Source organism: Paenibacillus phoenicis, from assembly GCF_034718895.1.
In the GTDB taxonomy this organism is placed as follows: domain Bacteria; phylum Bacillota; class Bacilli; order Paenibacillales; family Paenibacillaceae; genus Fontibacillus; species Fontibacillus phoenicis.
In genome coordinates, this window is the sequence record NZ_JAYERP010000001.1 from 3,915,001 (window position 1) to 3,972,671 (window position 57,671).

Genomic DNA, 57,671 nt, shown 5'->3' on the forward strand with positions numbered 1-57,671 from the left:
ACGGGCTGACGCCTGCCCGGTGCTGGAAGGTTAAGGGGAGCGGTTAGGGTTTAGCCCGAAGCTGTGAACCGAAGCCCCAGTAAACGGCGGCCGTAACTATAACGGTCCTAAGGTAGCGAAATTCCTTGTCAGGTAAATTCTGACCCGCACGAATGGCGTAACGACTTGGGCGCTGTCTCAACGAGAGATCCGGTGAAATTTTAATACCTGTGAAGATGCAGGTTACCCGCGACAAGACGGAAAGACCCCATGGAGCTTTACTGCAGCTTGATATTGGACTTGGATACGATTTGTACAGGATAGGTGGGAGCCTAGGAAGCCGGAGCGCCAGCTTCGGTGGAGGCGCCGTTGGGATACCACCCTGATCGTATCTAGGTTCTAACCTGGTGCCGTGATCCGGTACGGGGACAGTGTCAGGTGGGCAGTTTGACTGGGGCGGTCGCCTCCTAAAGAGTAACGGAGGCGCCCCAAGGTTCCCTCAGAATGGTTGGAAATCATTCGAAGAGTGCAAAGGCAGAAGGGAGCTTGACTGCGAGACTGACAAGTCGAGCAGGGACGAAAGTCGGGCTTAGTGATCCGGTGGTACCGCATGGAAGGGCCATCGCTCAACGGATAAAAGCTACCCTGGGGATAACAGGCTTATCTCCCCCAAGAGTCCACATCGACGGGGAGGTTTGGCACCTCGATGTCGGCTCATCGCATCCTGGGGCTGAAGTAGGTCCCAAGGGTTGGGCTGTTCGCCCATTAAAGCGGTACGCGAGCTGGGTTCAGAACGTCGTGAGACAGTTCGGTCCCTATCTGTCGTGGGCGTAGGAAATTTGAGAGGAGCTGTCCTTAGTACGAGAGGACCGGGATGGACGCACCGCTGGTGTACCAGTTGTTCCGCCAGGAGCACAGCTGGGTAGCTAAGTGCGGACGGGATAAGCGCTGAAAGCATCTAAGCGTGAAGCCCCCCTCAAGATGAGATTTCCCCGTATGTAAGACCCCTTGAAGACGACAAGGTTGATAGGCCTGAGGTGGAAGTGCCGTAAGGCATGGAGCTGACAGGTACTAATCGGTCGAGGGCTTATCCAAAATTCACCCCAAAAAGTGAAGCGGAGGCTTCGGAGAGTACACCGAGTACTTTTCGGGGACCCCGGGAACTGAATAGGGGCTAAAATGCAAATCTAGTTTCGTATCCAGTTTTCAAGGATTAAACCTTGATTTTTTATGGTTTGGAGAGATACCCAAGTGGCTATAAGGGGACCCTCTGCTAAGGGGTTAGACTGCGTAAGCGGTGCGAGGGTTCGAATCCCTCTCTCTCCGCCATTTGTACAAGCTTATCTGTGGCGGCGTAGCTCAGCTGGCTAGAGCGTACGGTTCATACCCGTGAGGTCGGGGGTTCGATCCCCTCCGCCGCTACCATAACATTTCGGAGGCTTAGCTCAGCTGGGAGAGCATCTGCCTTACAAGCAGAGGGTCGGGGGTTCGATCCCCTCAGCCTCCACCATGATCTTTACTTGAAACATCATAGTTTACACCGTGCCGGTGTAGCTCAATTGGTAGAGCAACTGACTTGTAATCAGTAGGTTGGGGGTTCAAGTCCTCTCGCCGGCACCATTTTCTTGCGGAGCCGTGGTGTAGAGGCCTAACATGCCTGCCTGTCACGCAGGAGACCGCGGGTTCGAATCCCGTCGGCTCCGCCATTTATTTGAATATTTCCACCGTAAAGTGGGAAAGTGTTCAACTTCACCGCTTTATTTTTTTGGGATTTTACCGTGTAATTTATGGCTCGGTAGCTCAGTTGGTAGAGCAGAGGACTGAAAATCCTCGTGTCGGCGGTTCGATTCCGTCCCGAGCCACTTTTATGCTTCCAGCATCATATTGGACTGAACTGGACAGCATAATTCATATGGAGGCTTAGCGAAGTGGCCAAACGCAGCAGACTGTAAATCTGTTCTCTGACGAGTTCGGTGGTTCGAATCCATCAGCCTCCACCAGTTTTTATGAGCCATTAGCTCAGTTGGTAGAGCACCTGACTTTTAATCAGGGTGTCGAAGGTTCGAGTCCTTCATGGCTCATGATCAAAGCCGTTAACCTTAGGGTTGACGGCTTTTTTGCGCTTAAGGCAGGACGAGGAGTTCGGTTTGCTTCGGCGGTTATGATAAAATGAGTCTAATGAACTCGAAAACGCATGGAAAGAAAGGCTACGCTATGGAGATCAAATTGCTAAAGCAACAAGTGGAGAGCGTCATCGGTACGTCGCTGTCGGAGAGCGTTTGGGAGGCAAAGGACTGGAACGATGTTGTTAGAGCAGCGAATTCCTCGGAGCCCGGGCCATATCGCGTGGACGAACGATGGGTATGGTTCGTGGAACATCAACAAGGAAGCGTACGCGTACTTGAATCGGAGGCTGCCACAGTAACGGAGTCTGAGGCCCGATTGATTCAAATGCTCCTGACTGCTGCCCGAGAAACGGCAACCCCCTCACCTAACTTGAAGCGGGAGGATGAGATGCGCAGCATCCAGCTGGGCGAATGGCTGGAGGAGCGTTTGGAGCAAGGGGAGCTGACCCAGCCGCTGCCTGATCACTTGACCTTGAAGGTGAAGCTCAAGGGAAGGATGTTGCCCTTTTTGCTGAATTGGGAAAGTTCGGGGCAAGGACAGGCCATTTCATTTTCGAAGCTGAACAAGCTGTTGAAGAGTTACTTCGGAGGCGAAGTGATCCTGGCTCCGCTAAAAGAAGCTTGGCTGATTCTGCTGGGCGAAGAGCTGTTTATGAGCCTGCGGGAGGAGAGCGAAGAGGCGGCGGAAACGGAACGTGACTTGATGGCAGCTTTATGCCAAGGCTTATACGAGCTTGTGACGAACGAATGGGTTGGAGGATTTCACCTTACGGTCGGAAGTGCCTTAATTGCTGAGACCGAATTGGTCTCCGCCACGTTGTTCTTGCGTCAGACGTTGGCCCTCGGCCGGATGTTTAATGTAACGGCCCCCATCCATTTTCCCTGGGAGCTGAGGCTGGAGCGGCTGGTGTACAGCATACCGGAGGAGCAACGTCGGCAATTTGCTTTGGAGCTTGGGGATCGCGCAGATTTGCTGCAGGATGAGGAGATACGGACCACGTTGGAGACGTTTTTTGCGTTGGATTGCAATGTGAGTGAAACCGCGAAACGGCTATATATTCACCGAAACACGTTATTATACCGGATAGATAAATTCAAACAGGAAACTGGGCTGGATGTAAGAACGTTTAACGACGCGGTTTTGGTCAAGTTGGAACTGCTATTGTATAAAGTGACGAAAAGGCCTTAAGATTTTTGTGCAGTTTGTGGATGGATGGGCAGCCCCCTATCGTCTAATATATAAATATAAAATGTATCCGATTTCATAAAAGTCATAGAACCAATACCCTAATACCACCAAATTTAAGTAATGGGAGGACGAAGACATGGCAGGCGTACGTTTAGAACACATTTACAAAAAATACCCGGGTGCTGCTAAAGCAACCGTAGAAGACATCAACCTCGATATCAAGGATAAGGAATTCCTCGTACTGGTAGGACCTTCCGGTTGCGGTAAATCCACAACGCTTCGGATGATCGCTGGTTTGGAGGAAATTACCGAAGGTAAATTGTACATCGGCGACCGCGTCGTAAACGACGTTGCTCCGAAAGACCGCGACATCGCGATGGTATTCCAATCCTACGCGCTGTATCCGCACATGAACGTATATCAAAACATGGCGTTCGGTTTGAAACTTCGTAAAGTGAAGAAAGACGAAATCGACCGTCGCGTTCGCGAAGCGGCAAAAATCCTCGACATCGAGCATTTGCTGGATCGCAAACCGAAAGCTCTTTCCGGTGGTCAACGTCAACGGGTTGCCTTGGGCCGCGCCATTGTCCGCGATCCTCAAGTGTTCCTGATGGACGAACCGCTTTCCAACTTGGATGCTAAGCTGCGCGGTCAAATGCGCGCGGAAATCACGAAACTGGTTAAACGTCTGGAAACGACTTGCATCTACGTAACACACGACCAAATCGAAGCTATGACGATGGGTGACCGGATCGTCGTTATGCATGACGGTATCATCCAACAAGCTGCTTCTCCAGAAGAGCTGTACAACCAACCAGGCAACATCTTCGTAGCTGGCTTTATCGGTTCGCCTACGATGAACTTCGTCAACGGTACTTTGGTGGAAGAAGCGGGCACCGTTCGTTTCAAAGCTACCAACATGGACGTTGTTGTGCCTCAAGGCAAAGCAACGATCCTGAGAGACAAAGGCTACATCGGCAAAGACGTTATCATGGGTATTCGTCCTGAGGACATCCATGAAGAGCCAGTGTTCCTGGAAGCTTCGCCGCAAACGACATTTACTGCTAACGTGTATCTGACGGAAAACCTGGGTCACGAAATGCAATTGTACCTGAACGGTGCAGGCAGCGACGGTTTGATCGCTCGTGTGGACGGCCGTTCCAATACACGTGAAGGCGACAACGTTAAACTGGCGATCGATATGAACAAAATTCATATCTTCGACAAAGAAACAGAACGCAACGTGTTCTTCAGCTAATCCGTTAAGCGATGAAGAAACCGCCCTTCGGGGCGGTTTTTTTTTAATCGGGAGCAAGAAGCGGCAGTTGGACGATCCCTGGGTGGCACTCGGCCCAATGATTGATTTACGTGACAATTTCCTATACGATGAATACATTAAGTGATCTCGTACAAAGATGAATAAATGCCAATAAGGCAGCTGATATCGGAGCCGGAGCCCGTTGTTGACGGGCAGCCTCATTTTGAATGCCGGCAGGGGAAAGGAAGAGCACCATGGCTAAAAAAGTGAAAGTATCCGAATTAGTGAACCAATTCGGGCTCGAGGTGGTTTCCGGAGAGCAGGGTTTAAAACGTGCGATCACGGTCGACGATTTGTATCGTCCGGGCCTGGAGATGGCCGGGTATTTTGAATACCATCCGCCGGAGCGCGTTCAGATTCTGGGGAAAACGGAGCTGGCCTTCTTCGAGATGCTTCCAGAGAAGGAACGGAAAGATCGGATGGAACGGCTATGCAGCAGCGAGGAGACGCCCTGCATCATCGTCACCCGCTCTTGGAAGGTTCCAGAGGAACTGATTGAGATCAGTTCAGAGAAGCAGATTCCGGTCCTTCGCAGCAGTATGGCGACGACGATCCTGTCGAGCCGGATCACCAGTTTCCTAGAACGGAAGCTGGCACCAACCGCAACGATTCACGGGGTCCTTGTTGACGTCTATGGCGTTGGGATGCTGATTACCGGCAGCAGCGGGATCGGGAAGAGTGAAACGGCACTTGAGCTGGTTAAGCGCGGTCACCGCCTGATTGCGGACGATGCCGTAGAAATCCGACAAACGTCGGATAACCAATTACACGGTACGGCACCTGAACTCATTCGCCACCTGCTGGAAATCCGCGGTGTGGGGATCATTAACGTCATGACGTTGTTTGGTGCCGGGGCCATCCGCAACAACAAGCGAATTTCGTTGGTCGTGAGACTGGAAGCCTGGCAACAAGAGAAGCAGTATGACCGATTAGGTCTGGATGAAGAGACAACGCGGATTATCGATACTGATGTGCCGCTGGTGACGATCCCGGTACGTCCTGGACGGAACTTGGCCGTGATTATCGAGGTAGCCGCGATGAACTTCCGTTTAAAGCGAATGGGGTATAACGCCGCGCTGCAGTTTACGACAAAACTGACCGAAACGATTTCGGAAGATATCGACGATTTGGAGTAGGAGCGTGAACGATGGGCACTTTGTTATTAGACCCGATCGCTTTTTCCATCGGGGGCTTGAAAGTACACTGGTATGGCCTAATTTTGGGCTGTGCTGCATTGGTCGGCCTTCTGTTTGCCGTATGGGAAGGGAAGCGGTTTCGCATCCCTCAGGAATTTTTTATGGACTTGCTGTTATTGGGGGTGCCGTCGGCGATTGTCGCCGCGCGGATTTATTACGTCGCGTTTATGTGGGACGATTACAAAGATAACTTCTGGGACGTATTTAAAATCTGGAACGGCGGTATCGCCATTTACGGGGCGCTGATCGGCGCGATCATCTGCGCGGTGATCTTTGTTCGGCGCCGCGGTTATAACTTCTGGCGTATCGCTGATATCTGCGCGCCTTCACTGATTGTGGGACAGATGATTGGACGCTGGGGGAACTTCGTTAACCAGGAAGCCTACGGCGGACCAACAACGGAAAGCTTCCTTCGCGACAACCTGCATTTGCCTTCGTTTATCGTTAATCAAATGAACGTGCAGGGGACATTCCATCACCCGACGTTTTTGTATGAATCGTTGTGGAACTTGGTGGGCTTGATCTTGCTGATGATTTTGCGCAGACAGAAATTTTTGCGCGCGGGGGAATTGTTCGCCTCGTATTTCATCTGGTATTCGGTCGGACGGTTCTTCATTGAAGCGTTGCGGACGGACAGCTTGGCGTTCCAGGGAGCTTCCTGGCTGGCGTCGTTCGTAAACGGATTATGGACGCCAATGACCTGGCTCGGCTTCAAACAGGGATATTTGGCGCCGTCTTACGGCAACGTCCGCATTTCCCAGCTGCTTGCCTTGGGCATTGTGATTGCGGCGATCATCTTCATTATCGTACGTCGCAGTACCGTTCGTGACCTGCCGTATTATAGTGACCCTATTACGTCTACGAAAGTCGCCGCAGCAGATGCTTTGCCGGTAACGGCCGGAGCGGCTGAATCCGAGAAGGCGGAGTTGTCTAATACGGAGGAATCGCCCTTGGAGGAGTTGGCGGAAGCGCCGGAAGACAAGAAGGAGTAACAGCCACATGATAAACACCGTGTTATTTGATCTCGATGGAACGATCATCGATACCAATGAACTGATCATTACGACCTTTCTGCATGTCATCGAAAAGCATGGCTTCAAACCGCGCACGCGGGAAGAAATCATCCCGCACATGGGATTGACGTTGGAGCGCCAGTTGCAAGTGTTCTCGGGCCGTGAGGATGTGGTGGATCTGGTGGCAGATTACCGAAAATATAATCGGGAACGCCATGATGAACTGGTCCGTGAATTTCCGCAGGTGAAAGAAGTGATCTCCGATTTGCACGAACGGGGGATCACAATGGGGATTGTCACGACGAAGATTAAGGAGACCACGATGCTCGCCTTAAACATGTTCGGGTTGAAGCCGTATATGAAATCGATCGTTACGGTGGAGGACGTGAGGCATCCCAAGCCGCATCCAGAGCCGATTCTGACGGCGTTGCAAGAGCTGGGCGCTGACCCGGCGCACACGCTGATGGTGGGCGATAGTGCAGCCGATCTGCAATGCGCGAAGGCGGCGGGTGTGCAGGCGGCCGGTGTAGCCTGGTCGTTAAAAGGCGAGGCGGTGCTGCGTCAGTATAATCCGGATTACATCCTCCAAGAGATGAAAGATCTCTATGGGATCCTAGGCTTGGAGCCGGTGAGATCGTGAGACGAGTTAAGCGTTATCCGGTTGAAGGACCCAACGCACTCTGGCAGTTGTACCGGACGGTAAGCCCGTGGAAGGGCGTCCGGAACTTTATTTTTATCCAAATCGCCCGGTATTGCCCGATATTATCGCTGAAGAATGCCATCTACCGTCGGGTTCTCGGCATGAAGGTAGGCGAGCATACCGCGTTTGGGTTGATGGTGATGGTGGATGTGTTTTTCCCGGAGCTGATTACGGTTGGACGCAATTCGGTGATCGGGTACAACACGACGATTCTCGCCCATGAGTATTTGATCAAGGAATACCGCTTGGGTGAGGTGCGGATCGGCGATGAGGTGATGATCGGTGCGAACAGCACGATCCTCCCGGGCGTGACCATCGGAGACGGGGCGGTCGTCGCCGCCGGATCGGTGGTACATAAGGACGTGGCTCCGGGCGCGTTTGTCGGCGGCAACCCGCTGCGGGTGCTGGAGCGGAAGAATCCCTAGTTGATGCAGGCATGCCTCATGTCATCAGGAGCCCGATGTGGCCCAACCCACATCTGCTGATGCGCTAACGCTGATCAGGAGCGCTATTGTGACGATTTTGGTGCGATGAAACTTCTAACGACGCTGAGCAGCGCTATTTCGAAGAAAACACTTGATTTCGGCAGCAGAATGGAACAATAAGCATGGTGGTCAGCGTTAGAATCGTAAAACGTTGATTTTGGCTGATATAAGCTTTGTGGTAAGCGTTAGATGCTAAGCTGCCGTTCCTCTGTCTGGGGCAATCGAAGTCCGAAGGCATGAGGTGCGGCGACGATGTCGCGGAGTAAATCTGAAAGTCTACGCGGCAGCTACGGACACCAGCGTAAAAAAGCGGTCCTGAGCCCGGCAATTTGCCGGATGGGACCGCTTTTGTGTGTTACTTTAGAGGGATTTTGAATTCTTGGGGTTTGTAGGAGCTGTCGAAGTCTTCCATTATGGTAATGTGCAAGGGCTGGACATAATCGCGTTTCTCTATTTTGAAGCGAATCGTTTCGTTGTCCCCATCCAGTGAATACATGGGAGAGTGCTCATCTTGAAGGATACGATAAACGGATTTGGCTTGATTGTCGTTGAAGTACTCGTCCACGGTATAAGGCTTACTTAAATGATTATCCGGAGTTGGGTTCATATGGAGAACCAATTCGATGACATTTTCGTGTTCAAGTACCTCCACTTGTTTGACGGACGGATCAGGAATGAAAAGCTGCTCCTTATCTGCATCTACCCACAGGCTAAAGGATCTCTGTTTCAAAGGATAGACGCCAAAATTATCAATTTCGAGTGTCATTTCTTTCCAATCCTTGTCATAGATACTCTCAAATTCAAGTCCGGTAAGAAACGCATCGGTAGATCCCTTCTGATAATCATAGATCAGGCTTCGTAGCGGGGCATACCGTCGGAATTCTGCTTCGCCTTCTCCACCTAAATATAGTTTGGCTTTAACAGGTTGGGACATCCATTGATTCACGCTCTTCTGAGGCTTGAACAGGATCGTCGTACTCAACGGGCGGATAACTATTTGATCAATCGTTAATGATTGGCCGTAGATAGTCGCGATTTGGTTAACTGGAACGGTCTTCTTCATTCTGGTATAAGGTCGGCTGTTCCATTCAATTGGTATTTGGCTGATAGGCTTCTCGTTGGATTCCTCCGTACCTACGGATAACACCAGACGATTCGGTGCATCGGGATCTTCGATATTTAATGTGTACTTTAAATGGGTGACAGAGCCGACGGGATACGTACCAACGGGAAGAAACACAGGTAAATGATCAAATGTATTTCCATGAGCATCTAATAGCCACAAATGAATGTCGTTATCGAGTTTTTTTCGAAGGGTATAAAACACCACGACTGTCCTTCCATCCGCCAAAACACCATCAACAGTGACCTTCGTTCCCTCCACTTCCGTTGACTTCCCGATAGGTTGGTACAATCCGTGTTCGGCGGCTCGTTCCATCTCGGAGGTCATCAAGGCATCTACATAACTTGGGATCGCATCGGTAGAACTCGCGGTAGTGGTTATTGAACCGACAAGAGGTATTCCGCCATGCCAGATGAATAACATCAGCATACAAACCGCGATCACCCCGGCAGTTCCAGAGATCCATGCCCACCCTCGGTGCACACGCCATCTGCTACGGAGGCTTCGCCCCTGTTCTAGACCACGCTGGATCGCAGCGTCCAGTTTCTCGTCTAGGATTTGCTTCTCGGCCAGACGGATCCCATCAAAATAACGGGCAAGCTGGTCTTCCTCCCGATCAACCATAATACAATTCACCTCCCACATGCATATGGCGGCGAAGCTGCTTGAGGCCCTGATGCAGCCAGGTCTTAACCGTCCCCTCCGGACAGTCCAACACCCGGGCAATCTCCGTTAAGGTCATGTCTTGATAATACTTCAAGGTGAGGACATGGCGATATTTTGGCTTAAGCTGGTCCAGCGCGGAGTCCAGATCCATTTTGAACACGCTCACCATTTCTCCGTTTGTTTGCATGCGCTCTGCCACGTACGGAAGAACCCGTTTCCGCCGTTTCAATTCGTCGATGCAGCAATGAATCAAAATTCGGATCAGCCATGGAATAAAAGCCTCAGGGTTCCTTTAAGCGCCGACATTTGATCCAGGCCTTGCACACCGTTTCCTGGATGGCCTCCAGAGCGTCCGATTCATTGCGTAAATAGCTGTAAGCAATGCCGTAGAGCTTACGCCGGTGCAGGGATATTAACTGATAAAAGGCTTGTTCGTCTCCGCTGCAGGCAGCGGCAGCCCATTCTCTCTCTTCCAATTCGGGCTCCTTCCTTCCCATGTAAAATGCAGCGAAACAGGGTTACCGGCCGGTAATTTGATTCCCTATGTAAAGACGGCCAAGAAGGCCAAACGGTTTTATGATCGTCCAACTTTTGGTATAGTGAAGAGAGTGCTAGAGAAACTTTTCTCAAGCCCAGACGTCTAGTAGTACATAAATCAGGCTTCTTCTTAATTATGAACAGGGGTTGGTTGAGTGAGCAAGGTGGTCAAGGAACGTTTGCCGCAGCTGGACATCTTTCGCGCGTTAGCGATCTTCAGCGTCATCCAGGTGCACGCTTCATCGTTCGCGGCGGCAGAACAAGCGCTGAATTCACCGGTCTACTACTTTTATAATTGGATGAACATTTTCTTTAAAATCGGCACCCCGTCGTTTATCCTTCTCAGCAGTTTCGTCCTTTTTTACAATTATTACGATCAGCCGATTAGTCGCAAGCTGGTAAGCAAATTCTACAAGAAGCGTCTGACCTATATCATCTTGCCCTATCTACTGGTCTCCTGTTGTTATTTCATGTTAATAGCTATTTACCGCAACGATTTTGTCAATAACTCCAAGATGTATGAATTGAAGTCGCTGGGGACGGCACTGCTGACCGGCACGGCCTACACCCACCTCTACTTCGTATTTATCAGCATTCAGTTCTACCTGTTGTTCCCGCTCTTCTTGTGGTTATTCCAGTCCTTCCGGAATCGCCGCTTCTTGCTTGCGCTTATTTTACCTTTTGGTCTTGCGCTGCAGTGGGGCTTCGTATTCTGGAACAAATATCAGCTGCATCTGCCGAATAAAGGGAGCTACGCACTGAGCTATATGGGGTATTACATGTTAGGTGCGGTGCTGGCGATTTTCTTCAGCAAACTTAAGGGTTGGCTGAATACGGACTGGAAGGAAATGACCAAATCCCAAAAGGGATGGACCGCCGCGTTGTGGATCGGATGGCTGGCCGTTGCCTTCGTTCATGTCCAGATCTGGTATTTATACCGCCAAGGTTATGCTTCTCCCAACACCTTATGGTTTGAATTGTTATGGAACGTTCACACGATGTTCTCGGCGTTAGTGCTGCTCAAGGCGGCATTTTACATTCAGAGAAAAGGCTCGGCCTTCTGGGTTCGGACGCTGACCCGGGTGGGTGAGCTCTCCTTCGGGATCTATTTGTTTCATCCCGTCGTGTTGTTCGCGTACCGGCTCTTCTGGAATGAACAACGGCTGCCCGGTGCTTCCTATGGCTACCTGATTTATATCATCGTCGGTTCCCTGGCAGCTCTATTTCTTTCGTGGGGGTTCGTGCAGTTGTGCTTCCGGCGGCTGCCGTTTGCCGCGTGGTTTCTGGGGAGTGTACCGGCTTCCTTACGCAAAAATAAACCGTCCGGACCGCAGGAAAGCGGACAAAGTCCATCCGTTGGCGCAAATACGTAACTTCGATCAGTTGAACCGGTCCGGGCGTACCCGGCCGGTTTTTTTGTATGGATCGAGAGATCGCAAGGGTTTTGACCCTCGCTTGGGGAATACTGTAGGGCAGGCTAAATCGAGAAGTCGACCGGGGAGAAGCAATTGACGGTCTAAAAGGAATTATGATAAAATTGGGCTACTCTTTAATTTGGTAGTATGGTAGTACTTTAATATAATAAAGAAATTTCACATAAGAGAGAAAAACGGTGAGGTGAAACAATTGTCGAAACCAAAAGGCTTTGAAAAACCGGCGGGTGTCCGCGATTATCTGCCTTTTGCCGTGGATAAGTTGCGGGCGATCGAACGGCGTGTGCTGGATTGCATGGCCGGCTGGGGATACCGGCAAATCATGACGCCTACGATGGAATATTACGATACCGTGGGCGTAGCCAGCTCGACGTCGGATCAGAAGCTGTTTAAATTGTTAAATAACCGGGGGACCACGATGGTACTCCGTTCCGATATGACGGCACCTATCGCCCGAGTCGTCGCTTCGTTGTTGAAGGAAGAGCCGTTGCCGCTTCGCTTGTCGTATCACGCTAACGTATTTCGGGCGATCGAGGAAGAGGCGGGACGGGAAGCGGAGTTTTATCAAACCGGGGTTGAATTGGTAGGAGATGATTCTCCGGATGCGGACGCCGAGGTGATCGCCTTGGCAGTGGCCTCGCTGCAGGCTGCGGGCGTGAAATCATTTAAGATCGCTGTCGGGCATGTCGGCTTCCTGAACGGTTTGCTGGAGGACGCGGTCCCGGGACGGGAAGATATTCAAGAGGCTTTAAAGGCTGGGCTACTGCATCGCGATTTTGTAGGTTATCGGGAAACACTCTCCCAGTTGTCTCTCTCGCAAGAGCAGCGTGACGAGCTCGAAGGGATTCTCCGTCTGCGCGGCGGGAAAGAAATCTGCGGCCAAGCACTGGAGCTGAGCCGCAATCCCTTGGCCCAATCCTCGGTTCAACATCTGAGCCAGGTGTGGGATGCCTTGGAGGATTTTGGCGTGGCCGAACATGTGATGATCGACCTGACGATGATTGGAGATTTCTCCTACTATACGGGGATGACGTTTGAGGGTTATGCCGCAGAGCTGGGTTTCCCGGTGTGCAGCGGCGGGCGGTATGACAATCTGCTGCAGCAGTTCGGACGACCTTCGCCGGCTACGGGATTCTCACTGAAGACGAACCGGATTCTCGACGGAGTCGGCGGGCTGGAGACGGAACCGGAGCTGCCGGTGGTGCTGCAATATGATGTGCCGAACCGGAAACGGGCGTTTGCTGAAGCGGAGCGGCTGCGCAGTGAAGGCTGCAGCGTGCTAATGCGCCGTGCGGAGGGGCCGGAGGATCTGCTCAGTGCGCCGGAGTCGGTGCGGAAGGCGGGGCCGCTGGGACCGGCATACGGCGATATCCTGACGTTTGTCAGCTTTTGAGTGAAGGCAGCTGCCTGAAAAGGAGGGCACAATCCATTGAAACAAATTATTAAAGTCGCTATGCCCAAGGGGCGTATTTATAAAAAAGCTTCCGCCTTGTTCCGCGAGGCGGGAATCGAGATCCCAGACGATGTGGATGAAACGCGCAAGCTGGTCATTCCGCTTCCGGACATCGGCATGGAGTTCATTCTCGCGAAGCCGGTAGACGTGCCGACTTACGTGGAATACGGGGTAGCTGATATCGGGATCGTTGGCAAAGACGTACTGATGGAGGAAAATCGAGACGTCTACGAGCTGCTTGACCTGGGCATCGCTCGTTGCCGCATGTCAGTTATTGCGCTGCCGGATTGGAAGCCGGGGATTCAACAGCGGGTCGCAACGAAGTATCCGAACGTAGCGTCGCAGTTCTTCCGCGAGCACGGGCAGCAGGTTGAGGTCATTAAGCTGAACGGCTCGATTGAGCTGGCGCCGCTCATCGGCCTTGCCGACCGGATCGTCGATATGGTGGAGACCGGGCAGACGCTGAAGGAGAACGGATTGGTTGAGTTGGAGAAGATCTTTGACATCACCAGCCGTTTAGTTGCGAACCGTGTCAGCTATCGGATGAAAAACGCTGAAATTCAGGCCGTGTGTGATGCGCTGAGCAAGGTGATTCAACGGGATGAAGTCTCGCAGGCTTGAGATTGAGGCAGGTTAAGGCAGATACGAGAACTTATAAGGATGAAGAAAGCAGGGGGATGCCGGATGATGAAACTAATATCGGCACAGGATTTTGATTTGCGGCGGGAAGCGGAATACGGCTCACCGGAGCAAAACGAAGCGGTGAAAGCGATCGTCCAAGCGGTGAAAGCGGAAGGGGACGCGGCCTTGCTCCGGTACACGGAGCAGTTTGACGGCATGAAGTTGGAGGCGTCCGGGCTGCGCGTGACGAAGGAGGAGCTGGAAGCGGCGTATGCGGCCGTGGAGCCGACGTTCGTGACGGCGATCCGGGGGGCGGCCGAGAACATCCGGGCGTTCCACGCCCGGCAGAAGCGCAACTCCTGGATGGATTTGCAGCCGGACGGGAGCTTGCTGGGACAAATCATCCGACCGTTAAAGCGGGTCGGCGTGTACGTTCCCGGCGGGAAGGCGGCCTACCCGTCTTCCGTGCTCATGAACGTGATTCCCGCACAGGTGGCCGGCGTGCCGGAGATCGTGATGGTGACGCCGCCGGCGACGGGCGGCAAAGCCGGGATCGACCCGTACATCCTCGTGGCCGCAGCGGAAGCCGGCGTACACGAGATCTATCGGGTCGGCGGGGCCCAAGCGATTGCGGCGCTCGCTTATGGCACGGACGCGATCCGGCCCGTTGATAAGATCTGCGGGCCGGGGAACATTTACGTCGCGCTGGCTAAACGCGAAGTATACGGTGTCGTCGATATCGACAGTATCGCCGGTCCTAGTGAAATCGCCGTGCTGGCCGATGACAGCGCCGATCCCGCCTATGTGGCGGCGGATCTGCTGTCCCAGGCCGAACACGACGAGATGGCGTCGGCGATCCTCGTGACGCCGTCGGAGGCGTTTGCGAAGGCGTGCCAGGCCGAGATGGAGCGGCAGCTGGCCGCGCTGCCGCGCAAGGCGATCGCCGGAGCTTCGATCGAGCGCTACGGCGCGATCATTCTCGTCGATACGGTGGAAGCCGGGATCGACGTGATTAATCAGCTGGCGCCGGAGCATTTTGAGCTGATCGTGGACAATCCGATGAGCTATCTGGGGCAGGTGGAAAATGCCGGGGCGATTTTCCTCGGACCGTACAGCTCGGAGCCGGTGGGGGATTATTTTGCCGGTCCGAACCATATCATTCCGACCAACGGCACGGCGAGATTCTCGTCACCGGTGGATGTGGACGATTTTATTAAGAAATCAAGTCTGATTTACTATAGCAAGGAAGCGCTGCTGGAGAACGGAGCAACCATTATGGAGCTGGCGCGGCGGGAAGGGCTGGAAGGCCATGCCCGGGCGATCGAAATCCGGCTGCAGCAAGAAGGAAAGGCGGGGAACGAAGATGGCAGGCAACAATAACGGGGGAGCGGTGCCACGCCAAGCGAGCATCAGCCGCACAACGAACGAAACGGACATTCAACTGACCTTTGCGGTGGATGGGAGCGGGAACGCGCAGTTGGAGACGGACGTGCCTTTTTTGAACCACATGCTGGATTTGTTCACGAAGCACGGACATTTTGATCTCTCGGTTCAGGCGCGCGGCGATATCGAAATCGACGACCATCACACGGTGGAGGATATCGGTATCTGTCTTGGTCAGGTGATCCGGGAGGCGCTAGGCGATAAAAAAGGGATCAAACGTTATTCCAGCGTGTTTATTCCGATGGACGAGGCGTTGGCGCAAGTGGTGATTGACGTCAGCAACCGTCCGCATTTCGAATACCGGGCGGAGTATCCTTCGGACCGGGTGGGCAGCTTTGACGTTCAGCTTGTCCATGAGTTTCTGTGGAAGCTGGCGCTGGAGGCGCGGATTACGCTACACGTGATCGTGCACTATGGCCAGAACACGCATCACATGATCGAGGCGGTGTTCAAAGCGCTCGGACGGGCGCTTGACGAGGCGACGAGCATTGACCCGCGCGTCAGCGGGGTGCCGTCGACGAAGGGAGTGCTGTAGCCGATGAAGATTGCCATCGTCGATTACGGGATGGGCAACCTGCACAGCGTGAGCAAGGCGGTGGAGCGCCTCGGCTACGTAGGTACAATTACCGGGGACGAGGCGCAGATTCTGGCGGCGGACGGCGTACTGCTGCCGGGCGTCGGGGCTTTTGGCGACGCGATGAAGCATCTGCGCGCGTCAGGCCTGGACGCCGTGGTACGGCAGGCGGCCGCTGGAGGCACACCGCTGCTCGGCATCTGCCTCGGGATGCAGCTGCTCTTCGGCGAGAGCGAAGAGCATGGGCGGAACGAGGGGCTGGGCTTGCTGCCGGGCCGAGCGGTGCGGTTTGCGGGCACCGACGGGTACAAGGTGCCGCATATGGGCTGGAACCGGCTGTCGTTCCTGCAGCCGGAGAACCCGCTGCTCGCCGGGCTGGAAGAGGGACATGTGTACTTCGTCCACTCTTATCACGTGTTGGCGGAGCAGCCGGGGGATGTGCTGGCCGTGACCGACTACGGCCATCCGGTGACCGCCATCGTCGGCCGCGGCAACGTCTTCGGGATGCAATTCCATCCCGAAAAGAGCGGCGAGCTCGGGATGGCGTTGCTGCGCAATTTCCTGGCGCTGGTGGAGCGGCAGGGATAAAGCTGCGAGATCGACGCGCATGATGCAGGTAAGCGCCAGCTAGATGCGATGAAGCGTCCGGTGTGCTTGGAGCGTTTGATGGTTGGGGGCGAATGGCGTACTGGTTGCACACGAAGCGCCCCCCGACGCAACTGCCAGCGGCGAACGCGGCTTCGCATGGAGCCATTCGAGGGTAGCGGTAATTTATGGCCTTATTTTTGCAGGTAGACAGGCTTAGCGGAGGATTAGCGGTAAAAAGTGGCGTTATTATGGAGCAAATCGCTCGAGTGCTGGGGTTTTGGCTGAAATAGCGCCTTGAAATACCGTTATTTTCACTGAGTGGCATGATTGCGTTGAAATAACGCCATAAATTACCGCTATTTTGAAACGGGATATGTAGCTTTGACACGGAGCATTACGCACCATTACGGAATATAACGGGGCAGTGCGGAGCATTCAAACATTCATTTAACGTAGTCTTTAACCATGAACGGCGGGAGGTAGGAACATCATGTCATCTTTTATTATTTATCCGGCTATCGACATTCGCGGCGGAAAGTGTGTGCGGCTGGTCCAAGGCGATTATGATCGTGAAACGGTGTATAACGCGAACCCGGTTGAGGTGGCCCGTTCTTGGGAAGCCCAAGGCGGGTCGTTTATCCATTTGGTCGATTTAGACGGCGCGAAGGCGGGGCATCCGGTCAATGATGAGCTGATCGGAGAGATCGCTCGCACCGTACAGGTGCCGGTCCAGGTTGGCGGCGGCCTGCGCACGCTGGATGACGTTAAGCGGCTGTTGTCGCTTGGCGTGAGCCGGGTCATTCTAGGTACGGCGGCGATTGAGGACCGGGCGTTCACTGAGGCGGTGCTGGGCACCTACGGCGATAAAGTCGCGATCGGCATCGATGCCCGAAACGGCTTCGTCGCGACGCGCGGTTGGCTGGAAACCTCCGAGGTTCAGGCGGAAGTGTTAGCGAAGGAACTCGCGGCCAAAGGGGCGGAGACGTTTATCTTCACCGATATCTCCCGTGACGGGATGATGCAAGGGCCTAACGTTGAGGCGATTTTGTCTCTGGCCCAGGCGTCCGGCAAGACGGTAATTGCCTCCGGCGGCGTCACGGTGCAGGACGATTTGCTGCGCCTCGCTGCCCACAGAGATCAAGGCATCGGCGGAGCTATCGTTGGCAAGGCGCTGTACACGGGGAATATTGATTTGGCTCAGGCGATCGAGGCGATTGGAGCTTTGAATCGTTGATCTCGAAATCAACGAATAGACGAATTACGGAAAGGAAGTCGAACCAGCATGCTCGCAAAGCGAATTATTCCCTGTCTGGACGTGAAGGACGGGCGGGTCGTCAAAGGCGTGAATTTTGTGAAACTGCGCGATGCCGGTGATCCGGTGGAGCTGGCCGCGTTGTATGATCGCGAGGGGGCGGATGAGCTCGTCTTTCTGGACATTTCCGCATCGCATGAAGGCCGGGCAACCATGATCGAGGTGGTGAAGCAAACGGCCGGCGAAATCGCCATCCCGTTTACGGTGGGCGGCGGGATCTCCCAGGTGGAGGATATGAAGCGCCTTCTCCGGGCCGGGGCCGATAAGATCGGCATCAATACGGCGGCGGTCGTTAATCCAGAGCTGATCTCGGACGGGGCACGCCGTTTTGGCTCCCAATGCATCGTTGTGGCTGTAGATGCCAAATATAACGCCGAGTGGGGCGAATGGGAAGTGTACACCCACGGAGGACGCAAACCGACGGGCATCCGTGCGCTGGAGTGGGTACGGGAAGCCGAGAAACGGGGCGCCGGGGAAATTCTGCTGACGAGCATGGACGCCGACGGCACCAAGGACGGGTTTGATCTGCCGCTGACCAGCGCGGTCAGCCGGGCGGTAGGCATTCCGGTCATCGCCTCGGGCGGGGCGGGGAAGACGGAAGATTTTTACGAGGTATTTACCGAAGGATATGCGGATGCGGCGTTGGCGGCGACGATTTTTCACTATAAAGAAATTGCCATACCGGATTTGAAACAGGAGTTAAAAGCCAAAGGGGTGGAGATACGATGACCGCAGAAAATCAACAGACCCTGCAACTCTCGCTTCCGATCGAAGCGTTGGAGCAGACGGTGAAGTGGGATGCAGCCGGTCTTGTGCCGGCCATTGTCCAGGATGCGCGCAGCAAGGAAGTGCTAATGCTGGCCTACATGAACCGCGAGTCGCTGCGCAAATCGGTGGAAACCGGCCAGACGTGGTTCTGGAGCCGGTCGCGCGCGGAGCTGTGGAATAAAGGGGCGACCTCCGGCAACACGCAGCAGATCACGGCCTTGAAGTATGATTGTGACGGCGATACGCTGCTCGTTGAGGTCATTGCGAACGGGCCGGCTTGCCACACGGGAGAGCCTACGTGCTTCTATCGCACGGCTGCTGCTGCCTCTACGGGATCGGGGAGCGGTGCCGATGAACGGTTCAAGGTGCTGGCTGAGCTGGAGCAGTTGATTGCGGAGCGTTATACCGAGCGTCCCGAAGGGGCGTACACCACGTATTTGTTTGAAAAAGGTCTCGATAAAATCCTCAAAAAGGTCGGCGAAGAAACCGCCGAGTCAATTATCGCAGCCAAAAACGGCGATAACGATGAGCTGCGTTACGAAGTCAGCGACCTGATCTACCATCTGCTGGTGTTGCTGCGTGAGCGCAATTTGCCGCTGGATGAAATTATGCAGGAGCTGGAGCGGCGTCATGAGCGGCCGCGGCGTGACTAAAGCGGAGGGGTGAAAAGATGCTGATCGACTACCATACCCATCATGAACGCTGTGGTCATGCCGTTGGCGCACTGGAGGATTACATCCGCCGAGGGATCGAGATCGGGTTGTCCCAGCTGGGCGTCTCTGACCATATGCCGCTGCTGCATGTGGATCCGGCTGCCTATTATCCGGAAATGGCAATGCCGATGGAGGAGCTGCCGCGGTACGTGGAGGAGGCTTTTCGCCTGAAGGAAAAATACCGCGGGCAGATCGATGTACGCGTCGGCCTGGAAGGCGATTATATCGAAGGCTGGGAGGAGCAAATCGAACGCATCATCACAGCATATCCGTGGGATTATGTGATCGGTTCGGTGCATTTTCTCGGGGAATGGGATGTATCGGATTTCCGCCAGGTCCACAACTGGGAAGGCAAGGATGTGTTCGCGGTATATGCGCAATACTATGATGCCGTGACCAAAGCGGCGCAAACCGGGTTTTACGATTTCCTTGGCCACCTCGACGTCATTAAGCGGTTTGGGTACAAGCCCGGGCCGGAGCTGGAGCAAGAGACGATTGAGCTGGAGCGGCGGGCCTTGGCTGCCGTGAAAGAAGCCGGGATCGCGATCGAGCTTAATGCCTCGGGACTGTCGAAGCCTTGTGCGGAGATGTTCCCTAGCGAGCGGATCTTGCAGGCGGCCATCGAGATGGGGATCCCGCTGACGGTGGGGTCGGATGCCCATGATCCCCAGAAGCTGAGCGAACATTTGGATCAAGCGCGAACGCTGCTGTATAAACTGGGAGTGCGGGAGTTGGCGACGTTCAAGGGACGTCGGCGGACGATGATTCCTTTGGAAGCAGATAAGTAAGAGCCCCAAAGCCATGGCTGGAAATTGCTGGACGCCCCGATCGAATCCATGTACGATAATAGTGTAGGGATGTCCAAGTCTTAAATGTCATAAATAAGGATTCGGGAGGATGTTATGGAAGCCAAAATGCGCATGTTTTCCGGTTCGTCCAATCCGAAGCTGGTATCGGATATCTGCAGTCGACTCGGGATCGAACCCGGGAAGGTGAAATTGTCGCGCTTCAAAAGCGGAGAAATTTATGTGCATTATGAGGAAAGTATCCGTAATTATGACGTATTTCTCGTACAGTCGCTATCCCATCCGATTAATGAGATGTTCGTCGAGCTCCTGGTGATGATCGATGCGGCCAAGCGGGCTTCCGCCCGCACGGTGAACGTCATCATGCCTTATTACGGCTACGCCCGGCAGGAGCGTAAATCCGCGCCGCGGGAACCGATTTCGGCTAAGCTGCTCGCTGATGTGCTGACGACGGCTGGGGCGAGTCGGGTCGTGACGATCGATTTGCACGCGCCGGCGATTCAGGGCTTCTTCAACATTCCGGTCGATCATCTGACCGCGTTAGACTTGATGACCGATTACCTGCGGGCCCAGCAGATTCCGAATCCCGTGATCGTCTCGCCGGATGCGGGACGGGCCTCGATGGCGGAGAAGCTGGCCAACGGACTGGACTCGCCGTTTGCCATCATGATTAAGAAGCGTCCCGCGCACAACCAGTCGGTGATCACGCATGTGATCGGCGACGTGGCCGGGCATACGCCGATTATCATCGAGGATTTGATCGACACTGGCTCCACCATTGTAAACGTTGTCGAAGGGTTAAAGGAACGGGGCGCGGAGGACGCCTATGTGTGCGCAACGCACGGGCTCTTCTCGGACAATGCCCTGGAGAAGCTGAAGCATCCCAATATCCGGCAAGTGGTCGTCACCGATTCGATCGCGCAGCCGGAGCTGCATTCGCCCCATGTGCAGGTGCTCTCTGTAGCGCCGATGTTGGCTCGGGCGACGCAGTTTATTCTAGAGGGCGGTTCGATTGCCGCTTTGTTCAAAGATCGAGGCATTTAGAAGTCCAACATCATTCAAGTAAAAAGCCAAGCCGCTGAAGAAGCGGCTTTTTTGTTCACGAGTTATTGGTTCCTACGCTTCTTAGCAGCTTTGGCTTCGGCGGCCAGGCGGTTTTCCGCCGCGCGGAAGAGAACGATGCGGCGAATCAGATCCAACGGCAGCGGCTGGTCCAAGGGAAACTGTACTGACCCTTTCCCGCCTTTGTAATGGGACAGTTCCTCCGCAAATTCCTTAGTACCGTTGGGGGTTGGGTAAAAACCGATATGTTTCTTAAACGCTGCGAAATGCACCAGGATTCTGCCATCGGTTTCAAAGGTCGGCATTTGATAGCTGATCCGCTCGATTGCGTTAGGCGCAACCTCCTGAACCAGCTTACGGATTTGCTGCAATCTGTCCTGAATCTCTGGCGGGAATTGGGCGATATATTCGTCGATCGTCGTAAATAGGGGTTGATTCGTGTCCATCGTTCGGAAGACTCCTTTTTTTACCGCTTGTGTGCATGCGTTCTTTTCAACTTTAGTGCCGTTTTTTTCTGAAAAAAATGGACCAGAGGATGTAAATCACCAGTGCGAATATCAATAAGGCAACAACCGTGTTTTCCCAAACAAACTCCATAATGGAAATAGCTCCTTTCTCTGCAAATATCTCAATTATTCGCCTGCGGAGAGTGGATTTCCTTCCAGTAGCGGCGCATCCGTTATTTTCCGCTCGGATTCCCCGTGGGAGGACAGCTTCTCCTATGTTATACTGTGGAATGGAGAGTTTACCTGAAACGTACGGAAAGTAGACTTGGAAGAATGAAATCAAAGGAGGTGCCTTGCTTGAAGGAAAGAAAGCGACCGGCTAAAACCCAGCGGGGGAAAGTGCTGCCGATCTCGATGGATGCGGGATTTTTCTTCGAGAGAGCCGTTTCTTCGTTGGACCGTTATCGCTACGACAAGGCATTAAAATATTTCCGCAAAGCCGTAGAATACGAGCCGAACAACCCGGTGAACCACTGCAATATGGCCGGTATTCTATCGGAGATGGGGGACTATGCGGCATCCAATGAGGTGCTCCAGACCGTGCTGGAGGAGATCGACCCGTCCATGACGGAATGTTATTTCTATATGGCGAACAATTACGCCAATATGGATATGTTTGAAGCGGCCGAAGAAGCGCTCATCCGCTATTTGGAGGAGGATGAACAGGGGCAGTTCCTGAGCGAGGCCGAGGAGATGATCGACCTGCTGCAATACGAGCTGGACCGCCCAACGAAATTAAAGAGCATCAAATCGCGGCATGGCGTCTATGAGCACGATCAGGCGCGTGCGTTGCTAGAAGAAGGTAAGTTCGCTCAAGCCGTCAAAATGCTGGAGGAGCTGGTGCAGAGCCTTCCCGATTTCCTGGCGGCCCGTAACAATCTCGCATTAGGGTATTACTACCTGGGATTGTTCCACAAGGCGGTGGAAACCGTGGAAGAGGTGCTGGTGAAGGATCCCGGAAATTTGCACGCCTTATGTAATCTGGCGATTTTTTATCAGCATGCTGGAAACCGCGAGGCGCTGGAAGAGTTGGCCGGCCGATTGGAAAATATCGTTCCTTTCCACCAAGAGCACGTGTTCAAGCTGGCGACAACCATGGGCATCTTGGGGCGGCACGAAGCGGCCTTTGGCCATTTTATGCGGCTGATGCGCGGGAATGAGACGAACTTGGATGCCAGCCTGTATCACTATGCTGCGGTGGCTGCCTACCATACGGGACGGAAGGCTGAAGCCGAGCAGCTATGGAATACGGCGAAAAGGCTGGATCCGAAATCGAGCGTGCCGGGCTATTATTTGAATATTCTGTCCCAGGAGCGTGAGCATCCCGAGGCGGAACCGGTTCCTGTCAATTATCAGTACCTGCTTCCGTTCGAGGAGCAAATGAAGCGGTGGGAGGCTTCAGAAGAAGGAATCCCGGCCGAGATGAAAGAGAACCCGCTGATTCGTTCCTCATTCTTCTGGGCGCTGCGCCACGGGGACAACAAAACCAAGCTTCAAGTCATTCAGGCGATGGGCCTGATTGCTGACCGGGAGGTTGAGGAGGCGCTGCAAGCCTTCTTGCTGGAGCCGGAGGAAGATGCGTATTTGAAGGAAATGGCTTTGTTCGTGCTCCGCAATCTCGGCGTGAACCAGCCGCTGCCGGTTCGTTCCGGTGCGACGACAACGCTGGTCGATCCAAGCCGGGTGACCACGCAGCTGCCGGTATGGCGGAGCGAGTGGCAAGCGGTTGTGGATTTGGCTCTGGAGCGGATGAAGCGGAGCTTTGATCTTCAGCAGCAGCATGATATGGAGACGTTGTGGGCGGATTTTCTCACCCGGTTATATCCGGATACGCCAACGGTCTCCCATTTGGAGGGCTGGGCCGCGGCACTTGAATACTTGACGGCCAAAATGCACGGACAATCCGTCACTTACGAGCAGGTGGCGCAGAAATACAATATTTCCGCCTCTACGGCACGCCGTTATGTTCAACGGGTGGATGAAGTATGCGGCGTGAAGGAGAAGCTCGCGGAGATTTTTCCTTCGGTCCAATAGTTTGATGGGTAAAGCAGGTCCAACTTGGGGAAAATTTGATGGAGTATTCCATTTACATAGGAATCGACGGGTCGAGCTATTTCCTAGGAACCAAGGAGGTACGAGCGTATGCACAAAGTATTGGTGATTGGAACGGGGCCGGCCGGATTAACGGCGGCGATTTATTTGGCGCGGGCGAATCTGAGCCCGGTGGTGATCGAGGGATTGGAGCCGGGCGGCCAGTTGACCACGACGACGGAAGTGGAAAATTTTCCTGGCTTTCCGGAAGGAATTATGGGCCCTGAGCTGATGGATAACATGCGCAAGCAAGCGGAACGGTTTGGTGCAGAATTTCGGAGCGGCTGGGCGGAGAAGGTGGATTTCTCCAAGCGGCCGTTTCAAGTGACGCTGGAAGGCGGTCAGGTGCTAGAGTCCGAATCGGTGATTATATCGACCGGGGCATCGGCGAAATATCTGGGTATCCCAGGCGAGCAAGAGAACGTGGGCCGAGGGGTTAGTACCTGCGCGACCTGCGACGGGTTCTTTTTCCGCGGCAAAAAACTCCTCGTCGTCGGAGGCGGTGACTCCGCTATGGAGGAGGCGAACTTCCTGACGCGATTCGCGACCGAGGTAACGATCGTGCATCGGCGGGAGGAGCTGCGCGCCTCCAAAATCATGCAGGATCGCGCCAAAGCCAACGAGAAAATCCGCTGGGCACTGAACCGTACACCGTTGGAAGTGGTGACGGATGAGGGCGGCGTCAAAGTGAAGGGCCTGAAGGTGCGGAACAATGCCGATGGTCAGGAGGAACTGCTGGAGGCCGACGGGGTGTTCGTGGCGATTGGTCATACGCCAAACACGAAGTTTCTCGGCGGCGCAGTGGAGACCGACGAACACGACTATATCGTTGTGAAGCCGGGAACCACGGAGACGAACGTGCCAGGGATATTTGCTTGCGGCGACGTACAGGATACGCGTTACCGCCAAGCGATCACCGCGGCGGGGTCCGGCTGCATGGCGGCCATGGACTGCGAGAAGTTCCTGGAGGGCAGCATGGTGCATGATTGGAGCGGCCCGACCGGGAGTTAAAGTTGGGGAAGGAATCACGGGGGAAGTCAGGGGATGTCACTTTGCCGTCCTAAATGTATGCGAAAAATCAAGTATATTTTGGGGATTTCGGCAATTTCAAAGGATTGTATATGAAATTTCATACAGATTTTGCCGATCCCACCCCAAACTCCAAGAATCTATATGAAAAATCGAATACAATTCGGATTTTTGATCGTCAAACGCGTGGATGTATGCGAAAAATCGAATAGATTGCATCCCGAAAATAACTCAAAAGGACGCCGACCTCGGCGTCCTTTTGCACGTCTTACGTGTGTGCTTAAATCCAACCGTTCTCTTCGGCGAGGCGGACCGCTTCGATGCGGCTTTTGACCTCCAGCTTGTTCAAAATTTCGGAAATATAATTGCGGACGGTGCCGTAGGACAAGTGCAGGGAAGCCGCAATCTCGCTAGCGATGCAGCCTTTGGCGGCCAGCCTCAGAATCTCCTGCTCGCGGGCGGTCAAGGGATTGTCCCGGCGGAGACTGCCGAAGACCAGCTCCGGCGAAGCCTCGCGGTGGCCGGCCATCACCCGCCGGATCGCTTCCGCCAGCCGATCGCTGGATTCATCCTTGAGCAGGTAGCCTTGGACACCGGTTTTCACCGCCCGCTCGAAGTAGCCCGGCCGCGCGAACGTCGTCAGGATGATAACGCGGCACGGCGATCCCTGGGCCTGCAGCCGCTCGGCCACCTCCAGTCCGCTCATCAGCGGCATCTCGATGTCCATTAGGCAGACATCGGGGCGCAGCTTCTCGATGAGCGCCAGCGCCTCCGCGCCATCCCCTGCCTGACCGACAACCTCGAGGTCGTCCTCCAGATCGAGCAGGGAGGCCAGCGCTCCCCGCAGCATACGTTGATCCTCGGCAATGACGATGCGAATCATGCGGTTTCACCTTCTTTGGCAGCTTCTTTCACGATCAGCGGGATGGTGATCTGCAGCCGAGTGCCCCGGCCGGAGCCGGCCTCGGAACCGTCCGAGCCTTCCAGGCTCCCCGCTCCGACGGTTAATGTGCCGTCGATCAGCGACAACCGCTCGGCCATGCCCTTCAGGCCGTTGCCCGCGGCGCTGTTGCCCGGCAGCGAGGACACCCCGTCGCTGCCCACTTTCCGCGAGGACAACCCGATCCCGTTGTCCTCGATCTGCAGCCGCACCTCCGCCGGTGCGGTCTCGATCGTGACGGCGCAGCGCGTGGCCCGGCTATGCTTGACGATGTTCGTCACCGCCTCTTTAATGCAGAGGCTGACGATGTTCTGCGTCAAGTCCGAAACGCCGGTCAGCCGCGGATCGCCTTCTACGTCAAAGGCGATGTCGGCCGCACGCAGGATCTCGCCGGCTTCCGCCAGCGCCTCAGCGACGGTGATCGCCCGCATGTCGGAGACGAGCTCCCGCACTTGCCGCAGCGCGGCCCGGGAGGTGCGCTGGATCTCCCGCGCCTCGGCTTGGGCCCGTTCGGCGTCTTTGGCGGCGAGCTTCTCGACGAGCTGGCTTTTGAGCGTGATCAGGGATAAGGTATGCCCAAGCGTATCGTGCAAATCGCGGGCGATTCGCATGCGTTCCTCCCGCTTGATCAGCTCCTTAATCTGCTCGTTCGCCCGGTCGAGCTCCTGCTCCAATTGCTGCCGTCTCGCCATCGAACGGATGCCGTAAGGCATCACCAGCATGATCACGAGGAAGGGCATCATGAACGGCAGGTCGCCGGCCACCAGATCCCGGGCGCCGAACAGGAGCGACAGCACCTCCACCGCAGCAAAGCAGGAAATGGCGACATGGAACTTCTTGTGATCGGTGTACCAACCGATAAAGTTCGAGGTGAAGAAGCCCAAATAGAAGTTATACGGGCTATAGAACATGCAGAGCGCGAGGATGAGTGCCATTTGCAGCGCAAGCCAGAGGTTAAATACTTTGCCGGTAACCCAATATAACTGGCGGTAGGTCACGGCAAACAAGACGATCATCGCGCAGCCGATCCACAGCTTGATTCCATGCTCTCCCCGAATGTTGAAGAAAGGAAGAACCAAGTAGATCGGCCAGATGTAGGGGAACCAGCCGTATTTTTTCGGAAACCATTCGAACTCGAACTTGCCGAACCGCATTTGAAATTACACCGCTTCCTGTTTTTTTCGGATATATGTGGATAGTACCATAAACAGAAAGAGGTAGCCCAGCAAAATCAGCACGCTTTGCCAACTCGGCGCATCCCCCTGAACGATGGACCAGGCACCGCTTCCGAACTGGTAGGAGGGCAGCCATTTGCCGATGGCCTGCATCACCTTGGGCAGCACTTCGAATGGCATCCACATGCCGCCCGAGACGGCTAGAAGCAGATACAAAACGTTGCTGACGCCGCTCGCCGTATCCACGCGTTTCATCAGCCCCACCAGCGTACCCAGCGCGAGAAAAGGAAGTGAAGCCGCGACGATCCACAATCCGCTGTAAATCCACAAATGCCAAGGCAGCGATACCCCGTTAATCAAATACCCGGCAATAAAAATAAACACAACGGAAAACAGATGCATCATGGTTTGGCCGAACATTTTGCCGAAGAAATAGATCGAACCGGGCAGCGGCGTGATTCGCATGAAGGTGGCCCAACCTTGGGTGCGCTCCTGCACCAGCCGGATGCCCAGAGTCATGATCGCCGACCCCATCACGCTGAAGGTCGTCATCGACATCAGGTAATGCGCCCGCCATTCGCCCGGATTGTCGGCCCCGGTATTTACGACCCGCGTGAAAATAAAGTAGAACAAGACCGGCATCAGCAGCGACCAGAATACATAATAGGGATTGCGGATCACCCGCAGCATCTCCGCTTTGCATTGCATCGTAATGGTACGCATCGTTAGACCGCCTCCTCTTCATGGTTTCCTGTAAGCTGCTCAAAAGCTTCATCCAGCCGTCCCTGCTCGATCTGTACGTCATGCACGGGCAGACCGGCGGTAAACAAGGCAGCTAACGCTGCATCTGTATCATCCGTTGTCACATGGATACGTCCGTCTTTGTTGTAGCATTCCGCGACAGGGGAGAGCGCCAGCAGCCGGCTCCGCAGTTCTGGGCCGTCGCCGTCGGCAAGGAAGGAAATCGAACGTTTGACAATACGCGATTTGATCGCTTCGGGCGTGCCGTCGGCGACCAAGGATCCCCGGTTAAACAGCAGGATCCGATCAGCGATATCGTCGGCTTCCTGCAGGTAATGCGTCGTGAAGACGATCGTCTTCCCTTGCGCGGCCAACTTGCGGATGCTGTCCCAGAAGCGGCGGCGCGCCGTGATGTCCAGCCCCACTGTGGGCTCATCAAAGAAGACCAGTTCAGGGTTCCCCGCCAAAGCAAGGGCAAAGCTAAGGCTGCGCTTCTGCCCGCCGGACAGCTTCTCGGCATATCGGTTCAGATCGCCATCTCCAAGCCCGGTCAAACGGACCAATTCGTCCATCGTCATCGGGTTCGGGTAGTAGCTGCGAATGAGCTCAAGTATCTCGCGCACCTTCAGCCGATCCATCACGCTGACCTCTTGCAGCATCGCACCGGTCCGCTCACGGACTGAGCGGTCTTTGGGCGGCTTCCCGAACAGCTTGACCGTTCCGGTTGTTGGCTCCAGCAAGCCGAGCAGCATGGAGACTGCCGTTGTCTTCCCGGCTCCGTTAGGCCCAAGAATGGCGGTGATGGTGCCTTTGAAAATGGAGAAAGATAGATGATCTGCCGCTTTTTTATCTTTAAAGCTCTTGCTGACGTCCTTCATTTCAATAATAGGTTCCACGAAAGCTTCGCCTCCTCTAAAGGGTTTCGCCTTGGTTATTTCTCCCTCGGTTAACTTAAGCTTAAAGGAACTGCGGCCCCTCCGTTAGTAAGGACTGTCATGACATCGAGATGACAATTGTCACCTGAAGTGAGTCTGAAAAAGCCCCTCCATCTCAAGACCCAAAAATAGTTGAACTTTTCCCAATAAGCGCTTACTTATGGAGAACAAAAAGATGTATTAAAATGTGAATGCGGTTACAAAATACCGAGAAGAGTAAACAAAAGGGGAGGCAAAGCATGAAACGCATGAAACGTATGAAACACCTGTTGATCGGGATCTCCGCCTTGCTGGTGATGACGACAGCCCTCACGGCTTGCGGAGGCAATTCCAAGAATGAGTCGTCCTCGAACACGACTCCTACGGAAACGAATTCTTCCGCAGGTACGGGTTCTACTGGTGAAAAAGTAACCATCAACCTGTGGAGCTTCACGGATGAAATTCCAAACATGACTACAAAATATTTGGAAACGCATCCAGACGCAAACGTAGAGTTCAAAACGACGGTTATCGCTACAACCGATGGCGCTTACCAGCCTGCGCTTGACCAAGCTCTTGCCGGCGGCGGCAAAGACGCACCAGACATTTATGCTGCTGAAGCAGCGTTCGTTCTGAAATATACGCAAGGCGACGCTTCCGGGTATGCAGCGAACTATGCTGACCTGGGCTTGACCGATCAAATGGTTAAAGATGCTGGCATCGCTCAATACTCTGTAGATATCGGTAGTAAAGACGGCGAGCTGAAAGGCCTTGGCTACCAAGCAACTGGCGGCGCTTTCATCTATCGTCGTTCGATCGCGAAAGACGTATTCGGAACTGACGACCCGGCTGCAATCAAAAACGAAGTAGGTCCTGGCTGGAATAAGTTTTTCGAAGCAGCTGAGAAGCTGAAAGCGAAAGGCTATGGTATCGTATCCGGCGACGGTGATATCTGGCACGCAATCGAAAACAGCTCGGACAAAGGCTGGATTGTTGACGGCAAACTGCACATCGATCCGAAGCGTGAAGAGTTCTTGGATCTCTCCAAGAAGTTGAAAGACAACGGTTACCACAACGATACGCAAGACTGGACGGAAGCTTGGTATGCTGACATGTCTGGCTCCGGCGCTCAACCGATCTTCGGGTTCTTTGGTCCGGCTTGGTTGATCAACTATGTCATGAACGGTCAAGTTAAAGATACAAACGGTGATTGGGCTGTAACTGAATCTCCAACAGGGTTCTTCTGGGGCGGTACTTGGCTCTTGGCTAACAAAGACGTAACGAAAGACGAAGCGAAGAAGAAAGCGGTTGCTGATTTCATTCACTGGGTAACGCTGGATACCTCCGAAACCGGCCTCCAATACTATTGGGCAAACGGTACGATGAAAGAGGGCGAAGCAGGTACGAAGGATAGCGTAGCTTCCTCCGTGGTGATGGCGAAATCGAACGGTGAAGTTGCAATGCTGGGCGGTCAAAACATGTTTGACATCTTCGTTCCAGCGAACGAAAATGCTTCCGGTAAGAACTTGACGCAATACGACGAAACGATCAACAAACTGTGGCGCGATCAAGTTCGTGAATACACGGCAGGTAACAAATCCCGTGACGATGCGATCAAAACCTTCAAACAACAAGTGAAAGACCAACTTGGCATCGACAGCGAATAAGAATACGCAGTAGATGCGAAGGGGCGGGGAGTATAACCCGCCCCTTCATATCCATGAAAGAGGTGAAAGCATGCGCCGCAAAGGTGTCAATTATTCGAGATACGGTTACTATTTTACGTTGCCATTTGTGTTGGCTTTTTTGGTTTTTTCACTGTATCCGATTCTATATACCGCCGTTATCGGCTTCACTAATTTACAGGGGATCATCCCCAAACCATTGGAAATTCTCGATAATCCGTTTCAGAACTTTAAAGATCTGATTCTAGAAAATGCTTCTTTCAAGAAATCTCTCGCGAATACGTTTATCCTCTGGATCGTTAACTTTATTCCGCAGATAGGTCTTGCGCTGTTGCTGACGGCCTGGTTTACGAATAAACGTCTGAACATTAAAGGCCAGGGCGCGTTTAAGATCCTGCTCTATATGCCGAATATTATCACTGCAAGTACGATTGCAGTGCTTTTTAGCTCTCTGTTTGCATATCCGATGGGGCCGGTGAACAGCTTGTTCCAGCTGCTTGGTTGGTCCGATGCTCCGATCTTCTTCCTGCAGGATAAGACGACCGCACGTGGGATCGTTTCCTTCATTCAATTCTGGATGTGGTACGGGAACACCATGATTATTTTGATTGCAGGTGTAATGGGGATCAATCCGTCGATCTTCGAGTCCGCTGCGATTGACGGAGCCAACGGCTGGCAGACCTTCTTCAAGATTACACTGCCAAGTCTGCGCACCATCATGTTATATACATTAATTACGTCGATGATCGGCGGTCTGACGATGTTCGATATTCCGCAGCTGTTCCTTCAAGGCGGACCGGACGACGCAACGCTGACCACCTCGATGTTTATCTACGGGCAAGCGTTTAAAGGAAGTTATATGTATAACCGTGCGGCAGCCGCAAGTATGATTCTGTTCGTTATTGCTGCCGTGTTGTCCGCCATCCTGTTCTATCTGATGCGTGACCGGGATGCGGCGAAATTAAATAAAGCGATCAAAGAACAAAGAAAAGCAGAGCGTGCAGCAATGAAAGGGGAGGTGTAAGCCATGGAAAAAATTAAAGAAGGCAGTGCGGTCGCCCTCCGAATTAATCGGACGATTGTATATGTCGTATGTATTTTGCTGGCACTCCTCAGTATCCTTCCATTCTGGATCATGTTCGTGAACGCTACGCGTTCGACGGCGGAAATTCAAGCGGGCCTCTCGTTGCTTCCATCCACTCATATGATGAGCAACCTGAAGGTGCTGCTGGACAAGAGCTTTGATCCGGTTCGAGGGTTCATAAACTCGTTTATTATCTCGGGATCGGCTACCTTGTTGACGGTTTATTTCTCGTCCCTGACGGCCTATGGTCTGGTCGCTTATAACTGGAAGTTGCGGCAGCCGTTCTTTACCTTTATTATGGCGGTGATGCTGATTCCGGCTCAAGCCAGCTCGATTGGTTTCTATCAATTTATGTACAAAATTCATTGGACCAACAACCTGTTGCCTTTGATTTTGCCAGCCATCGCGGCTCCAGCGGTTGTGTTCTTCATGCGCCAGTACCTGCTGGGTACTCTCTCGCTTGAGATTGTTGAAGCGGCGCGTGTCGACGGCTCCGGCGAATTTAAGACGTTTAACCGGATCATTCTGCCGCTGATGATGCCGGCGATTGCGACGCAAGCGATTTTTGCCTTTGTCGCGAACTGGAATAACCTGTTTATGCCGCTCATTTTGTTGACAGATAAGAGTAAATATACGATGCCGATTATGGTCAGCTTGCTGCGCGGCGATATTTACAAGACGGAATTCGGTTCAATTTACATGGGTCTGGCTTTGACGGCGTTGCCTCTGTTTATCGTCTACTTCTTGCTGTCCCGGTATATTATTGCCGGCGTAGCGTTGGGCGGCGTCAAAGAATAATCGGGCATTTCACTTGCCTTGCTTGAAAGCCAAATGAATGATGAATAACCTCCCCATAAAATAAGAAGGCCTGTAGAGGGTTAGGATGGGCAACATGCTCATCCAGCTCATCTACAGGCCTTTCGTCATTTACAGGGGCAGAACGGCTGCGGGGCGATTGTATTAGACCGCTTTGCGGCGGAAGTACAGCATGCCGGCGATCAGGAACAACAGGAAGATGCCGAGGACCGTGATGAACAGGCTCTCGTACGGCAGATTAAAGGCACCGTAGTTCGCTTGTCCGCGCGGCATCATGGCCAGCAGCGGCTGTGCCCAAGGATAGAAAGGGCCGATCTTGGCCGAATTGATGATCAGCAGGTTCGGAATCGTCAGCGATACGTTCACCGCAAGCGGAGCTGCAAAACTGGACCACACCAGGGAGACGCCCAGCTGTAAGGCAACCAGCGGCATACAGGCAATCCAGCCTCCGATGAGGCTCGTTGCGATCATCCCCCATGGCAAGGGGCCAGCGATCCCTTGGACTTGGTCTACAATCAGCAGCGCGGCTAGAAAGAGCAGCTGGGATGCCGCCAACAAGACGGCAACGACAGTGAACTTGGCCAGATAAACGGCGCTCCGTGAGACGGGAAGCACCAACAGCTGCTTCCAACCGCCGCCGGTGTGCTCGTAACGGCAGAGGAACGACGGAAATAAGCCGGACATGATCGGCAGAAACAATAGCGCGTGCAGCATCGACATGGCGCTGATCAGGAGCGGCCAGACTTCCGCATTGGCTCCTTTCGGCAGATTGACCAAGGCGCCGATCAAGGCAGACAGGGCCGGGCTGACCAGCAGGATGAGCCAGAGGCGCGAGCGCGCCATTTTTAGCCGTTCTGCGGCCAAGACGTTCAGGAACGTCTTCATATTAATCCACGTCCTTTCGGTTGAAATGAACAAGTCCGGTCAGCAGGATTCCTGCGCCGCAGGCAAGCCCGGCTGCGACAAACCATTCGCGGTGCGGGCCTTCGAACCCGAACACCGGCCAGTTCAGCGGAAACCACTCGGACAGGTTCAATGTAAACGGCGAAAGGATCGAAATCGTGACGCCAAGGGATACCGGCAACGACTGGTTCCGATAGGTGAGCGAAAGCCAGAGCTGGAGGGCCAGCAGCGGCAACGCGGCAAAAAACGGATAAAATCCAAGGCGCGCCAAATCCACGTAAGGGATGGACCCGGCCTCAAAACCGAGAGCTATACCAAGAATTACGGTCGCGACCGATAGCAGCACGCAGGAAACGGACAGCAGCAGGAAGCACAACAGAAATTTAGCACAATACACGGCGGTCCGTGAGATCGGCAGCGCCAGCAGTTGCTTCCAGGAACTAAGCTGATGCTCGACGTTCGCCACTAGCGAGCTTACTAGGGTGCATCCCAGATATATGGCCATCGGCACGAAGAAGGAAATGTTCTGCAGCAGGCCTCCCCACGGGTTATCGGCATATTGCTTGATCATCCAGTCGAAGCGCAGCCCGTAATTGAGCGCCTGCATGGCGACCAACCCGAGCGGAGCAAGAAAGATCAGGAACCAGATGCCTTTGCGCCGGATCTTCAGGAAGTCGGCCGAGAGGGAGCGTAACATCATACCGCGGCCCCCTCCCCGATTACCTGCATAAAGATGTCCTCCAGCGATTTCTTCTTCTGCTCGACGCGATAAATGGCATGTCCGTTTTCCACCAGCTGTTTGACCAGGCGGGCGACCTGGGCGTCAGCCATCCCTGGGAACGAGAGAACTCCGCTTTGCAGCTTGCCGATGGCGCCCAGATCACGGGCAATCCAAAGCGCTTCATCCGGCTCCGAAACAACGAGCTCCATATCGTGAGCTGCGCGGAGCCGCAAATTGTCGATCGTATCCTGGAACACCATCCGGCCTTCGCGGATAATGCCCACTTTGCTGGCCATCAACTCCATCTCCCCGAGCAGGTGGCTGGATACGAGCACGGTGATGCCGTAACGCTTCGGCATGCTCTTAATTAATTCGCGGATCTCGTGGATCCCGGACGGGTCCAGCCCGTTGGTTGGTTCGTCCAGGATGAGCAGTTCGGGGTTGCCGAGCAACGACGCGGCGATGCCCAGACGCTGCTTCATCCCGAGGGAGAAGCCCTTCACCGGCCGGCGTGCGTCGCTGGTCAGCGAGACGATGTCCAGCACCTCGTCGATGCGCGATTTCGGCACCTGCAAGATGCGGCGGATGGCCTCTAAGTTGTCGATGGCGCTCAAATGTCCGTAATAAGACGGGGATTCGACCAGCGAGCCGATACGGCGCAGGATTGCCAGCTTATCGCGGTGCAGCTCGCGGCCGAAGATGCGAATCGTACCCGAAGTCGGCTGGATTAAGCCCAGCAGCATGCGGATCGTCGTCGTCTTCCCTGCACCATTAGGTCCGAGGAACCCGTAGATGTCCCCCTTCGCGATCTCCAGGTTTAAGTGGTCCACTGCGTAGCGGCCGCGGTATGTTTTCGTTAAACCTTCCGTTTGAATGATCATTTCATTCACGAATTATCACCTCGTCATGATCATATCGCCCGGAGGTTAAAGGCAAAGACAGGAGAAGTTTAAGATTCGTTTAATTTTGGGGCATGAAAAAAGGGACTGTAAACAGTCCCTCGCCTCATCTCAATTACAATAGCGCCATTGGATAAATATAAACTTTCGTTCCAGCTTCGCTCGATACGGTGGCCCGTGCGAGACCCATTTCCCGCAGCAGCAGGTCGACGATTTGCAGGCCAAGCCCCGCGCCTCCGCTAGCGGAAACCGACTCCATTCCAGGGCCGTGGTCGCTGATCGTGAGAGCCGTGGTGCCTTCGTATTGCTCTACCGCAATCCCGGCATAACGGCCCGATCCAGCATGGCGGACCAGGTTCTGGAACAAGTTATCGAGTACGCGGCGGAACCCTTGGGCGTCAACGTTCCAGTAGATCGGCTGCTCCGGCAGCTCAATATCGGCCGTAATCCCGTTCTTCTCCCAGACGGGGTACCAGGCGGCCGCGCTTTCCCGCACGATCCGCAGGATATCCAGCCGCTCCAAAGACATGGCATACCGTCCGCTGGAGAGCAGGTTATACGATAATAGATGATCCATCAGTCCGGATAAATCGCTGATTTTCGTCTCCATCAAAGCCAGGGACTGTCGTCCCTGTTCGGATAGGGGTTCCTGACGGAGCGAATACAGATGGCTGCCCAGCACGGTTAACGGCGTCCGCAGGTCATGGGATAGGTGGCTGATCAGGCTCTTGCGCAGCTCCTCTTCCTCGCGCTCCCGCTGGCGGCTGTCCTTCAGTGCGAACACCATATGGTTAAAAGCAAGCTCCAATCGGCCAATTTCGTCCGGGCGTCCTTCTTCGATGGGAGACGGCAGCCCGTCGGGACCCGGGCGGGTCATGCCGGCTTCCAGGCGCAGCAGCCGCTTGCGGATATCGCTAAAGAACAGATAGGAGAGCAGGACGAACGCCCCCAGCAGAATCGCTAGAAACACCCCGTAAAAACGAATGTCACTAAGCTGTTCCCCTTTTTGAATCACCATAAATTTACGCGGAAGCTCCAACACCATGAAGCCTTGCTTGGCTTGTTCGTCCCCGCCAATAAAAGCGACAACCGTAAAAGGGTCGGCGTCCACACGTTGCTTCATGAAGGCGATAGTATCCTCCAAGGACCACTGCTGGGGCACCGACTCTTGCTCCGGCAGCTGCAGGCGGGTTTGGCCAGCCGTGTCGACCCAATACAGCGCGGCATCAGGATACAGCAGCTTCATCTCTCTGAGCTTCGCATCGATGGCATCGGCTTGAGCTCCCTTCAACTCAGCAGCAGCTTGATGCCAAGCGGTCTCAATCTCCTGTCCGGTACCGTAAGGACGGCTCTCGTGCACATAATGGCCAGGGTTTAGGAGGACATTCACCCCCCAGGCTGCAATAAAGCTGACTGGAATCAGGACAGGGATAAACACGAAGGCGATCCCCAAGATCAAGACGTATCTCGTCAACAGGGATTTACGGAACTTGCGCACCGGACGAAGTCTCATGCTCTCACCCGATAACCAATCCCGCGGATGGTCTCAATCACTTCAGGATTTGCGGGATCCCGTTCCAGCTTCTCACGCAGGTGGCGGATATGGACCATCAAGGTTTTGTCCCCGTCGAGGTAGGGCTCGTTCCATACGGCTTCGTAGATCTGCTCCTTAGTCAGGATTTGACTAAGATGGCGCAGCAGATAGGAGAAAATATGAAACTGCTTGCCGGTCAGCACGATTTCCTCGTTGGTATCCTGATTGATGATCCGGTTTTCTTTCTCATACACAAGTAAATGTTTAATACGCAGCGGCGCTGGGTCGGCGATCCCCCCGCTGCGGCGGAGCAGCACCTCAATCCGGGCGGCCAGCTCGTCCGGATGGAACGGCTTCGTTAAATAGTCGTCGGCGAACTTCAGTCCCTGCAGCTTGTCGTCAATCGAAGTTCGGGCCGACAGCATCAATACCGGCAGCTCCGGATACTTCTGCTTTAACCGCCCCCCAATCGTGAAGCCGTCCAGCCCTGGAAGCATCACGTCAAGGATCACGAGATGGCAATCGGCGGCTTTCTCCACGGCCTGATCCCCGTGCTTCAGCCAAGTGACCGCGTACCCGCGCGCTTCCAGGTTGGAGCTGACCCATTCACCGATTTCGGGATCGTCTTCAATATATAGCAAATGCGTAATAGGCATAATGGCATTCCTCCTGATTCTATTTTGGCAAAAGACGGAGCAAAAAGAAACGGAAGGATCGATGAATTATTTGTGATTGAAATCACAAGTCAGACATTTTCCCTGTGCTACCTTGTTATTGAGAATGGTTATCAATGAAGTCATCGGGACATATCGAAACAGAAATTCGGCTGAAATTCAATAAGGAGGGGTTGGGCGATGAGCGAACTGATCAATAATCGGGAGTATGGCGCACCGGAACAAAGCCGCCGCCAGCAGCTGTTAAAGGAGATTATCAAGGAGCTGCATCAGGGGAAGAGCGTGGATGAAGTAAAGGCACGGTTCGAAGAGGCTGTCGGTGACGTGACGGTCGCGGAAATTTCCGCGATGGAGCATGCGTTGATGGAAGAGGAGGGCATTGCGGTCGAGGAGGTTCAGCGGCTGTGCTCGGTGCATACGGCGATTTTCAAGGGCTCGATCGAGGACATTCACCGTTCGTCCAAGCCGGAGGAGCAGCCGGGTCACCCGGTTCATACCTTCAAGCTGGAAAATCGCGAGATCGAACGGCTGGTGAACTTCAAGCTGCAGCTTCACCTGGACAAGTACCGGAAGGATCCCGGCAGCGAGATCGTATTCAAGCTGCTGGAGGATTTAAACCTGCTGATGGACCTCGACAACCACTACAGCCGCAAGGAAAACCTGCTGTTCCCGTATCTGGAGAAGTACGGCATCTACGGCCCAACCAAGGTGATGTGGGGCGTGGACGACGGCATCCGCATGATGATCAAGGAAACGAAGGGCAAGCTGGCGGACGGCAGCGCGGATCCGGAGACGATGGTGATGGATCTGGAACGGATTATTAAGGAAGTCAACGAGATGATTTTTAAGGAAGAAAATATTTTGCTCCCGATGGCCCTTGAAAAGTTAACGGAAGACGAATGGGTGAGCATTGCCCGGGAAAGCGACCAGATCGGCTTCTGCTTGACCGCACCGGAGCGTGAATGGATTCCGGAGCGCGTGCCGCTGCAGCCCTCGGGCGAAGAAGTGAAAGGGACCGCACAGGCAGGCACGGAAGCGGGGGTTCCGCAAGGCTACATCAAATTCGAGACCGGCGTTCTCTCGATGGAGCAGCTGGAGGCGGTGATGAACCATCTTCCGGTGGACCTGACGTTTATCGACGAGAACGATGTCGTCCGATATTTCTCCCACGGCAAGGAGCGGATCTTTGCCCGGACGAAGGCCGTCATCGGCCGGACCGTACAAAATTGCCACCCGCCGCAAAGCGTTCATGTCGTCAACCAGCTGTTGGAGGATTTTAAGGCGGGGCGGAAGGATGTCGAGGACTTCTGGATTCCGGTGAAGGACAAATTTGTGTACATCCGCTATTTCGCTGTACGCAGCGAGGATGGACGTTATCTGGGGACGCTGGAGTTCACGCAGAACATCGCCCCCATCCGCGAACTGCAAGGACAAAAACGTATTTTGTCCTAGCAGGGATGGCTTTATCATGTTTATCTTGCCTCATTGGGTTTACATCCGGCGTTTGCACTAGCGAATGCCGGTTTTTTTAGTTGCAGTAGCGGGGGAGAAGGAAGGGGGAACAAGGGAAATTAGGTTCGTATACGCTTGTCTGTGATCTGTGTCATTTACGCAAAATCCCTTATCGGTATTGGGATTGCCGTTTCTTCCCTTCTCTTGACCGAACCGATGGGTTCGCTTATAGTTGGTACGTAGGAGAAAACTACTTGCGAAGGCGTTTTCAGTCATGGCGCGGACTAAAGCGGCGATGGATCGAGAATGGCCTTTTTGCACGTATAGGCACGTAAATGATCTATATATTATTTAAGAAAAAGGTGGCTTGTGAACATGTCTGAAAAAATCTACATTGGCGTTGACTTGGGCGGTACGGCAGTCAAAGTCGGCATTTGCAATGAAGAAGGGCAGCTTCTTCATACGTATGAAGGGCCGACCGAAGTCGATAAGGGCGCGGATACGGTCGTCGCGAATATCGAGAAGTACGTCCGGCGTGTCGTGGAAGAATCGCCGTTTGCCTGGGAACAGGTGGCCGGGGTAGGCGCCGGGGTCGCCGGGTTTACGAATGTCCGCGAAGGGATCATCATTTTGGCGCCGAATGTAGGTTTGAAGGATTTGCCGATTCGCGACATTTTGGAGGAGCGATTGGGCAAGCCAATCAAAATAGACAACGATGCCAATGTGGCTGCACTCGGCGAAGCTTGGGGCGGCGCAGGAAAAGGCATCGACAACTGCGTATGCTACACGCTGGGAACCGGCGTTGGCGGCGGGATCATTATTAACGGGAAGATTTATCAAGGCTTCTCCGGAATGGCCGGCGAGCTTGGACATATGTCTGTGGTTCCGGATCTGGAAGCCATCGGCTGCGGCTGCGGCCAAATGGGCTGCCTGGAAACCGTCTCTTCGGCAACAGGGATTATTCGCATGGCGAAAGACGCCGTGGCGCGCGGTGACCGGACCTCGCTGGCTCATGTGGAGAACATTATGGCTAAGGACGTCTTTGATGCGGCTAAAGCTGGTGATGAGGCGGCGATTCGCATCGTGAACCGGGCAGCTTTCTATCTGGGCAAATCGATGGCGGCTGTCGCTGTTGTTCTGAATCCGGAGATGTTTATCATCGGCGGCGGCGTGTCCAAAGCCGGTGACATTCTGTTTAACGAAGTTCGCAGCGTATTCGCCAAATTGACGCCGGAGCCGGTGCAACGAGGCATGCAAATCGTTCCGGCTACCTTGGGGAATGATGCGGGGATGGTCGGCGCCGCTGGTCTCTTCCTCCGTTCCTAACGAAAAGGTGCTAAGCGGAACTGCTTGCAGCTAGCTGGGGGCCGTTGGTACCGCTGGTGTCGCTGGTGTCGCATCTAACGGACTCTAGAAGCGTTATTTGGCAGTCTTGGACAGATTACAGTTTCTAACGGACCTAGGAGATCTTATTTCGGTCAATTGCAGCTCAAGGGTCGTCATCAGAGCCAGATAAGGTCTCTGGGGTCCGTTACAGTGGGAAATGGTCGGGAAATAAGCAAATAAGGTCATTACAGTCCGTTACATCATCCTTTTAGAATGGACAAGGAGAATTACGCGAGGAGGGAATAATCATGCCGGAGAAGGAAACAAGTTCGGTCGCCAATCTGATCATTATCACGGGCATGTCGGGGGCAGGGAAGTCGCTGGCCGTGCGCAGTTTGGAGGATCTCGGATTTTTTTGCGTAGATAATTTGCCTCCGGTGCTGATTCCCAAATTCGCAGAATTGATTGAGCAATCCAAAGGGAAAATTGCCAAGGTTGCGCTGGTCATCGACCTGCGCGGCCGGGAGTTCTTCACGGCGCTTTCGGAGTCGCTTAGCTTTATTAAGGAGCATTTCACCATCAAGTGTGAAATCCTGTTCCTCGATGCCACCGATTCGGTCCTTGTGCAGCGGTATAAGGAAAGCCGCCGCCGCCATCCGATGGCCCCGGACGGGATGCCGCTGGACGGCATCCGGCTGGAACGCAAAATGCTGGATGATTTGCGGATGTCGGCAACTCAAGTCATCGATACCAGCAATATGAAGCCGGCACAGCTCAAGGAGAAGATCATTTCCCGATTCTCGCATTTGGAGAGCAGCAACTTATCGGTGAACATTACATCGTTTGGATTCAAATACGGGATTCCGATCGATGCCGACCTGGTGTTCGACGTGCGCTTCCTGCCGAATCCCCATTACATCGAGCAGCTGCGGCCGCTCACGGGACAAAACAGCGAGGTATATGAATATGTTATGAAGTGGCCGGAGACGCAGATATTCCTGGCCAAATTGCTGGATATGCTGCATTTCCTGCTGCCGCAATACCATAAAGAGGGGAAGAGCCAGGTCATCATCGGCATCGGCTGCACCGGCGGCAAACACCGTTCGGTCGCGATTGCCGAATACCTGGGTAAGATGCTTGGCGTCAGCGAAACGGAAACGGTCCGCGTAAGTCATCGCGACGAAGGCCGGGACCGCTAACCAAGCCCCCTGCAAGTATAGAGGACATTCAAAAGGATAACCTGTTCCCTTTTTGAACCCTCATTAAGAGGTGAACCAAGTGATACATCGGGCTAAGGATATAAGAGTTCCGCGGATCGTCGTGATGGGCGGCGGTACCGGCTTGTCTGTCATGCTCCGCGGGTTGAAAGAGAGACCGCTCGATATCACGGCTATCGTAACTGTAGCCGACGATGGGGGCAGCTCCGGGATCTTGCGCAATGAATTACAAATGCCGCCACCCGGGGATATACGCAACGTACTTACCGCGCTGGCCGACGTCGAACCGCTGCTGTCGGATATGCTGAACTACCGGTTTGCATCGGGTTCGGGATTGGCTGGGCATAGCTTGGGCAATCTGATCTTGGCGGCGATTACCGATATTTCCGGCGATTTCGTGACCGCGGTGCGCGAGCTGAGCCGCGTCTTTGCCGTACGCGGGCGCGTGTTGCCGGCTGCGGGTCAGGCCGTCGTGCTGCATGCGGAGATGGAAGACGGTACGATCGTGACCGGGGAATCGAAGATTCCGGAGGTTCGAGGTAAGATCAAGCGCATTTTCCTTGAACCGGAGGAGGTGGAGCCTTTGCCGGAAGCCGTAGAGGCGATTCGCGAGGCGGACGCCATTCTGATCGGACCGGGCAGCTTGTACACCAGCATTATTCCGAATTTGCTTGTACCGAAGCTGGCAGAGGCTGTATTGGAAAATACCTCCGCGATCAAAATATTCATATGCAATGTCATGACCCAGCCGGGCGAGACGGACAATTATACGGTCAGTGACCACTTACAGGCCGTGTATAATCACGTCGGCAAGCATCTGTTTGACTACGTCATCGTGAACGACGGCGAAATTCCGCCGCAGGTTCAGGATTTTTACGCCGAGAAAGGCGCCAAGCCGGTCCAAGTGGACTGGGATAACGTGACGGGTCAAGGCTATAAGGTCATTGCCGATACGCTGGTGTTGTTCCGCAGGTATTTGCGGCATGACGCCGATAAATTAAGCCATCATATTTACCAGCTGGTTGAAAACTGGATTTTACGAAAGAGGTGAGTCTCTTGTCCTTTGCGGCGCAAACCAAAAAAGAGCTGACGATGGTCGAAGCCTCGGACTGCTGCGAGCAGGCCGAACTATCCGCTTTGATCCGGATGAACGGATCGGTACAGGTTTCGAACAAAAAGATCGTTTTGGATATCTCCACCGAAAACGCCGCGATCGCAAGGCGGATCTACTCCCTGTTGAAGAAGCATTTTCACATTCACACGGAGCTCTTGGTCCGCAAAAAGATGCGCCTCAAGAAAAACAACGTCTACATCGTTCGCATTCCGGCCCGGGTTGAGGAGATTCTGAAGGAGCTGAAAATCGTCTCCGAGGGATTTATTTTTAATCCCGGGATTAATCCGGAGCTCACTCGGAAAAACTGTTGTAAGCGGGCTTATCTGCGCGGGGCGTTTATGGCCGGCGGGTCGGTCAACAATCCGGAGGGTTCGTCTTACCATTTGGAGATCGCCTCGATGTACGAAGAGCATTGCAAGGCGCTGGTCGATCTGGCGAACGAGTTTCATCTGAACGCACGTTGCATCGAGCGGAAGAAAGGTTTTATTTTGTACATCAAAGAAGGCGAAAAAATCATCGAGCTCCTCAGCATCATCGGCGCGCATCAGGCGTTGTTCAAATTCGAGGACGTGCGGATTATGCGCGACATGCGTAATTCCGTGAATCGCATCGTGAACTGCGAGACGGCGAACTTGAACAAAACGATTGGTGCCGCTGTCCGGCAGATCGACAACATCAAGCTGCTCCAGAAGGAAGTCGGTCTGGAGAACTTGCCGGAGAAGCTGCGGGAGGTCGCCGAGGTTCGCTTGGCTCACCCGGATATGAATCTGAAGGAAGTGGGCGAACTGCTGAAAGGAACGGTCAGCAAATCGGGGGTAAATCACCGGTTGCGCAAGATCGATGAGCTTGCCGAAAAAATTCGCGGGGGCTAAACTGGTTTTGCTGCTAGTGTGTTTTGTACTCCGTATGCTATAATGATAGAAATTATAATGTCAACGAATGTGACGAAATGGATTGAATTCGTATAGGGGGTAAGTTTTCATGGTCAAACACCCGGTTACCGTTCGTTTGAAAACGGGGCTGCATGCTCGGCCGGCTGCGCTTTTCGTTCAGGAAGCGAATAAATATTCTTCAGAGATTTTCGTTGAAAAAGACGATAAAAAAGTGAATGCCAAGAGCATCATGGGGATTATGAGCCTTGCAATCAGTACCGGTACCGAGATTTACATTAGTGCGGAAGGTGCGGACGCTGAGCAGGCTGCAAACGCTTTAATCAATTTAGTCAGCAAAGAGGAGTTGGAGAACCAGTAAACGCTGGTTTCGCCTTACGAAACAAGGGGATGTTTCCGTGAAAGGATCACGGGATCATCCTTTTTTGCTTTTTACTGCAACATTTGTCCACGGTTTACGTTTAGAAGGTAAAATTACCAATACTTATCCCAAAAAATGAACGGAGGTCATGAACATGAAAACATGGTTGAAGCCTGCAGCTTCCTTGCTGGTTGCGGGAACATTGATTACCGGAGGTATGTTTGTAAGCGGTGCCCTTAACGCGCCGGTGCCGGTTTATGCGGATGGCGAGATGCAGAAGAATGTGGTGACGGTGGTGGGCAGCGGCGAATTGTCCGTGAAGCCGGACGTGGCGTACCTGTCGATTGGGGTGGTGACGGAAGCTAAGACGGCGAAGGAAGCCCAAAGCGCCAATGCAACTAAAGTGGCCGCGCTCATCAAGCTGTTGAAGGAGACGTGGGGGATTGCCGACAAGGATATCCAAACCGGCCAATTCTACGTACAGCCAAACTATACGTATAGCGACAAAGAAGGCCAGCAGATCAAGGGGTACAGCGCCCAGCATTCGCTGGAGGTCACTTACCGCGACTTGTCGAAGATAGGGCAGCTGCTGGATGCGGCATCCGCTGCGGGAGCCAACCGGATCGATAATATCCGCTTCAGCACCGAAAATCCGGATCAGTACCAAGACCAAGTGATCCAAAAAGCGATGAATGACGCGAACAAGAAAGCAGCATCGATCGCGAAAGCCGCGAACCGCCAGCTGGGCATTGTGCTTAGCATCAGCCAAGGCAGCACCAGCACACCGATCTTCACACAGAACCTGAAGATGAGGGAAATGGCTGCAGCGGATTCTGCCGTGAGCACACCGGTGGAACCGGGCGAAATCGACCTGCAAACCACGTTAACAGTGATGTATGAGCTGAAATAGGGCATATAGGGAATCTATATCAGTTACTTAATGAGCTACCGCATAGGTTTGTGTGATAGCTCATTTTTGTATTTTACTAACTTTAAAGCCTTTGGAGATAAAATGACTGTTGAGAAAGTGGGATATAACACATTTAATTTGATAGTTAGCCCAGATCAATTGAAGATTCTTGAAACCCTGTCTACAGTCGACGCTATTTATATTCAACCTAAGAGTGGCGGTGGAGTTTATATCGAAAATTGTCCTTTGCTGTATTAGTAGGTATCGGCATTGAATGACAACGGGGCAGGAGCCATATAGAAGTGTGCCATAAATTAAGATAGAAAAAGGAATTTATATAGTAAATATTGACAAATTTAACATGGGAAAATAAGATAGAAACAGGTATAAAATACCAAAATTAAGGAGTAAAGAAAAATGAAAAGATTAAGTTTATTTTTATTGGTTTTATCTTTTATTCTCAGTAGTTTTTCAGGAGTTGCAAGTGCAGATATAGGGCGCAGTGAAGAAGATTTCGGCAAAATAGTACAGCAAGTTGACCGAATGAAAACTAACGGTGCTACAAAACAAGATGTCATACAATTTCTGGAATCAAAGGGTATTGAAGTACTAGCAAGTGATACTGTTATTTTTGATGCTAAAGGAAATGAATCTAATAGCATGACTCCAATGGCACTCAGTCCCCAATTAAGAGTACTTACAAACTATATTACGAAGGATAGTGACAGGTACTACGCTTGGGTACAGGTTGAGAAAAAAGCATCACTTCCTGCAGATGCTACCTATGAATTGTATCCAGCTTCATACGACGTTGTTTCTATTAACTGGGATTCTAAAAAGTTTGATTACGTGTCGAGTGGGACAAGTAATTCTGCGAATATGTGGTTAGCCGATGCCGATAATAGAAACTCAGGAACAATACTTTTCAACATCTATGATAACCTTGAGGGCGGTGGAGATGCATGGACAGTAAGTGCATATGCAAAATTATCTGCAAAAACAACAGGACAAACTACAACAGCTGCCAAGTATACTCATACTTATGATACAACTCAAAAATCAGAACAATATTCAGGTACAGCAAGCTGGACATGGGGTAGTCCTCTTGAGATAGGTGTGAACTACACAGTAACAACAACAGATGTCGAAAAAAATTGGACAAAGGCCGCAACTGCCTCTGTTACACTTTCAAAATAGTACATTTTATGTATAATAAAGTAAATGGGAAGTGATTTTGTTCCCGTTTACTTTATTTTTTTGGATTATCATTCCTAATAAAGGGAAGTGTTCCCAATAGTGAAAAAAGATGTTAATTTCAAGTGGATTTTAATCACAGCTATAGTTGTATTGTTATCGAATTTAATCCAATACATCATATTCGATCAAACCAAGGTAGAAAAGAAATCTGAAACTCAAAATATTTATGATATATTTACTACTTATTCTGATCGCGTTCTAAGTACCTATAGATTTTTAATTGAATTAGAAGATGATGATCGAACACCAAAGGAAGCGTACTTATTCTCAGAGGGTTTTTTAATGGGAATTAGCTCTGATTATTATACAAAACTGGATTTATTATTGGAAAAAATGGATGGGAAAGAATACAATTATGAACTTACTAACATTGTTGAAACGAATAAGAACTTGCAAAGGATGGTCTATGTTCTAAATAAATATTTATTTAGTCAACAAAATAATTCAGAATTCCCTGAAAATTGGGCGGAAGTAAAAGGCTCACTGATGAAAATAAGACCTTTATTAGCATCTTCATCCACGGAGGATTTAACCTTGTATAATATTACAAGCTATCCCAGGGAATTCATTACGCAACCCCAATATAGAGACACCATGATTTCTGTTAATAGGGGGATTTCTGAAGTTATAGATCAAATGATGAGGCTCGGAGACAGTGAGTAAAGTTACTCAGAGGTTCCTTGAAAACCCAAGGGAATTATAGCAAAACTATTGTAACCCGCGCCAAAACAAGGTATAGTGAATATGCGAAAAAATGAATCGAAGTACCCGATAAAGCCATACCAATGGATATGGCTTTTTTTTCTTAGGAAGACAAGCCTACATTGAAGGAGTTGATGCAAAGATGATAGAACTGGCCGCGGTGGAGAAGCACTTTGCGGGACAGGTCGCCTTGCATCCGCTATCGCTCACGATTAAGGAAGGGGAATTCCTCACCTTGCTGGGCCCAAGCGGCTGCGGCAAGACGACGATTTTGCGCATGATCGCCGGGTTCGAGCAACCGACCTCCGGGAAAATCCTGCTGGACGGAAAGGACCTGACGAATTTGCCGCCGAATCGCCGGGATTTGAACCTTGTCTTTCAACATTATGCTTTATTTCCTCATATGACGGTGGAAGAGAATGTCGCCTTTGGACTGAAGATGAAAAAGATGCCGATCAAGCAGCAGCAGGAACGTGTGCGGGAGGCGGTTGAGATGACGCAGCTGACCGCGCTCACGAAGCGGTATCCGCACCAGCTGTCCGGCGGGCAGCAGCAACGGGTGGCCATCGCGCGGGCGATCGCCAACAAGCCGCGGGTGCTGCTGCTCGATGAGCCGCTGGGCGCGCTGGACCTGCAGCTGCGCAAAAGCCTGCAGGCCGAGCTCAAGCAGCTGCAGCGCAGTCTGGGCATCACGTTCGTCTACGTGACGCATGACCAGGAAGAAGCGATGATGATGTCTGACCGCATCGTCGTGATGAACAGCGGCCGAGTGGAGCAGATCGGCACACCGCGGGAAATTTACGCACAGCCGGCTACGTTGTTTTCGGCCACCTTCGTTGGCGAGAACAATATTTTCTCCCGGGACGGGCAGCTGTTCGCCGTGCGTCCGGAGAAGCTCAAGGCCGTGCGGAGCGGCGAAGGCGTCGAAACGAAGCGCAGCGGCGAGCTGATGGACGTGCTGTACCTCGGCGGCGTGCATAAGCTGATCGTGCAGCTGGATAACGAACCGATGACCGTATCCATCGTGCTGGATGTCAACGATGAGCGTACGTGGCAAATCGGGGAGACGGTTGGGGTGGATTGGAAGCCGGAGGATGAGGTGGTCATCGGATCATGAAAAAATCTGGCTTAAGCATGCTGCCGGTGTTCCTGTGGTTATGCCTGTTCCTGGTTGTGCCGATGCTGATCGTCATAGGCATCTCTTTTATGGGGCGTGACGAGCTTGGCAATGTGGTGCTGGACTTTAATTTGGATGCCTATGCGTTATTTTTTGACCCGTTATATTTGGGCATTTATTGGGATACGATTGTGTTATCCGTGATGACGACCGCATTATGTCTATTGCTCAGTTACCCGTTGGCCTATTATATTGCGAACGCCGGTCCGAGAATGCAAACTTGGGGCCTGGTGCTTATTACCGTGCCGTTTTGGATCAACTTTCTGATCCGCACTTATGCCTGGGTGCTGCTGCTGCGGACGCAAGGGATCGTCAATGAGTTCTTGCTCAGCATCGGACTGATCTCCGAACCGCTGCAGATGCTGTATACGAAGGGCGCTGTGTTGCTCGGCATGGTGTATACGTTTATTCCGTTTATGGTGTTGCCGATATTTGTGGCGTTGGAGCAGATGGACAAGCGACTGCTGGAGGCGGCCAGCGATTTGGGTGCGTCGAGCTGGAAAGCGTTCTGGCACATTACGCTGCCGCAAACGAAGTCGGGGATCATGACCGGCTCCGTGCTGGTGTACGTTTCGACAACCGGCATGTTTGTCGTGACGGACATTCTCGGCGGGGCGAAATCGGCAATGATCAGCAACATCATTCAGAGTCAGTTCCTTGGGGCCCGCAACTGGCCGTTTGGCTCGGCGTTGTCCGTGATCTTCGTGATCACCTCGCTGATTCTGATTGCGCTGTTTAATCGGGCGATGACGTCCCGGTATCAAAGGGTGCGGGAGGTGCGTTCATGAAAACCAAAAGCCATCCGCTGCTCGGCGTTCATTCGCTGATCATGATGATTTTCATCTATGTGCCGATCCTGTTTATCGTTGCGTATTCGTTTAACAGTTCCAGGCTAGCGGCCGATTGGAGCGGCTTTACGTTCGACTGGTACATCTCGCTGTTTGATAACCGCCATGTCATGGAGGCCTTGGCCAACAGCTTAACCGTGGCGATCGTCTCAACGGTAATCTCGACGGTGCTTGGCACGCTGGCGGCGCTGGCGATGCGGAAGATCGGACGCCGCTTGAAGCCGGGCATGGGCGGCTTGTTGTATTTGCCGATCATCATTCCCGATATCATCATGGGCTTGTCGTTGCTGGTACTGTTTAATCAGCTCCATATGCCGCTGGGTAAAATAACGATTATTATTGCCCATATCACCTTTAGTTTGTCCTACGTCTACGTTGTCGTGACTACGCGTCTTTCCGGCATGGGGGGACAACTGGAGGAGGCAGCGCAGGATTTGGGGGCGAGCTCGTGGCAAACCTTCCGATACGTGACGTTGCCGCAGATTGCTCCGGGCATTATCTCCGGGGCCTTGATCGCGTTTACGCTGTCGCTGGACGATTTCATGGTCAGCTTCTTTGTTAGCGGGCCAAATTCGACCACATTGCCGATTTATATCTATGGGCAGGTCAAACGGGGTATTTCCCCGGAAATTAACGCGCTGTGTACGATTTTGATACTGGTGACGGTCGCTTTGATCTTCCTGGCGCAATTTGTGCTGAATCGCGGCAAGGGCCAGAAGAAACAATCATTGCTGCCGTTTTAGACGAATTTTGATATTCCATAAGACGAAATCGAAGGGAGATTGGGAATTGAACAAAAAGAGATGGGCCGGTCTCGTACTGGCAGGGATGTTGGTTGCCGGACTATTGTCGGGTTGCGGATCGTCGAAAGAGACGCTCAACATTTACAGCTGGGCGGATAACTTTGACGAGGAAGTGCTGGAGCAGTTCGAGAAAGAGTTTGACGTAAAAATCAATTATGACGTGTTTGCCAACAATGAGGATCTGCTGGCTAAAATTAAGGCGGGCGGCGGCGGTTACGATTTGATTCAACCGTCCGATTACATGGTGGCTACGATGATCAAGCAGGATCTGCTGGCACCGCTGGATATGAACAACATTCCGAACTTTGCGAACGTGTCTGACGCGTATAAAAACCCTTCCTACGATCCGGGGAACAAATACTCGATCGTATACACTTCGGGGGTTACGGGGATTGCGTATAACAAGAAATACGTGAAAGACGAGATCGACAGCTGGGAGGACCTGTGGAATCCGGAATACAAGGGCAAGGTCATTTTGCTGGACGATAACCGCGAAGTAATTGGTATGGCCTTGAAAAAGAACGGCTATTCCAACAGCTCCACCGACGAAGGTGAAATCACGACGGCTGTGGAGGATTTGAAGAAGCTGCTGCCAAGTGTGCTGGCTTTCGATACCGACAACATCAAGCAAAAAATGATTCAAGAAGAAGGCTGGATCGCCACCGTATGGTCGGGTGACGCTTCCTACATTGCCCAAGACAATCCGGATGTCGCTTATGTAGTACCTAAGGAAGGCGGCACGATCTGGTCGGATAACTATGCGATTCCGAAGGATTCGAAGCATAAAGAGCTGGCCGAGAAGTTTATCAACTTCATGCTCGATCCGGAGATTAGCGCGAAGAACTACGAAGCGATCGGATACAGCGATCCGAATGTGAAAGCAGCGGAGTTCCACAGCGAAGAATACCGGAACGACAAGATGATTAACCTGTCAGAGGATGAGTTGTCCCGTACCGAATGGCTGGGTGACGTAGGCGATAAGCTGCAGCTGTACGACCGGTACTGGACTGAATTGAAGAGCGGCCGTGAGTAATATCGGCTTACATTTTACAATAGCGCCAGGCGCTTTCCTTGAGGGAAGGCGTGCTGGCGTTTTTGCGTACATGAATTTTTGCCACCCGGGTCATAATTTAGGTATTAACCGATAGAGGGTGGCGATAACAAGTGAAGCGTAACACGGTAGAAATGATCACTTCGCTGATGACCGCAGGCTTGATGATATCCGGCTTAGCCGTTGTTCCGGCCGAAGCTGCGCCGCAGTCTCCAGTCGAGATCAGCGGGAAGGCGAATGAGGCAGGCTCGGCGCTTGTGCAGGAGCGGCAAGGCGTCAAAATCACGAACCATACGATCGAGAAGAAGATTCCGGAAGCGTCGATTAAAGTCGACTATCCACAGCTGAGCGGATTAAAGCACAAGTCGGTGCAGAAGAAGATCAATAAGCTGTTCAAGAACAAGGCGGAAAAATTTGTGGCTAATGCGCTGAAGGAAGCGAAGGCGGGACAACCGTCGACACAAAGTGGGAACCCCTATGAGTATGTCGGTACTTACAAAGTGACGTACAACCGCGACGGGGGGCTCAGCCTCTATCAGGACTGGTACTCCTACACCGGCGGTGCGCATGGGATTACCGTACGCGACGGCTTAACATTCCGGCTGGATAACGGAAAGCTGCTGACGCTGGACGAGCTGCTCCGGTCAAACCCGAATTACCGCAGCATCGTCGATCCGGAAATCGCTAAGAAGCTGCAGGAAACGGAAGGTTACTTCGGTAACTTCAAAACGATCGGCTCGAATCCGTCATATTATGTGAAGGATGAGGGCGTGACGATCTTTTTCCAACTGTACGAATACTTGCCTTATGTGTTTGGTTTCCCGGAATTTTATTTCCCGTTTAGCCAGCTGCTGCCGCCGGGAACGAATCCGTTTGATTTCAAAACACGCTGAAGCTTTATCGAATCAATGTTAAACGCCCTCTCGGCTGCATTCGTGGCTGAGGGGGCTTTTTTAATCGGTCAAGGGCCCATATTCTCTCTTGCGTTTTTCGATAAAACGTTTACAATATTAAGCAGCATACTAATGTTAACGTTAACAATGAGTTGAACTAAATGAAGGGAGAATGGGAAATGGCGAAGAAATTTTTAGGGGAAAACTTTCTGCTGAACAGCGAGACGGCGGAGAAGTTGTATCATCAATACGCGAAGGAACTGCCGATCATCGATTATCACTGCCATTTAAGCCCGCAGGAGATCTACGAAAATAAGACGTTCCGCAACTTAACCGAGGCTTGGCTGGGCGGCGACCATTACAAATGGCGGGTGATGCGGGCCTGCGGCATCGACGAGGAACTGATCACCGGTGGGGCGGACGATTACGACAAGTTTCTCGCCTGGGCGAAGGTAGTGCCGCAGCTGCTGGGGAATCCGCTGTACCATTGGACGCACCTGGAGCTGCAGCGGTTTTTTGGGATTGACGAGCTGCTGAATGAGGAGACTGCGCCGGTCATCTGGGAACAAGCGAATGCCCAGCTGCAAAGTGAAGGCTTTGGCGCGCGGGACTTGATTACGAAATCGAAGGTGACAGTGGTCTGCACAACCGATGACCCGGCGGATTCGCTGGAGTACCATTTGAAGATCAAGAAACTGGAAGGCTTCGATACGGTGGTGCTGCCCAGCTTCCGCCCAGACAAGTTCCTGGAGATCAATCGTGCCACGTTTAAGCCTTGGCTGGCAAAGCTGGAGGCGGCGGCTGGGAAGCCGATTCAGAATTATGGGGCGCTATTGGATGCGTTAAGAGAACGGATCGACTTCTTCCATGAGATCGGCGGCCGCGTATCTGACCACGCGCTGGATACACTGGAATACGAGAAAGCGACGCTGGAGGAAGTGGAGGTGATCTTCGCGAAGGCGCTGAGCCAAGGTTCGGTAACGCCGGAGGAGGAACGGAAATACAAATCGTATACGATGGTGTTCCTGGGCAAGGAATACGCTGCCCGCGGCTGGGCGATGCAGCTGCATATTCATGCGTTACGGAACACGAATACGGCCATGTTTCAACGGCTGGGTCCGGATACGGGTTATGATGCGATTAACGACGGGCCTCTGGCCGAAGCGCTGGCCCGGTTGCTGGACGCGATCGAGCAGGACGGCGGGCTGCCAAAGACGATCCTGTATTCACTGAACCCTAACGATTATTGGGCGCTCGCCAGCATGATGGGCAGCTTCCAGGGCGGCGGCGTACCTGGTAAAATTCAATTTGGCACCGCTTGGTGGTTTAATGACAACAAAGACGGCATGATCCAGCAAATGCACACGCTAGCCAATTTTGGCGTGTTGTCGCAGTTCATCGGGATGCTGACGGACTCCCGCAGCTTCCTGTCGTATACGCGGCACGAATATTTCCGCCGCCTCTTATGCGACGTGCTTGGCGATTGGGTGGAGCGCGGCGAGGCGCCGGAGGACTATGATCTGCTGGGCCGGATCGTGACGGATATTTGCTATGGCAATGCCAAGCGGTATTTTGCTTTTCCCGAGGCATAGAAAGGATTGACGCTGCTGTATGTCCGCTACGATCAAAGACATCGCCAAGCTGGCGAATGTCTCGCATATGACGGTTTCCCGGGCGCTGAACAACAGCCCGCTGATTAAAGAGGAGACCAAACGCAAGATTATGGAGATCGCTGAGCAGCTGAACTACGTGCCGAACTATAACGCCAAAAGTTTGGTGCTGCAGCGTTCGCATACGATTGGATTGTTTTTTACGAGTATGGTTCAAGGGACGTCCTCCAGTTTCCTGGCAGAGGCCATCCGCGGTGTGAGTCAGGAGGTTGGTGTCCAGTACAACTTGTTTCTGCGGGGGATCGACGATTTTGAGGACTTTAGCTCGATCCATCGGCGACGGTTCGACGGCATTCTGCTCATGAGCCAAAGTGAGCGTGACGACACGTTTATTCGCCATGTGCGAGAGCAGGGGATTCCTTTGGTCGTGCTGAACCGGAATGCGGGTGACTCGACCATCGTTAATTTCGTGTCCAATGACCGGGCAGGAGCTTACGAGTTGACGCAATACTTGGCGGGCCGTGGGCATACACGCATTGGCCTGGTGGAGGGGATCGCCGGCTACAAGTCGACGCAGGAGCGCAAGGAAGGGTATTTGCGAGCCATGAAGGATGCTGGCCTGGCGGTAAGGGAGGAATGGCTCGTCGAGGGCCGCTACGACGTGGAGAGCGGTTATCTGGCGATGCACCGGTTGCTGGCGCTGCCGGAGCGGCCAACTGCGGTGTTCTGCTGCAACGACGACATGGCCATCGGTGCGATGAAGGCCGCGGCGGAGGCGGGATTGCGGATTCCGGCGGACGTCTCGGTCGTTGGCTTTGACGACATCGGCTTCTCGCACTATACGAATCCGCCGCTGACAACGGTGAAGCGGCCCATTGAGCAACTCAGCCGGATGGGCGCGCGCAAAATCCTCGAGCTGATCGAGGGGCCGCCGGCCGGCGGGGAGCTAGTTCTGCTGGATACGAAGCTGGTTCGGCGTGAGTCGGTGGAAGAGCTGCACCCTCATTTGTAGGTGCGAGCGACTCCGGTATGGAGTAAAACAAAACCCGCCAGAAAGGGTTCACTTTCTCGGCGGGTTATTTACATGCATGCGGCTTAACCGACTTCCACGGGCACGAGCTTGAACTCGTTCACGTCCGCTAGACCGCGGTTGGTGATACGCAGCTCCGGAATGACCGGCAAGGCAATCAGAGAAAACGTCATGAACGGCGCGTTCAGTTGGCAGCCGAGCTGCTTCCAGGCGGCTTCGAGCTCTTTCACCTGGGCGACCACCGTCTCCAGCGGCTGGTCGGACATCAGACCGGCGATGGCCATCGGCACGGCGGCGAGCACTTGGCCATCCAGGACAGCGATCATGCCGCCGCCCAGCTTCGCCAGCTCATTCGCAGCAAACGCCATGTCCTCGGGATTCGTACCCATGACGATGAGATTGTGACTGTCATGCGCAACGGTAGAGGCTACAGCCCCCTGCTTGAGTCCAAAGCCGCGCGCGAAGGCGAGGGACAGCTCGCCGGAACCGCGGTGGCGGTCGATGCAGGCCAGTGTGGCGATGTCCTGCTCGACGGCCGGACGCACGACTCCCTTCCCGTCAACCGGAACGGTTGCCGTTCCCTTCGCCGTGCGGGCGCTGTTCTCGATCACGTCGACGACGTGGATCGTCGTTTCCGTCTTGGCGCTGGCGCTGCGGTAGAGGAAATCGTCGGCGGTCAGCGGACGCGCCAATTTCACCGAAGCGCGCGCCTGCGCCGGGTACGGGTACGCCGGGAACGGGACGCGGAGCTGCCCGGCGTCGTAGGCGACCTTGCCGTCGGCGATCACGGTCGACGGCTCCATCCGCCGCAGGTCGCCGATCAGCAGCAGGTCCGCGCATTTGCCCGGCGCAATGCCGCCCACGTCGCCGTCGACCTTGAAGTACCGCGCCGTATTGATGGTTCCCATCTGGATCGCGGTAACCTGATCGACGCCCTCTTCAATCGCCCGGCGCACGACATGGTTCATGTGGCCTTGCTCAATCAAGGTTTGCGGATACACATCGTCGGTGACGAGCATAATGTTCGAGGTATTCACCTTATCTTCGGTGACCACCTTGATCACTTCCTTGACGTCATGCCATGCTGAGCCCTCGCGGATCATCAGGTGCATCCCGAGGCGCAGCTTGGCGAGCCCTTGCTCCCGGGTTACGGTCTCATGACAGGAAGTCACACCCGAGGCCAGGTAGGCCTGAAGCATGCGCTCGTCGTCACTCGGAAAATGTCCGGTGACGGTTTTGCCTGCTTCCATTGTGGCTTGGATTTCGCCGAGCATTTTCGGGTCTCCGTATACGACGCCGGGGAAGTTCATGACCTCGCCCAGCCCCTCGACGCCGTCCCAGGTCATCCCGTCGGCGATATCGCGGGTGTCCAGCGACGCTCCGGCATCCTCCAAATGATCGGTGGCCGGTACACAGGAAGGGAATGTAGTATACACCTTAAGCGGCAATCCTTGGCCCTCCTCATGCATCCAGCGCACGCCCTCCGCTCCAAACACGTTGGCGATTTCATGCGGGTCCATAAAAATACCGGTCGTTCCTTTGGGAAGCGCAGCCTTGGCGAACTCAGCCACCGACAGCATGGTGCTCTCCACGTGCATATGCCCGTCCAGGAGCCCGGGAACGATGTGGCGGCCTGCCGCATCGATCACAACGGTGTTCTCGCCGATCGTGTGCGCGGCGTCCCCTACGAAGGCGATACGCCCTTCGGCAACCGCGACGTCCGTATTCGGCAGCAGCTCTCCGGTATAGACGTTGACTAAGGTGCCGCCCTTAACCACCAAATCGGCTTTGGCTTTGCCCATGGCGACATCCGCCAACGTACGGCTTACTTCATACAATTTTTTTCTTTGTTCCATCTCCCGGTTCGCTCCTTTAAAAAAGTCGTTCAAAAAGTCATCCTTCTAACGCTTACCACCGACCTTATACCCGCCAAAATCACGATGTTGAAAGTATAACGCTTGCCAGAATGCTTATTTACCAAATATCCGCCTGAAAATAAGCACTTGCGTCGAAATAGTGCTTCTCAGCGTCGTTAGAGCCGCGGGCACGCCAATTTTGCCAACATAGCGCTTCTCATCAGCGTTAGAGCAGAAGGGCTATCTCGAGGTGTGTGCCTGTAGCTTGCTATTCTGACCTTTTGAACTCTCTCGTTAAGTTATTTAAAGATAAATATAACAAGAAAGGCCGCTCCTCGAACAGCACTTTCTGTTCGAAGAGCAGCCTTTTCTGTATAGCCTTAAGCTTTGGCCGGATTCACTTTCTCGATGACTTGGTCGATCAAGCCGTATTCCTTCGCTTCTGCCGCGCTCATGAAGTAGTCGCGGTCGGTGTCCTTCTCGATCCGTTCCAGCGGTTGGCCGGTGCGTTCCGAGAGGATTCGGTTCAGTTTATCGCGCATCTTGAGGATACGGCGGGCGCGGATCTCGATGTCCGTCGCTTGACCTTCCGCTCCGCCGAGCGGTTGATGGATCATGATTTCGCTGTTTGGCAGCGCATAACGTTTCCCCGGCGCACCTGCGTTCAACAGGAAGGCGCCCATCGAAGCGGCCAGCCCAACGCAAATCGTGGAGACGTCCGCCTTGATAAATTGCATCGTATCATAAATCGCCATGCCGGCCGTAATGGAACCGCCAGGGCTGTTAATGTATAGGTGGATGTCCTTGGTTGGATCTTCCGCGTCCAGAAACAGCATCTGGGCAATGATGGAGTTGGCAACAACATCGTTTACCTGGGAGCCCAGGAAAATAATCCGGTCTTTGAGCAGACGGGAATAAATGTCATAAGCGCGTTCGCCGCGGTTGCTTTGTTCTACGACCATAGGAATATAACTCACCGATAAAACCTCCTTAAATTTAGGCTGTTCAACTGGAACGCCCCGTCGAATGGAATGGTTTGGGATTCATCGTTTCCATCAATCTAAGAATTGACGGAAATGATGGGGATTAATCTCATCATAAACAATTTATTTGAGAAAGTCAAAGAAAGTCAAACTCAAGGTAATAAAAAAGTCCAGAAGACTTGTGTCACAGGACTTTGAATGTGCAATATATGGCGATATGGCGCGCCCGCGAGGAATCGAACCTCGATCTCAGGCTCCGGAGGCCTACGTCATATCCATTGGACCACGGGCGCAAATTTAGCGAACAAAATAGATTATATGACATTTTGTCTCAAAACGCAAGGTGTAGATCCAAATAAAATAGGGATTGTCATGAAAGCGTTTCTATGATAACTTGAGGAATATATAAAAACGTTTTTATAGACAAGGGTGTAATCAGGGATGGGGAAAGTCACCATTAAGGATGTAGCCAAAGCAGCAGGGGTTTCCATCTCTACGGTATCCAACGCGCTCAACGATGTGGATGTGTTGAATCCGGAGACCAAATCCCATGTGCTGAAGGTCGCCAAGCAGCTCAATTACGTACCGAACTTAAACGGGAAGCAGCTCAAGTCGAAGAAGACGAATATGCTTGGTTTTTTTACGACGAGTGTATCCGGACCTTATTTTTACATTTTGGTGGAGTCGATGGCGCGCGAGAGCGAGCGGCTGGGATACGGTTTGCATGTCATGGTTACCGCCGATAAGCAAACGATTATCAGCAATATCATGGGCCGCCGGGTGGATGGCGTGATCATCTACGAAGAATTGCGGGTCGATGACCAAGATATCGCGATGATGGAGAAGGACAAGATCAAGGCGGTATTTCTGGATCGGGTGATTCAGAAGGAAACGATGGGGACCGTGATTTTTAATTCGTATGCGTCCGCTTATGAAGCGACCAAATACCTGATCAGCCTGGGCCATAAGAAAATCGCCTACATTTCCGGCGTTGATACGATGTACGACAGCGTACAGCGGAAAGAGGGATATCTCGCGGCCTTGCGGGAGCATCAGCTGCCGATTGATGAGGATTTTATTGTGCAGGGGTATTTTGAGGAAGAGAGTACCTACAATGCGATTCGGGCGTTTATTCATAAGCATCCGGGCAAAGTGCCGGACGCGATTCTGGCCGGCAACGATTTGAGCGCCATTGGTTGTATTAAAGCGTTACGTTCGTACGGCCTCGAGGTTCCAAGGGACATCAGCGTCGTAGGGTTTGACGATATTGATATTGCCCAGTATTTTACGCCGCCCCTGACCACGGTTCGCAATCCGATCGCCAGACAAGGGATCTTGGCGGTCAATCATCTGGTGAACATGATTAAGAAGCAG

General features: G+C 53.2%; 52 protein-coding genes, 9 tRNA genes, 1 rRNA gene and 1 pseudogene (2 of these 63 only partly in view). 48 read left to right on the forward strand and 15 right to left on the reverse strand.

What is annotated here, in order from left to right; all coding sequences use genetic code 11:
* The 15 genes from U9M73_RS18575 to U9M73_RS18645 all read left to right on the forward strand — a co-directional run.
* Positions 1-1,074, forward strand: a 23S ribosomal RNA gene (locus U9M73_RS18575) (it extends 1,985 nt beyond the left edge of the window).
* A gap of 142 nt (positions 1,075-1,216) precedes the next feature.
* A tRNA-Ser gene (locus U9M73_RS18580) sits at positions 1,217-1,308 on the forward strand.
* Positions 1,309-1,327: 19 nt separating this feature from the next.
* Positions 1,328-1,404: transfer RNA gene (locus tag U9M73_RS18585), tRNA-Met, on the forward strand.
* Positions 1,405-1,413: 9 nt separating this feature from the next.
* Positions 1,414-1,489 (forward strand) — tRNA-Val (locus tag U9M73_RS18590).
* Between the two features lie 34 nt (positions 1,490-1,523).
* Positions 1,524-1,599: transfer RNA gene (locus U9M73_RS18595), tRNA-Thr, on the forward strand.
* Positions 1,600-1,608: 9 nt separating this feature from the next.
* Positions 1,609-1,685: transfer RNA gene (locus U9M73_RS18600), tRNA-Asp, on the forward strand.
* A gap of 83 nt (positions 1,686-1,768) precedes the next feature.
* Positions 1,769-1,841: transfer RNA gene (locus U9M73_RS18605), tRNA-Phe, on the forward strand.
* A gap of 52 nt (positions 1,842-1,893) precedes the next feature.
* A tRNA-Tyr gene (locus U9M73_RS18610) sits at positions 1,894-1,979 on the forward strand.
* A gap of 8 nt (positions 1,980-1,987) precedes the next feature.
* Positions 1,988-2,060: transfer RNA gene (locus U9M73_RS18615), tRNA-Lys, on the forward strand.
* A 133-nt stretch (positions 2,061-2,193) separates the two neighbouring features.
* Positions 2,194-3,294, forward strand: coding sequence for a PucR family transcriptional regulator (locus U9M73_RS18620; RefSeq protein WP_260071494.1), 1,101 nt, complete (start codon positions 2,194-2,196; stop codon positions 3,292-3,294).
* Between the two features lie 136 nt (positions 3,295-3,430).
* Positions 3,431-4,552, forward strand: coding sequence for an ABC transporter ATP-binding protein (locus U9M73_RS18625; protein WP_009225032.1), 1,122 nt, complete (start codon positions 3,431-3,433; stop codon positions 4,550-4,552).
* A 254-nt stretch (positions 4,553-4,806) separates the two neighbouring features.
* Positions 4,807-5,748 carry an HPr(Ser) kinase/phosphatase gene (gene hprK, locus U9M73_RS18630; RefSeq protein WP_009225031.1) on the forward strand — a complete coding sequence of 314 codons (942 nt, stop codon included), beginning with the start codon at positions 4,807-4,809 and terminating at the stop codon, positions 5,746-5,748.
* A gap of 11 nt (positions 5,749-5,759) precedes the next feature.
* On the forward strand, positions 5,760-6,800 hold the full coding sequence (lgt, locus tag U9M73_RS18635) for a prolipoprotein diacylglyceryl transferase (RefSeq protein ID WP_323078489.1): 1,041 nt from the start codon (positions 5,760-5,762) through the stop codon (positions 6,798-6,800).
* A 7-nt stretch (positions 6,801-6,807) separates the two neighbouring features.
* Entirely contained in the window at positions 6,808-7,461 is a 654-nt protein-coding gene (gene ppaX / locus U9M73_RS18640; protein ID WP_323078491.1) for a pyrophosphatase PpaX, read from the forward strand.
* The gene (locus U9M73_RS18645; RefSeq protein ID WP_009225028.1) at positions 7,458-7,946 is read left to right on the forward strand and encodes an acyltransferase; all 489 of its coding nucleotides are present in this window, start codon (positions 7,458-7,460) and stop codon (positions 7,944-7,946) included. The genes ppaX and U9M73_RS18645 overlap by 4 nt, the downstream gene beginning before the upstream one ends.
* Positions 7,947-8,361: 415 nt before the next feature.
* Here the strand turns inward: U9M73_RS18645 and U9M73_RS18650 are convergent, their stop codons facing one another.
* Complete coding sequence (locus tag U9M73_RS18650) at positions 8,362-9,753, reverse strand: DUF4179 domain-containing protein (protein WP_323078494.1); 1,392 nt, start codon at positions 9,751-9,753, stop codon at positions 8,362-8,364.
* Positions 9,746-10,292 (reverse strand): annotated as a pseudogene (locus tag U9M73_RS18655) (sigma-70 family RNA polymerase sigma factor). Before U9M73_RS18655 ends, U9M73_RS18650 begins: the two are co-directional and overlap by 8 nt.
* A 195-nt stretch (positions 10,293-10,487) precedes the next feature.
* On the opposite strand from U9M73_RS18655, the gene U9M73_RS18660 reads away from it, so the two are divergent.
* The 11 genes from U9M73_RS18660 to U9M73_RS18710 all read left to right on the forward strand — a co-directional run bounded on the left by U9M73_RS18660 (position 10,488) and on the right by U9M73_RS18710 (position 21,087).
* Positions 10,488-11,705, forward strand: coding sequence for an acyltransferase (locus U9M73_RS18660; RefSeq protein WP_323078496.1), 1,218 nt, complete (start codon positions 10,488-10,490; stop codon positions 11,703-11,705).
* A gap of 253 nt (positions 11,706-11,958) precedes the next feature.
* Positions 11,959-13,158, forward strand: a complete 1,200-nt coding sequence (locus tag U9M73_RS18665; protein WP_323078499.1) for an ATP phosphoribosyltransferase regulatory subunit — start codon at positions 11,959-11,961, stop codon at positions 13,156-13,158.
* 60 nt (positions 13,159-13,218) lie between these two features.
* Entirely contained in the window at positions 13,219-13,839 is a 621-nt protein-coding gene (gene hisG / locus U9M73_RS18670; protein ID WP_397376636.1) for an ATP phosphoribosyltransferase, read from the forward strand.
* Between the two features lie 66 nt (positions 13,840-13,905).
* On the forward strand, positions 13,906-15,219 hold the full coding sequence (gene hisD / locus U9M73_RS18675; RefSeq protein ID WP_323079165.1) for a histidinol dehydrogenase: 1,314 nt from the start codon (positions 13,906-13,908) through the stop codon (positions 15,217-15,219).
* On the forward strand, positions 15,203-15,817 hold the full coding sequence (gene hisB / locus U9M73_RS18680) for an imidazoleglycerol-phosphate dehydratase HisB (RefSeq protein ID WP_323078502.1): 615 nt from the start codon (positions 15,203-15,205) through the stop codon (positions 15,815-15,817). Before hisD ends, hisB begins: the two co-directional genes overlap by 17 nt.
* 3 nt (positions 15,818-15,820) lie before the next feature.
* A complete protein-coding gene (gene hisH, locus U9M73_RS18685; protein WP_260071487.1) occupies positions 15,821-16,444 on the forward strand; it encodes an imidazole glycerol phosphate synthase subunit HisH in 624 nt (207 codons plus the stop codon).
* 490 nt (positions 16,445-16,934) lie between these two features.
* On the forward strand, positions 16,935-17,678 hold the full coding sequence (gene hisA / locus U9M73_RS18690; protein WP_260071486.1) for a 1-(5-phosphoribosyl)-5-[(5-phosphoribosylamino)methylideneamino]imidazole-4-carboxamide isomerase: 744 nt from the start codon (positions 16,935-16,937) through the stop codon (positions 17,676-17,678).
* 48 nt (positions 17,679-17,726) lie between these two features.
* A complete protein-coding gene (hisF, locus tag U9M73_RS18695; RefSeq protein ID WP_260071485.1) occupies positions 17,727-18,485 on the forward strand; it encodes an imidazole glycerol phosphate synthase subunit HisF in 759 nt (252 codons plus the stop codon).
* Complete coding sequence (gene hisIE / locus U9M73_RS18700; protein ID WP_009225017.1) at positions 18,482-19,177, forward strand: bifunctional phosphoribosyl-AMP cyclohydrolase/phosphoribosyl-ATP diphosphatase HisIE; 696 nt, start codon at positions 18,482-18,484, stop codon at positions 19,175-19,177. Before hisF ends, hisIE begins: the two co-directional genes overlap by 4 nt.
* Before the next feature lie 17 nt (positions 19,178-19,194).
* Positions 19,195-20,025: a histidinol-phosphatase HisJ gene (gene hisJ / locus U9M73_RS18705; protein ID WP_323078506.1), complete on the forward strand. Its 831-nt coding sequence runs from the start codon at positions 19,195-19,197 to the stop codon at positions 20,023-20,025.
* 114 nt (positions 20,026-20,139) lie between these two features.
* On the forward strand, positions 20,140-21,087 hold the full coding sequence (locus U9M73_RS18710) for a ribose-phosphate diphosphokinase (RefSeq protein WP_009225015.1): 948 nt from the start codon (positions 20,140-20,142) through the stop codon (positions 21,085-21,087).
* Positions 21,088-21,149: 62 nt separating this feature from the next.
* Here U9M73_RS18710 and U9M73_RS18715 read toward each other — a convergent pair whose 3' ends face one another.
* Entirely contained in the window at positions 21,150-21,551 is a 402-nt protein-coding gene (locus U9M73_RS18715) for an iron chaperone (protein ID WP_260071482.1), read from the reverse strand.
* A 357-nt stretch (positions 21,552-21,908) separates the two neighbouring features.
* Between U9M73_RS18715 and U9M73_RS18720 the strand changes: the two genes are divergently transcribed.
* Together U9M73_RS18720 and trxB are read left to right on the forward strand one after the other, a co-directional pair.
* Positions 21,909-23,645 carry a tetratricopeptide repeat protein gene (locus U9M73_RS18720; RefSeq protein WP_009225013.1) on the forward strand — a complete coding sequence of 579 codons (1,737 nt, stop codon included), beginning with the start codon at positions 21,909-21,911 and terminating at the stop codon, positions 23,643-23,645.
* Positions 23,646-23,753: 108 nt separating this feature from the next.
* The gene (gene trxB, locus U9M73_RS18725) at positions 23,754-24,713 is read left to right on the forward strand and encodes a thioredoxin-disulfide reductase (RefSeq protein ID WP_323078510.1); all 960 of its coding nucleotides are present in this window, start codon (positions 23,754-23,756) and stop codon (positions 24,711-24,713) included.
* A 298-nt stretch (positions 24,714-25,011) separates the two neighbouring features.
* Here the strand turns inward: trxB and U9M73_RS18730 are convergent, their stop codons facing one another.
* From U9M73_RS18730 to U9M73_RS18745, 4 genes are read right to left on the reverse strand one after another with little or no spacing between them, the layout of a single operon-like run.
* Entirely contained in the window at positions 25,012-25,614 is a 603-nt protein-coding gene (locus tag U9M73_RS18730; RefSeq protein WP_323078513.1) for a response regulator transcription factor, read from the reverse strand.
* Positions 25,611-26,825 carry a sensor histidine kinase gene (locus U9M73_RS18735; protein ID WP_009225010.1) on the reverse strand — a complete coding sequence of 405 codons (1,215 nt, stop codon included), beginning with the start codon at positions 26,823-26,825 and terminating at the stop codon, positions 25,611-25,613. The genes U9M73_RS18730 and U9M73_RS18735 overlap by 4 nt, the downstream gene beginning before the upstream one ends.
* 6 nt (positions 26,826-26,831) lie before the next feature.
* Positions 26,832-27,569: an ABC transporter permease gene (locus U9M73_RS18740; RefSeq protein ID WP_323078516.1), complete on the reverse strand. Its 738-nt coding sequence runs from the start codon at positions 27,567-27,569 to the stop codon at positions 26,832-26,834.
* 2 nt (positions 27,570-27,571) lie between these two features.
* A complete protein-coding gene (locus U9M73_RS18745) occupies positions 27,572-28,483 on the reverse strand; it encodes an ABC transporter ATP-binding protein (RefSeq protein WP_323078517.1) in 912 nt (303 codons plus the stop codon).
* Between the two features lie 278 nt (positions 28,484-28,761).
* On the opposite strand from U9M73_RS18745, the gene U9M73_RS18750 reads away from it, so the two are divergent.
* The 3 genes from U9M73_RS18750 to U9M73_RS18760 all read left to right on the forward strand — a co-directional run bounded on the left by U9M73_RS18750 (position 28,762) and on the right by U9M73_RS18760 (position 32,068).
* Positions 28,762-30,168, forward strand: coding sequence for an ABC transporter substrate-binding protein (locus tag U9M73_RS18750; RefSeq protein WP_323078519.1), 1,407 nt, complete (start codon positions 28,762-28,764; stop codon positions 30,166-30,168).
* Positions 30,169-30,238: 70 nt separating this feature from the next.
* Entirely contained in the window at positions 30,239-31,210 is a 972-nt protein-coding gene (locus U9M73_RS18755) for a carbohydrate ABC transporter permease (protein ID WP_009225006.1), read from the forward strand.
* Positions 31,211-31,213: 3 nt separating this feature from the next.
* A complete protein-coding gene (locus U9M73_RS18760; RefSeq protein WP_009225005.1) occupies positions 31,214-32,068 on the forward strand; it encodes a carbohydrate ABC transporter permease in 855 nt (284 codons plus the stop codon).
* 162 nt (positions 32,069-32,230) lie between these two features.
* Here U9M73_RS18760 and U9M73_RS18765 read toward each other — a convergent pair whose 3' ends face one another.
* The 5 genes from U9M73_RS18765 to U9M73_RS18785 all read right to left on the reverse strand — a co-directional run bounded on the left by U9M73_RS18765 (position 32,231) and on the right by U9M73_RS18785 (position 36,799).
* Positions 32,231-32,971, reverse strand: coding sequence for an ABC transporter permease (locus U9M73_RS18765; RefSeq protein WP_260071479.1), 741 nt, complete (start codon positions 32,969-32,971; stop codon positions 32,231-32,233).
* Between the two features lies 1 nt (position 32,972).
* On the reverse strand, positions 32,973-33,689 hold the full coding sequence (locus U9M73_RS18770) for an ABC transporter permease (RefSeq protein ID WP_009225003.1): 717 nt from the start codon (positions 33,687-33,689) through the stop codon (positions 32,973-32,975).
* The gene (locus U9M73_RS18775) at positions 33,686-34,600 is read right to left on the reverse strand and encodes an ABC transporter ATP-binding protein (protein WP_260071477.1); all 915 of its coding nucleotides are present in this window, start codon (positions 34,598-34,600) and stop codon (positions 33,686-33,688) included. The genes U9M73_RS18770 and U9M73_RS18775 overlap by 4 nt, the downstream gene beginning before the upstream one ends.
* Positions 34,601-34,724: 124 nt before the next feature.
* Entirely contained in the window at positions 34,725-36,122 is a 1,398-nt protein-coding gene (locus U9M73_RS18780) for a sensor histidine kinase (protein WP_260071476.1), read from the reverse strand.
* A complete protein-coding gene (locus U9M73_RS18785) occupies positions 36,119-36,799 on the reverse strand; it encodes a response regulator transcription factor (protein ID WP_323078521.1) in 681 nt (226 codons plus the stop codon). The genes U9M73_RS18780 and U9M73_RS18785 overlap by 4 nt, the downstream gene beginning before the upstream one ends.
* 198 nt (positions 36,800-36,997) lie before the next feature.
* Between U9M73_RS18785 and U9M73_RS18790 the strand changes: the two genes are divergently transcribed.
* The 16 genes from U9M73_RS18790 (at position 36,998) to U9M73_RS18865 (ending at position 53,440) form a co-directional block, all read left to right on the forward strand.
* Positions 36,998-38,269 carry a DUF438 domain-containing protein gene (locus U9M73_RS18790; RefSeq protein WP_323078522.1) on the forward strand — a complete coding sequence of 424 codons (1,272 nt, stop codon included), beginning with the start codon at positions 36,998-37,000 and terminating at the stop codon, positions 38,267-38,269.
* Between the two features lie 375 nt (positions 38,270-38,644).
* Complete coding sequence (locus U9M73_RS18795; protein ID WP_260071473.1) at positions 38,645-39,595, forward strand: ROK family glucokinase; 951 nt, start codon at positions 38,645-38,647, stop codon at positions 39,593-39,595.
* Between the two features lie 308 nt (positions 39,596-39,903).
* Positions 39,904-40,794 (forward strand): RNase adapter RapZ, encoded by an 891-nt coding sequence (rapZ, locus tag U9M73_RS18800; protein ID WP_323078523.1) that lies wholly within the window; start codon positions 39,904-39,906, stop codon positions 40,792-40,794.
* 124 nt (positions 40,795-40,918) lie between these two features.
* The gene (locus U9M73_RS18805) at positions 40,919-41,863 is read left to right on the forward strand and encodes a gluconeogenesis factor YvcK family protein (RefSeq protein ID WP_260071877.1); all 945 of its coding nucleotides are present in this window, start codon (positions 40,919-40,921) and stop codon (positions 41,861-41,863) included.
* A 5-nt stretch (positions 41,864-41,868) separates the two neighbouring features.
* A complete protein-coding gene (gene whiA / locus U9M73_RS18810) occupies positions 41,869-42,798 on the forward strand; it encodes a DNA-binding protein WhiA (protein ID WP_036645079.1) in 930 nt (309 codons plus the stop codon).
* Positions 42,799-42,907: 109 nt separating this feature from the next.
* The gene (locus U9M73_RS18815; protein ID WP_009224994.1) at positions 42,908-43,177 is read left to right on the forward strand and encodes an HPr family phosphocarrier protein; all 270 of its coding nucleotides are present in this window, start codon (positions 42,908-42,910) and stop codon (positions 43,175-43,177) included.
* Between the two features lie 154 nt (positions 43,178-43,331).
* The gene (locus U9M73_RS18820) at positions 43,332-44,087 is read left to right on the forward strand and encodes an SIMPL domain-containing protein (protein WP_260071871.1); all 756 of its coding nucleotides are present in this window, start codon (positions 43,332-43,334) and stop codon (positions 44,085-44,087) included.
* Positions 44,088-44,504: 417 nt separating this feature from the next.
* A complete protein-coding gene (locus U9M73_RS18825) occupies positions 44,505-45,284 on the forward strand; it encodes a hypothetical protein (protein ID WP_009224991.1) in 780 nt (259 codons plus the stop codon).
* A gap of 99 nt (positions 45,285-45,383) precedes the next feature.
* The gene (locus U9M73_RS18830; protein ID WP_157273412.1) at positions 45,384-46,007 is read left to right on the forward strand and encodes a hypothetical protein; all 624 of its coding nucleotides are present in this window, start codon (positions 45,384-45,386) and stop codon (positions 46,005-46,007) included.
* 181 nt (positions 46,008-46,188) lie between these two features.
* Complete coding sequence (locus U9M73_RS18835; RefSeq protein ID WP_009224989.1) at positions 46,189-47,163, forward strand: ABC transporter ATP-binding protein; 975 nt, start codon at positions 46,189-46,191, stop codon at positions 47,161-47,163.
* Complete coding sequence (locus tag U9M73_RS18840; RefSeq protein ID WP_009224988.1) at positions 47,160-48,011, forward strand: ABC transporter permease; 852 nt, start codon at positions 47,160-47,162, stop codon at positions 48,009-48,011. Before U9M73_RS18835 ends, U9M73_RS18840 begins: the two co-directional genes overlap by 4 nt.
* On the forward strand, positions 48,008-48,814 hold the full coding sequence (locus tag U9M73_RS18845) for an ABC transporter permease (protein WP_009224987.1): 807 nt from the start codon (positions 48,008-48,010) through the stop codon (positions 48,812-48,814). The genes U9M73_RS18840 and U9M73_RS18845 overlap by 4 nt, the downstream gene beginning before the upstream one ends.
* A 46-nt stretch (positions 48,815-48,860) precedes the next feature.
* On the forward strand, positions 48,861-49,907 hold the full coding sequence (locus U9M73_RS18850) for an ABC transporter substrate-binding protein (protein WP_311202307.1): 1,047 nt from the start codon (positions 48,861-48,863) through the stop codon (positions 49,905-49,907).
* A 131-nt stretch (positions 49,908-50,038) separates the two neighbouring features.
* Positions 50,039-50,818, forward strand: coding sequence for a DUF3298 and DUF4163 domain-containing protein (locus U9M73_RS18855; protein WP_323078529.1), 780 nt, complete (start codon positions 50,039-50,041; stop codon positions 50,816-50,818).
* 179 nt (positions 50,819-50,997) lie between these two features.
* Entirely contained in the window at positions 50,998-52,410 is a 1,413-nt protein-coding gene (gene uxaC, locus U9M73_RS18860) for a glucuronate isomerase (protein WP_323078531.1), read from the forward strand.
* Positions 52,411-52,429: 19 nt separating this feature from the next.
* Positions 52,430-53,440, forward strand: a complete 1,011-nt coding sequence (locus tag U9M73_RS18865) for a LacI family DNA-binding transcriptional regulator (RefSeq protein WP_323078532.1) — start codon at positions 52,430-52,432, stop codon at positions 53,438-53,440.
* Positions 53,441-53,523: 83 nt separating this feature from the next.
* Here the strand turns inward: U9M73_RS18865 and ade are convergent, their stop codons facing one another.
* The 3 genes from ade to U9M73_RS18880 all read right to left on the reverse strand — a co-directional run bounded on the left by ade (position 53,524) and on the right by U9M73_RS18880 (position 56,590).
* Complete coding sequence (gene ade, locus U9M73_RS18870) at positions 53,524-55,314, reverse strand: adenine deaminase (RefSeq protein WP_323078534.1); 1,791 nt, start codon at positions 55,312-55,314, stop codon at positions 53,524-53,526.
* 380 nt (positions 55,315-55,694) lie between these two features.
* Positions 55,695-56,291: an ATP-dependent Clp endopeptidase proteolytic subunit ClpP gene (clpP, locus tag U9M73_RS18875; RefSeq protein ID WP_009224981.1), complete on the reverse strand. Its 597-nt coding sequence runs from the start codon at positions 56,289-56,291 to the stop codon at positions 55,695-55,697.
* Between the two features lie 224 nt (positions 56,292-56,515).
* Positions 56,516-56,590 (reverse strand) — tRNA-Arg (locus tag U9M73_RS18880).
* A 148-nt stretch (positions 56,591-56,738) separates the two neighbouring features.
* On the opposite strand from U9M73_RS18880, the gene U9M73_RS18885 reads away from it, so the two are divergent.
* A protein-coding gene (locus U9M73_RS18885) for a LacI family DNA-binding transcriptional regulator (RefSeq protein WP_009224980.1) crosses the window boundary here: on the forward strand, positions 56,739-57,671 show its 5' portion. The gene runs 72 nt beyond the window's last position; the window shows 933 of its 1,005 coding nt (coding positions 1-933); the start codon lies at positions 56,739-56,741; its stop codon lies beyond the right edge, outside the window.

What these genes read in the sequence shown, in the direction of transcription:
- U9M73_RS18715 (WP_260071482.1), bottom strand. Translation starts at nt 21,551, where the DNA reads ATGGACACGAATCAACCCCTATTTACGACGATCGACGAATATATCGCC.
- U9M73_RS18765 (WP_260071479.1), bottom strand. Translation starts at nt 32,971, where the DNA reads ATGAAGACGTTCCTGAACGTCTTGGCCGCAGAACGGCTAAAAATGGCG.
- U9M73_RS18710 (WP_009225015.1), top strand. Translation starts at nt 20,140, where the DNA reads ATGGAAGCCAAAATGCGCATGTTTTCCGGTTCGTCCAATCCGAAGCTG.
- U9M73_RS18620 (WP_260071494.1), top strand. Translation starts at nt 2,194, where the DNA reads ATGGAGATCAAATTGCTAAAGCAACAAGTGGAGAGCGTCATCGGTACG.
- U9M73_RS18650 (WP_323078494.1), bottom strand. Translation starts at nt 9,753, where the DNA reads ATGGTTGATCGGGAGGAAGACCAGCTTGCCCGTTATTTTGATGGGATC.
- hisJ (WP_323078506.1), top strand. Translation starts at nt 19,195, where the DNA reads ATGCTGATCGACTACCATACCCATCATGAACGCTGTGGTCATGCCGTT.
- hisIE (WP_009225017.1), top strand. Translation starts at nt 18,482, where the DNA reads ATGACCGCAGAAAATCAACAGACCCTGCAACTCTCGCTTCCGATCGAA.
- U9M73_RS18865 (WP_323078532.1), top strand. Translation starts at nt 52,430, where the DNA reads ATGTCCGCTACGATCAAAGACATCGCCAAGCTGGCGAATGTCTCGCAT.
- hisH (WP_260071487.1), top strand. Translation starts at nt 15,821, where the DNA reads ATGAAGATTGCCATCGTCGATTACGGGATGGGCAACCTGCACAGCGTG.
- hisB (WP_323078502.1), top strand. Translation starts at nt 15,203, where the DNA reads ATGGCAGGCAACAATAACGGGGGAGCGGTGCCACGCCAAGCGAGCATC.
- U9M73_RS18815 (WP_009224994.1), top strand. Translation starts at nt 42,908, where the DNA reads ATGGTCAAACACCCGGTTACCGTTCGTTTGAAAACGGGGCTGCATGCT.
- trxB (WP_323078510.1), top strand. Translation starts at nt 23,754, where the DNA reads ATGCACAAAGTATTGGTGATTGGAACGGGGCCGGCCGGATTAACGGCG.
- ade (WP_323078534.1), bottom strand. Translation starts at nt 55,314, where the DNA reads ATGGAACAAAGAAAAAAATTGTATGAAGTAAGCCGTACGTTGGCGGAT.
- U9M73_RS18825 (WP_009224991.1), top strand. Translation starts at nt 44,505, where the DNA reads ATGAAAAGATTAAGTTTATTTTTATTGGTTTTATCTTTTATTCTCAGT.
- U9M73_RS18795 (WP_260071473.1), top strand. Translation starts at nt 38,645, where the DNA reads ATGTCTGAAAAAATCTACATTGGCGTTGACTTGGGCGGTACGGCAGTC.
- U9M73_RS18760 (WP_009225005.1), top strand. Translation starts at nt 31,214, where the DNA reads ATGGAAAAAATTAAAGAAGGCAGTGCGGTCGCCCTCCGAATTAATCGG.
- U9M73_RS18625 (WP_009225032.1), top strand. Translation starts at nt 3,431, where the DNA reads ATGGCAGGCGTACGTTTAGAACACATTTACAAAAAATACCCGGGTGCT.
- ppaX (WP_323078491.1), top strand. Translation starts at nt 6,808, where the DNA reads ATGATAAACACCGTGTTATTTGATCTCGATGGAACGATCATCGATACC.
- U9M73_RS18730 (WP_323078513.1), bottom strand. Translation starts at nt 25,614, where the DNA reads ATGATTCGCATCGTCATTGCCGAGGATCAACGTATGCTGCGGGGAGCG.
- U9M73_RS18835 (WP_009224989.1), top strand. Translation starts at nt 46,189, where the DNA reads ATGATAGAACTGGCCGCGGTGGAGAAGCACTTTGCGGGACAGGTCGCC.
- U9M73_RS18845 (WP_009224987.1), top strand. Translation starts at nt 48,008, where the DNA reads ATGAAAACCAAAAGCCATCCGCTGCTCGGCGTTCATTCGCTGATCATG.
- rapZ (WP_323078523.1), top strand. Translation starts at nt 39,904, where the DNA reads ATGCCGGAGAAGGAAACAAGTTCGGTCGCCAATCTGATCATTATCACG.
- U9M73_RS18770 (WP_009225003.1), bottom strand. Translation starts at nt 33,689, where the DNA reads ATGATGTTACGCTCCCTCTCGGCCGACTTCCTGAAGATCCGGCGCAAA.
- hisD (WP_323079165.1), top strand. Translation starts at nt 13,906, where the DNA reads ATGAAACTAATATCGGCACAGGATTTTGATTTGCGGCGGGAAGCGGAA.
- lgt (WP_323078489.1), top strand. Translation starts at nt 5,760, where the DNA reads ATGGGCACTTTGTTATTAGACCCGATCGCTTTTTCCATCGGGGGCTTG.
- U9M73_RS18785 (WP_323078521.1), bottom strand. Translation starts at nt 36,799, where the DNA reads ATGCCTATTACGCATTTGCTATATATTGAAGACGATCCCGAAATCGGT.
- U9M73_RS18735 (WP_009225010.1), bottom strand. Translation starts at nt 26,825, where the DNA reads ATGCGGTTCGGCAAGTTCGAGTTCGAATGGTTTCCGAAAAAATACGGC.
- U9M73_RS18750 (WP_323078519.1), top strand. Translation starts at nt 28,762, where the DNA reads ATGAAACGCATGAAACGTATGAAACACCTGTTGATCGGGATCTCCGCC.
- U9M73_RS18780 (WP_260071476.1), bottom strand. Translation starts at nt 36,122, where the DNA reads ATGAGACTTCGTCCGGTGCGCAAGTTCCGTAAATCCCTGTTGACGAGA.
- U9M73_RS18840 (WP_009224988.1), top strand. Translation starts at nt 47,160, where the DNA reads ATGAAAAAATCTGGCTTAAGCATGCTGCCGGTGTTCCTGTGGTTATGC.
- U9M73_RS18805 (WP_260071877.1), top strand. Translation starts at nt 40,919, where the DNA reads ATGGGCGGCGGTACCGGCTTGTCTGTCATGCTCCGCGGGTTGAAAGAG.
- hprK (WP_009225031.1), top strand. Translation starts at nt 4,807, where the DNA reads ATGGCTAAAAAAGTGAAAGTATCCGAATTAGTGAACCAATTCGGGCTC.
- uxaC (WP_323078531.1), top strand. Translation starts at nt 50,998, where the DNA reads ATGGCGAAGAAATTTTTAGGGGAAAACTTTCTGCTGAACAGCGAGACG.
- U9M73_RS18820 (WP_260071871.1), top strand. Translation starts at nt 43,332, where the DNA reads ATGAAAACATGGTTGAAGCCTGCAGCTTCCTTGCTGGTTGCGGGAACA.
- U9M73_RS18740 (WP_323078516.1), bottom strand. Translation starts at nt 27,569, where the DNA reads ATGCGTACCATTACGATGCAATGCAAAGCGGAGATGCTGCGGGTGATC.
- U9M73_RS18755 (WP_009225006.1), top strand. Translation starts at nt 30,239, where the DNA reads ATGCGCCGCAAAGGTGTCAATTATTCGAGATACGGTTACTATTTTACG.
- hisF (WP_260071485.1), top strand. Translation starts at nt 17,727, where the DNA reads ATGCTCGCAAAGCGAATTATTCCCTGTCTGGACGTGAAGGACGGGCGG.
- U9M73_RS18790 (WP_323078522.1), top strand. Translation starts at nt 36,998, where the DNA reads ATGAGCGAACTGATCAATAATCGGGAGTATGGCGCACCGGAACAAAGC.
- hisG (WP_397376636.1), top strand. Translation starts at nt 13,219, where the DNA reads ATGCCCAAGGGGCGTATTTATAAAAAAGCTTCCGCCTTGTTCCGCGAG.
- hisA (WP_260071486.1), top strand. Translation starts at nt 16,935, where the DNA reads ATGTCATCTTTTATTATTTATCCGGCTATCGACATTCGCGGCGGAAAG.